The sequence below is a fragment of the Pseudoalteromonas sp. MB41 genome, assembly GCF_020966275.1.
Lineage (GTDB): Bacteria > Pseudomonadota > Gammaproteobacteria > Enterobacterales > Alteromonadaceae > Pseudoalteromonas > Pseudoalteromonas lipolytica.
In genome coordinates this window covers 1-49,548 of sequence record NZ_JAJJZF010000030.1, presented here as the reverse complement: position 1 = coordinate 49,548, position 49,548 = coordinate 1, and the positions used below count along the sequence as shown (strand labels likewise).

Here is a 49,548-nt window from a genome sequence, read left to right as displayed (position 1 = left end):
GAGTGACCAACTGTTTGCTGTCATCGTTTTTAACACTTCTACCTTAAATGCTTGAGAATAAGGTTTGTGAACAGACCTGAAGCTTTCAGCGCCATGAATTCGATAAATAGCGGTCCAATATCGGACCTGCCTATCTGTAACATTAAATCTGTTACTTACTGTCGAAGAGCTTTCAGACAAAGCGAGCTCTGCTATTTTGAGCTTAAAAGCTCGATGATGTTTGGACATAAAAAGACCCCCAGTAATTGGAATGTCCAACTATTGGGGGTCACTTCATATTGAGCCGCTTTTTTATTAAATAAAAACCGCAGGATTTTCCAATTTCTTAAGCTGAGCATCTGTCGGTAAAAAGTCCGTGTTTATAAATTGCTCCGCGCTCTCATGGCGTTCAAAAAACAGAATATCGAGTGAAAACCTATTGAGCCCATACAATCCTCGGTGAATCATATTGGCCGAAAAAATCAATAGATCACCTTTTTGTAGTGAGATAGTTTTACCACGGCTTAAAGAATCATAATTGTTAGCCCCTTGCAGCTCTAGCCTTACTGCTAATTCTTCTTCAGAATCCCAATTTTTATGACTCGCTGGTATTAACTCAATCCCATGTTCATCTTCAAATGCAATACGGCAATGCAGTACTTCAGGACCTGTTAGAGCCGATTGCTGTGCATTGATATCTAAATGATACTGCGAATCTCGGTGCCAATAATTATGTTGTTCTGGGTTGTAAGGATTAAAAAATAATTGGCTATTTAAAAACCGTGGTCTCGCGATGATTGAGGTAACCTGATTGAGCAATTGCGTTGAGTTTATAAAGTGGAATAAGCTCAGTTTTTCATTTTCTGTTAACCATGGAGACGCTGTGAGCCCTGAACTATTAATAGCTTTAGTTTTATAAAAAAGAGAATTTTCGCGAAGCCAATTATTATGAAATTTATCTAAAATGGGGCGAATAGCAGATAAAGCAGAATCATTGTAAAGCCCCTTTACATGCATGTAACCGTGTTGCTTAAAAAAAGTATTTTCCATTGTGTTATCTATTAAGTAATGAACGTATTTGGCTACTCAGTTCAGGAAGCACTTGTTCTTCAAACCATGGATTTTTCTTTAACCAAATATTATTGCGTGGGCTTGGGTGTGGCAAAGGTAAATACTTAGGCCAATAATCACGCCACGATTTTACTAACTCTGTTAACGGCAACTGTTTGGTATGAGGTAAATGATACGCCTGTGCATACTTACCTAAAATGATAGTCAGCTCAACGTTGTTTAATTGGGCGAGGAGCTTTTCTCGCCAAGCAATAGCGCATTCCTTGCGCGGTGGTCGGTCGCCAGACTTACCTTTACCCGGGTAGCAAAAGCCCATTGGTAAAATAGCGAAGTTTTGGGCATCGTAAAACTCGTCATCACTGACACCTAGCCAATTTCGTAATCGTTTTCCGCTGGCATCATTAAAGGGCACCCCTGTTTCGTGAACTTTAACCCCGGGTGCTTGCCCCGCTATTAAAATGCGCGCACTGGCATTAAATTGAATAACGGGACGGGCTCCTAACGGTAACTCAGGTTCGCAGATCACGCATTTACTAACTTGTTCTAAGAGTGTTTGATGTTTCATTACTTAGTAAAAATCTGATCTATGCTTGTTTTGACCACACGGCAAGCTCGTTGCCACTGGGTTCTGTAAAGTGGAAGCGGCAACCTCCTGGGAAATCAAATAATGGTTTAATAATAACCCCGCCGTGGTTCTCAACTTGAGCTTGGGTTTCTTTAATATTGTTAGAGTAAAGTACCAATAACGCCCCGCCATTGCTCGTTAAACTGGTTAAGGGTGCTTGATAAAAGCCGCCATCAAGCCCTGCTGATTCACAGCTGAAGGCTGTATATTCGGGGCCATAGTCAGTAAATTTCCATTTAAATACCTGCTGGAAAAAAGTTTTGGTAGCGGTTAAATCTTTAGCGGCGAATTCTACATAATTTAGACTGTGGTGATTCGACATAATAGTCTCCTAGTTTATGCTGTGCTTAAGCGCCATTGAACAATGCAATGCGGTGCTATCAAATAACGGAATGGCGGTATCAGTGTGTTGAATTAGCAAGGCTATTTCGGTACAACCTAAAATAATTGCTTCTGCACCTTGTTGGTATAGTTGATTGATAATTCTCAAATAAGCGGCTTTAGAGTCTGGGTTTATGATACCTATGCAGAGCTCTGTATAAATAATTTCATGGATCACCGCGCGTTCGTCTGGCTCAGGAATTAGCACTTCAATTCCAAATTTGTCACTGAGGCGCTGTGTATAAAAATCTTGCTCCATGGTAAATGACGTACCTAGTAATGCGACTTTTTTGTGTTTACTCGCTGTAAGCTGCTCTCCAACGGCATCGGCAATGTGTAAAAGAGGAATCGAGATAGCTGCTTGAACTTGCTCTGCAAGCTTATGCATGGTGTTAGTACAGATAAGCAAACAATCAGCACCCGCAGCCTCAACTTGCTGAGCCGCATTTATTAATATTTCTGCCATTTTAGGCCAGTTTTGCTGTTGTTGAAGCGTTGCTATTTCGGCAAAATCAAGGCTAACTAAGGCTATTTTTGCTGAATGTAAACCACCAAGCTTATCTTTAACTCCCTGATTTAAAAGTTGATAGTAGCTCTGTGTCGACTCCCAACTCATACCGCCAATTAATCCGATTGTTTGCATTATAACTCCTTCTGCTGTGTGCATAACACCATAGGCTATTGTGTAAAACAAAGCTAGCAGATCATTATTTTACTAACTATGAAATCGGGTTTTAAATCGTTCCTTTATAAAATACGGTTACGCAAATGATAATCACTATCTTTTTGGTTTTGTCACTATATAATAATGCGTTTTCTTCTCGTTTAACTTTTTTTTAAGGGATTATCATGCACTCTCAGTCCTTACAAGCTGGGCAAGCTAAAGAACCAAGAGGCGCTAAAAAACGTTCACAGAGCCTGTCATATCGTGTTGCTGTGTTTTTTCGTTTTGTTGCTGCCATCTTAGGGGGTTATGTTTTTACCAGTGTATTTATCTCATTACTGGCGGTCTTATTGCCGCTAAATAAACTCGACAGTGTGTTGTTGACCACAACCTTATCGGTCTTTTTTTATTGCTGCGTGTTCATATGGGTGTTTGCAGTTAAGTCACTGAAGGTCGTTTGGATCACCATTTTACTAACGACAAGTCTGCAATTATTCGTACTGGCTTTGATTAAGGGATGGCTATGAAAGAGAATTTCTTCCGTTCAATGACGTGGTTACACACGTGGGTAGGTTTATTAGTTTGCTGGCTTTTATTTTTAATTTTTTTCGCTGGCACGTTGAGCTTCTTTAAAGACGAAATTAGTTTTTGGGCTAAGCCTGAAATCCATCAAGTACGTCATCAAGAGCACCGTGTTGCTTCACAAGCAAAGCAAATTAACGATGTGTTTGCAGATTTACAGCAAAAAGCACCTAACTCTCTTTCGTGGCGTATAAACATGCCCGACTCGCGAAACCCCGTTTTAAGTTATGGCTATGCAGAACCTAAGCAACCAGGTCAACGTCGTGCTCCGTTTAATTACACTCATATAGACCCAAATACACTGGAACCAGTTCCTGAGCCACGTGATACTAAAGGCGGCGGTTTTTTTTATCGTCTGCATTTTGATTTGCATTATATAGATGTGTTTACTGCGCGTATTCTTGTTTGTTTAGCTTCAATGTTTATGTTGGTTGCGCTTGTCACGGGGGTCGTAATTCATAAGCGTATTTTTAAAGATATGTTTTCTTTTCGTCGTAATAAAGGCAGTAGAAGCTGGTTAGATGCGCATAACGTGTCGTCTGTTTTGGCGCTTCCTTTTCATATTATGATTACTTACACAGGTATCATCACACTGATTTTTATGTTGTTCCCTTACCCCGCAGAAACCGTGTATGAAGAGGGGTTAAGTCAGATGTTTAATGAAGCCTTACCGGTCAATAAGCGCGCGGCGCCATCCGATGAACACCGCCCCATGGTGGCAATAAATCAGGTTTTAGATCAGATTTATACTAAGTACCCTAATGCCGATATAAGCCATGTATTCGTTCGTAATGCCAATACGGCGTCATCACAAATCGTTGTCTATCTGGCGACAGCTAAAGAGGTGGTCGATAATGGTCCTCGTTATTTATTTAATGGTGTAACAGGGCAAATAGACGCGCAATCAGGTGAAGACTGGAGTGCATCGGCACAATTTTACGACTCAATGACCGCGCTTCACAGTGGGCGATTAGCTGAGCCATTACTACGATGGCTGTACTTTTTATGTGGGGTTGCTGGCTGTGCCATGATTGCGACTGGTTGCATGATGTGGGCGAAGCGTTTAAGAGAGCGCATGAAGCCTGAACAATCAGCACACCGTGGCTTGAAGCTTGTTGAAACGTTAAATTTAGCTACATTAATGGGCTTGCCCTTTGCAACGTGTGCATTTTTTATCGCGAACCGATTACTACCTATAGAGTTAGCCGCACGTGCCGATAAAGAGGTTCTAGCCTTTTTCTTAGCGTGGTTATTCATTGCTGTTTTGGCTTTGTTTGGACGTACTCAGTCACATTGGCGCTTAGCTGCGTGGTTAAATGCGGTGGCATGTTTTTCAATCCCTTTAATTAATGCATTTACAACAGAGGGAAATTGGATCAGCTATTTACTAACTCAGCAATGGGCGCTGTTTGGCATTGATAGTGCGTTTATCTGCGCTGGTTTGATGTTTATTGTTCAAAGCAGAAAAATACCTAGCCATGACAACGTAAAAGAAAAAGGCAATTTATTTAAAAACAGGCAGTTAAAGGAGCAACAAGGATGATGGAATTACTGCAATTTAGTCTCTGCTTTTTAGCGTTTAATTGTTTTGCACTTGCAAAGTTTAATCATTTTCGCGATGTATTTAAAAAGAAACTTACTGAAAAACAGCGATATAGATTTTTAACGATTGGCTGGATCACTATTTTACTAAGTTTAGGACTGAGTGTGATGAGTGAAGGCGGATACGGCGCATTATTATTTTGTGGTTATATGGCGCTAAGTGTTCTTATGCTTATGATTTTATATAGTTTTACGGTCTCGTGGGTAAAACACATCAGCGCAATAAATGTGTCTGTTTTGGTTTTAAGTGGGCTTTCAGTGATGATTTTCTAGTTAAGTTAGTAAAAAACTGATCTCAAAAAAAAGGGTAGGCAATGCCTACCCGAGCAGGGGATTAAATTGGGGATCACATGTCATGTTCAATTTAATGTCGCACAGTGTGCCTCTTTTCCATGACAATTGTGTTGCACATTCGTGATAGTTTAAAGACGCGTGTAAAGCCCCTTTACATCCCTTCATGCTCAACAAAAATAAGCTCGTCTGTTTTAAAGCCATATTGTCTGGCGGTATTTTTAAAGTCGTCTAGCTGCTCTTTGGTGACTGTCGGGGTTCTTGATAAAAACCATAAATACTCTTTGTTATAGCCAGTAATATACGCGTATTGGTAGTTTTGCTTATCGAGCTCAAAAATGACATAGGAGCTGTAGAATGGGCCAAAAAATGAGACTTCTAAATGACCAATGTCATTTTTACCGGCAAATTTAGCCTTGCCTTCTGCTTGTTCCCACTTTTTATCAGAGGTGTTATAGCCTCTATTAATAACTTTAACAGTGCCATCAGAGTTGACTGAGTACTGTGCGGTTATCCCTTCTAAACCGCGTTCAAATGAATGATCAAGGCGCGCTATTTCGTACCATGTTCCGGTGTACTTATTTAGTTCAAAATCATTAACGGGTTGTATGTTGTCAGGCACTCCTGTACAAGCCGATAACAGGGTCGTAAAGAAAAGTAGAAATATAAATTTTATGCTGTTTTGCACACGCTCACTCCTTTTAAAATTAAAGAATTTAATACGTTAATAGCGGTAAATAAGTTTAATTACGTTAAACTACCTAAGCTTAGAATAGTTAAATAGAGAAAACCATGAAGATTTGGGTTGATGCAGATGCCTGCCCCGTTGTTATTAAAGAAATTTTATTTCGTGCTGCAGAACGAACGCAAACAGTCACTACATTAGTGGCTAATCATGCTATGCGTGTTCCGCCGTCTAAGTACATTTTTCGTCAGCAAGTATCGTCTGGTTTTGATATCGCCGATAACGAAATTGTTAAGCGAGTCGAAGCCGGTGATTTGGTTATCACGGGTGATATCCCGTTGGCAGCCGAAGTGATTGAAAAAAATGCACAGGCGTTAAATCCCCGCGGTGAGCTGTATACAACAGAAAATATACGTTCTCGCCTTAATGTGCGTGATTTTATGGACACAATGCGCTCAAGTGGTATCGAAATGTCGGGTGGGCCGCCACCGTTGAGCCAAGCTGACCGTCAGAATTTTGCTAATAACTTAGATCGAATTCTTGCTCAAAAATCATCATGATTCAGCAACAACACTCTTTACAGGGCTTTGGTGACAGTGCATTTAACGTTGCTGTGTACATAGAAAAACGTCCGCCGATGGTGCCTTGGCACAATATTGATCATTTACATGCTATGCAAATTGGTCAAATAGATGACATTAATCAGGCTTGTGGAAATGGCTGGCGAAAAGTCTTTAATGTGTATGCAAAAGTGCTGTTTGCGCTGCCGAGCGAATATTTTCAGTTTGCTAAATGTTCTGCCAATTGGCAAACCTATCGTGATACGCGTTTACTCCAAGCACACAGTCACACAGCGTTGCTGTTTAGCCCTCCTGTATTTGACAACACGGATAAATTACACATTATCGCTGGGCGCACGTATGCAAAAAGCCTTGTTCAATTAGGTTTATTATCTAGCCAGCTCACTTGGCTTGATGAAGAGTTTGCCTTTAATAAGCAAGATAAGGTGATTGTGTGCCCCTATTTTGATTATAGGCAATTAAGTAATATTAAAATTGCGCGGCTTAGTCAGTTGGTTGCAGATATTTTCGCGTAAAAGTCTGCCTTATCATTGCGTTATTTGGCTTGCAAACTAAGCTTTAAGGTAATGTAAAACGGACTACACTTTATATGAACATTCTTGTCGTTGATGATATGCCCTTAATGCGTCATGTTTTGATAAACATGCTACGTAGCCTTGATTACAACGACATAACAGAAGCAACGGATGGTTCGCAAGCGTTAGAGTTGTTAGAAAAGCAGCATTTTGATTTAGTTATCACTGATTTACATATGCCTAAAATGGATGGAAAGTGTTTACTTAATCACATTCGCGAAACCCCCAAGTTTGACGATTTACCCGTTCTTATGGTGACGTGTGAGGATAGCAAGCAAACAGTCACTGACATGATTGCCGCTAAAGTCAGTGGTTTTATCATTAAGCCATTTTGTCTCAACACGCTGCAAAAACAGTTAAGTAGAATCGTTAAACCTGCGTAATAAACCGAAAAAGCCTGGAGTTAATTGCGATGAAGAACTGGCCAGTCACACTCTGTTTATTTTTCACATGGGCAGCACTGGCTGAATCAAAGCCATTAACCTTGTATACCGAATCATTTCCTCCTTATAATTTTGAGGAACATAATCAACCGACGGGTATTAATACTGAAATAGTTGAGACGCTTTGTAAGCACGCAAAATTAAAATGTGTAATACAGGTGTTGCCTTGGAGGCGAGCGATGTCAAAAACGCTTGAGCAGCCGTATTCTGGTATTTTTTCAACGTCTCGAACAACACAAAGAGAAGCTCAGTTTCAATGGGTTGGTCCACTGGTGTCGGGGCAATCTTGTTTATATAGGTTAAGTGAGCGCACAGACATTGAGCTGACAAGTTCACGCTTGTTAACTAATTACACAATTGGCGTATCACGCGGCGATGTTTATCAAGCCGTACTTACAGACTTACAGTTAGTTGAAGGGCATCATTTTTTAACCTACTCAGGTAAATTTGAAGAGTTAAATATGTTTAAACGTGGTAAGCATGATTTATTAATTGGCTCTTCCATGACGCTTGCAACACAATTACAAAAAGTGGCTTTAAGCCCTGAGCAAGTGATACCTGTGCTTGAACTTAACCACCCTGCTTTAGGGGGAAACTATTTGGCTTTAAATAAATCTGCTCCAGCTGGTGTGGTCAGCGCACTTCAGCGCGCACTCGATACCATGAAAGAAAATGGGCAAATAGCCCCCATTGTTGAAAAGTTTGTCCCTGCTAATAAGTACCCTCATGTGCAAACCTCTCCTACGGTTGATAGATGTTTTTACGGTACGGCTGTTTATTAATAATCGGGTGCTGTTTACGAATTCAATCGCGTTTTTTTTGCCCTCGGTAGCAAAACCATTGTTTACAGTGACTTTGCTTTTTATAGTGAATAAAACAATAAAATGAGAAATAACCATGAATCCAACGCCACTACTAAAAGGGCTTGTGTTAGCGGTATGCTTAGGCGCTGCTGGCACGACACAGGCTTACGACCGTATCACAGGGCATAACTTTGCCAGTCGCTCAGAAGTTATTGCGCAATCAGGTATGGTTGCAACGTCGCAGCCATTAGCCACACAGGTTGGCTTACAAGTGTTAAAAGACGGGGGCAATGCCATTGATGCAGCAATTGCAGCCAACGCCGTACTCGGGCTTGTAGAGCCGACAGGGTGTGGTATAGGTGGCGACTTGTTTGCCATTGTTTGGGACAATAAAAGCAAACAGTTATATGGCTTGAATGCATCTGGCCGCTCACCGAAAAGCCTGACATTTGACACCTTAAAGGCACAAGGCGATATGATCCCCGCCTATGGCCCGTTACCTGTTTCTGTGCCTGGCGCTGTGGATGGCTGGTTTGAATTACATAATAAGTTCGGTAAAACACCGATGAAAACCTTACTTCAGCCAGCAATTGATTATGCTGAAAAAGGCTTTCCCGTTTCTGAATTGATTGCCTATTACATGCAAAAAAGTGTTGATGCGCGTGGAAAATACCCTGGGTTTAAAGACGTATACATGCCAAATGGGGCGATGCCAGAAAAAGGCGATATTTTTAAAAATCCTGCCCTTGCAAATACCTATCGTAAAATAGCGAAGGAAGGACGTGATGCTTTTTACAAAGGGGATATAGCAAAAGAAATTAGCCGTTATATGAAAGAAAATGGCGGTTATTTATCGTACGACGACTTAGCTTCACACCACAGTGAATGGGTTAAACCTGTCAGTGCAGATTACCGCGGTTATACGTTATGGGAATTACCGCCCAACGGCCAAGGCATCGCTGCTCAGCAAATTCTAAATATATTAGAAGGATACGATATTAAAGGTATGGGTTTTGATAGCCCTGAGTATGTTCACACGTTTGTCGAGGCAAAAAAACTGGCCTTTGCAGACCGCGCTAAATATTACGCCGATCCTGCGTTTAATACTATTCCCGTGCAGACCTTGATTTCTCAGCAATACGCCGATGAAAGACGCAAGCTGATTGACCCAAATAAAGCGGCAAAACGTGATCATGCAGGCCCAGTAGAAGGCGATACTATTTACCTGACGACGGCCGATAAAGACGGCAACATGGTGTCATTAATTCAAAGTAATTATCGTGGTATGGGCTCAGGTATGACCCCCGCTAAACTGGGCTTTGTATTGCAAAACCGAGGAGAAATGTTTGCACTTAAAAAAGGCCATATGAACCAATATGAGCCGGGTAAACGTCCGTTCCATACGATAATTCCAGCCTTTGTGACCAAAGATGGCAAGCCATACATGAGTTACGGAGTAATGGGCGGTGCGACACAACCGCAAATGCATGCGCAAATCTTAATTAACATGATTGATTTTGGCATGAATTTACAAGAAGCCGGTGACGCTCCACGTATTCTGCACAGTGGCTCATCACAGCCTACAGGCGAAATTATGGAAGACGGGGGCGTTGTGAGTTTAGAATCAGGTTTTTCGATGGAAACTCGCCGTGAGCTGATGAAAAAAGGCCACACTTTGCAAGACGCTGTTGGACCATATGGCGGTTATCAAGCTATCTTAAAAGACCTTAAAACAGGGGTGTACTATGGCGCATCTGAAACCCGCAAAGACGGCCACGCCGCAGGGTATTAAGGCAATATAAGGTAATAAATCATTGCGTTGCAATTGATTGATGACGCGGCTTAAAGCCGCGTCTAGCTCTCGCTGTGAGACTCGCTTTGCGTGGCTTATAAGTTATCGACATACCTACCTATATACCTATCTATCTACCTACCCCAGTAAGACTGACTTTAGAGGTGAACCGTACTTCGTGTGCGAGCGTGCGTATGTTGCGCGATATATAATACCATTCCGCAAAAATACTTAATCATTTTGAGTGATTAAACCAGTCGCTACCTACGTTAAAAATTTCTGATTTAGAACAACTAAATAACTAAATTTTTGCCTTGTTATCAACGCGGTTTTATTGCCTCAAAATAGACCACTTAATTAAGCGGAATGGTATAATCGCGCTGACAATGGAAGTTCAAAGCTTAAAACTTAAAGAGTCTAACTCCCCACCACATACCCAGTGAAACCCAGCACTTTAAAATACTGTTTAGGGGTGCTAAAACCGCTTTCATTCATTAATTCTGAAAAACGAATACGGTCTAAAGGGTAAAACTCGTGTTCTAGATTGTGTCGGGTGCGCTCTTTGCCAGCATCGGTTAAACCTAGCTGAGTACAAAGCTGTAGTTGTGATTCGCGCTCAAATTGCGTTTCAGGGCGCATTAAATCGGCAATGAATAAGTTGCCCTGCTTTTTAAGCTTGCTTTTAATCGCTTTTAACAGCGCTTTTTTATCGCCATTGTCCTCGACAAAGTGCATGACTAATAAACATAATGCTGCATCGGCGCTTGCATCAATATCGTTAATATCGCCACAATGAACCGTTACACGGTCACTGATGTTATGTTGGCTAAAGTGCTGCTCAGCGATATCCAACATATCTTGTGAAATATCCTGCGCAATAAAACGCCAGCCTGCGTTGAGCTTAGCAAGTTCTATGATCTCTTTTCCGGTGCCTGCACCAATCACTAAAATACACGCGTCGTTGTCGAGCGTGCTGACTAGTTGCGCTGCGGTTGCTTGGTGTAATAACGCGTACCCTGGCACTAAACGCGTTATGCGCTCATCGTAATGACTGGCTTCTTCATGATTAAAAGTTGGCATGCTAATCCTTTAAATAACAGAGATGGTTGAGTAACCACCGGGCTTTTTCGCTACATGTACCTGCGTGGCCACGCGTTCGGTCATTTCAGATACATGCGAAATAACCCCTACTTTACGGCCTTGTGCTTGCAGCGAATCGAGAGCATCCATCGCGATGCTTAACGTTTCACTGTCCAACGTACCAAACCCTTCATCGATAAACAAAGAGTTTATTTGCACTTTATTCGATGACAACGAGGCAAGCCCCAAAGCCAGTGCCAGCGAGACTAAAAACGACTCCCCGCCTGACAAAGTATTAACAGAACGCTGCTCATCGGCCATGTCTTTATCAATGATGGCAATATCCAGCGTTTGCCCGATAGCCGTTAATTTGTAGCGCTTGTTTAAAGTGTGTAAGTGGCTATTGGCATAATGCAGCAGTATTTTGAGAGTTTGAGTTTGCGCTAAGTTACGCATGGTTTTACCACTGGCATCACCCAGCACTTTATTAAGTAAATGCCAGTGCTCGTAGCGCTTTTGCTGTTGAACTAATAATTGCTGTTTATCTGCTAATGCTTGGCTATTTTGTTGGTGCGTGTGCAGCTCACTGCCTACTTGCATCAGCGATTGATTCGTATGTTGCTGGGCATTAACGGCGTTAGCTAGTTCAGTTTCAGTGTCGCTTTCGCTGTGCTTTGGCTGATCTTTTAAATGCGCCGACTGCGATGAATGCAGCTGTTTTAAAGCTGCTTGAGTTTCTTTTAGCGCATTTTCTGCCGCGTGGTGCTCGTTGAGTGTTTGCTTTATTGATTCGCTACTGATGCTTAAAAGCGTTGTAATTGCGTCTTCAGAAAGTGAAGGATGCTGTGCTTTAAACTCGCTAAACCACTGCGTGAATCGTTTTTCAAGCGCAGCTTGTTCATCGCTTAACTCTTTTTCACGCATTGTTAAGTGGCTTATTTGAATAGCGTGCTCGTCACGCGCTTTAACCGCATTGCTTAGGTGTTGCTGAGCCTGTTGCACCGCTTGCTGTAACGAGTCAATGGCCTGTTCAAGTTGTGCAATATACTCATCGACCGACATGTTTGCATCGGCAAACAAGGTAATGCGTTTTTCATGCAAATCAGCCTGCTCGTTCTCGGTATGGGCAAGTTGCGCAGTGCACTTAGCTTTCGCTTCTGCTGCTTCATGTTGCTGAGGCAGTAAATGCGCGATGGTATGCTCAGTGCTTGTTAGGGCTTTCGTTAGCTCATCCGATTGTTGAAGTTTCGTTTGATAGCGTTGCACATCCTCTGCAATAGTCTCTAATAACACCTGCTGCTCATTGAGCTGTTGCCACCAAGGGGCATTTTTAAAGGTGTCGTCGAGTGTGGTATGCAGTTGCTGATGCTCTGCATTTAGCTCGTTTAAACGCGCTTGTTCAGTGTTGAGTTGCTGCTGTGTTTCACTCAGTTTTTGCTCTGCTGCATGCAGTGCTTGCCCTTTTTGATTAAACTCTGCTTGTTTGGCTGTTAATGATGTTTGCAGCTGCTGTTGTTGCTCAAGCACTTTAAAATACTGCTGTTTCTGGCTCGTGAGCTGCTGCTGACGCTCGTTTAATTGCGCCTCGGTTAAATCATTCAGCTCTGTACGATTTGCCGCCATGGTCTGTTTGAGCGTGTTCTGCTGGTCGGTGAGTTCACTCACCTGCCCCTCTAATGACGCTATTTGCTGAGTACAGGCTGTCAGCTCATTACTTTTTGTTTGCTGTAAAACTTGCTGATTATTTAAGTGCTGTTTGGCACTATTAAGTTGCTCAGTAAAATCATTAATAAGCTGACTAAACTGCGCATTAACCACGTCATGTTGAAACGGGTGTTCAGTCGAACCACAAACAGCACATGGCTCACCCGCTTTTAAAGTGGCTCTTAATTGGCTGACCCCCTCACTGGCTCTTAACTGTATTTGCTGTAAGTTTTTCTCACATAGTGTCAGCTGTTGTTGGGCGTTTTCTACATCCTGCCCTATCGCGCTGAGGGCTGTTTGTAACTGTTGTTTATTTTGATTTAAGGTGTCTGATTGGCTTTGCCACACTTTTAATTGCTGCTGATTACTTTGCCACAGTTGACGCTTTTCAATAAGGTGTTTAATCGCCTCTAGTTGTGCATCTATGTCGGCCATAGACTGACTATTTAAGCGATCTTTGAAGCTAGCGTCTTGTTCATTCAGCGTTTTTAGTGCGTGCTCAAGCGCTTGATACTGTTTTTGTAATTGCTGACGACTGTGTTGCTGCTCAGTCACCGTAGGCTGAAGTGACTTTACCGTTTGATTTGTTTTATCAATACGAAGCTGCAGTTGATTAAAGCGGCTTAATTCACTTTTATAATATGACCAGTCTTTCGCTAATGGTTGCCATTGTGCATGTGTCGCTAACCAATTAGTGAGCGCTTGTTGTTGCTGATGTTGCTGTTGTTGCTCAGCCTTTGCCGTATTAAGTTTATTACTCAGCTCGGTGTTATGCTGGTTCGCTTTTTCGAGTTGTGCTTTTTGAGCGTGTGCTTGCTGGTTCAATACCGCCAGTTGTTTATCGTACTCACGTGCTTGGCTAATGATTGGCTGAGCATCTTTTTGCGTTTGTTTCGCTTGCTTTAACTGCTCAGTGTGTTTGTTTAGCGTTTGCTCTGCGTCACTTATCAGGGCGTTATGATCAATTTTTAAAAGTTGCTCACGGTTTTCTACAAGCTGCACTTGCTGGGCTTTAATTGTTGCTGTGCGCTCACGGTTATCTTTTATTTCTAAGCACTGCTGCGCTTGTTTGGCTTGCTTTGCCTTGTCTTCAAGTTGTTGTAATTGCTGCTCAGCTTGGTGCTTTGTGTGTTCCGCTTGCGTTATTTGTTCTGATAGATGCGCCGCCTGTTTATACCAAGTTTGGTATTGCTCCAGCTGCTTTATTTGGTTTTGTAGTTCAGTTTGCTTCGTTAATAGCGATTTATGCTCAGCTTTCTTAGCCGCTAACTCTTCGGGGCTTAACACCTTAAAGTTCGCCAAGCTCAGTTTTAATTGCTCAAGAGCCTGTTGTTGTTCGCGGTGACGTTCAAATATCCGTTGCCCAATACGACTAAATTTGTCGGTGCCAGTTAAGCATTCTAACAGTTGTGCCCGTTCATCCCCTGTGGCTTTCAAAAAGGCTGCAAACTCATGCTGGGCAAGTAACACCGCCCGCGAAAATTGATCAAAGCTTAAACCAATAATGCGCTCTATTTCTTTGCTGGCATTACTTCTATCGGCAATTAAGGTTTCGTCAGGCAATGAATGAAGTGTGTGTTGCGCTTGTTGTAATTTGCCATTCGCTTTGTTCCGTGCGCGGCTAAAGCTCAAGCGAGCACGGTAGTGATGTTTATCTTGGCCTATAAAGTCCACTTCGGCATAGCCCTGCCCTGCCCCACGGCGTAATAAATTTCGCGAGTCATTGAGCTTGATATTATCGCCATTAAAGTCAATTTTATTACCTGTGTCGCCACGAAGTCTCGCGGTTTTGGTATACAGTGCTAAACAAATGGCATCAAGTAACGTACTTTTACCTGCCCCGGTATCACCCGTAATGGCAAATAGCCCGGCTTCTTTTAATGGCGAAGCTGTAAAATCGACTTCGGCATCGACAATGGATGCCAATTGATGAACACGTATCGCTAAAATTTTCATAGCACGTCCTCCGTATTCAACTCATCGATAACGTGGCTTAATAAGTCTTCGAGCTCTTTTGGCACTGCTTGCCCTGCCATATCTTTATGATTGGCAAAGGCTTGCTCTAACAACGAATGTGGATTGAGAGCTTCGATTTGCGACACATCGTCAAACAAGGCTTGCTCATCGTCTTGATGATTGCGCTCTTGTCGCACCCGTTCAATCCCACAAAACTTAAGCTGCTTACCTGCCAGCGCTTGTTCAATTTGCTCTCTGAACGTGGTGTCGGTGTCGTGAGCGCTCAGTTTAACGCGTAAATAGGGCGCTAATTTTTCATCGCTTAAATCAAGTTCACTCAACAGCTCACACAATTCACTCAGTGGCACACAGTCTTTTTCGGGGAGCAGTATGACTTTACAAAAGCTCGGTATGTAAAGGGGGTTTACAGTGCAACTTGAATCAGAAAGTTCAATTAACACAACTTGGTGCTGGTAACGGCGCTCAGAAAAGGACATCGGCATGGGGGTGCCACTGTAGCGAATGGTCTCAGACTTGGCGACGGTTTGTGCTTTATGCAAGTGACCAAGGGCTACGTAATCAGCTTGTTCACTAAAAATGTTAGCAGAGATCGCTTCTTCACCGCCAATCACTAAGTTTCGCTCTGAGTCTGTCGAAATATCGCCGCCTTTTGCATGGAGGTGTCCCATTACAATTAGCGGCGCTTTCGGTAACTCACTGGCAGCATTTAGTGCATCTTTATAAGCCAGTGCCACTGTTTGGTTGTAACTTAAAGGTTGCTCTTCTTGGCGATTATAATGACTTAAATCGCTGCTTCGTAAAAATGGCATGGCAACAACATGTGCTTGGCCATTTTTGGTTGATATAGGCAGTACGACATCTTTTGGGCTTGCGGTATCGAACCGACCCACCACATGCGTATCAAATTGTGCCAGTAAGGGTTTTGCAGCCATGATACGGTTTGCCGAGTCATGATTACCAGCAATAATCACGATGTGTAAATCTGGGCAACGTTGTTTGGTGTTCTTGATAAATTGATAGAGTTGGTTTTCTGCACTCGCAGGCGGAGTCGCCGTGTGATAAATATCGCCAGCAACGAGTAATAAGTCGATGTGCTGTGCTGCGAGAGTCTCCGTTAACCAGTTTAAAAAAGCCTGATGTTCCTCGAAGCGGGAATGTTCGTAGAATTGTTGGCCTAAATGCCAATCAGAAGTATGAAGGACTTTCATTAAACGCTCTTATTATTTATTAAGAGCGTCAATATACCTAAGCTGAGCCTCGATGCCCAGCCTCGTTTTTAACTTAAGCTATACCACGCAAACAACACCATAGGCAAAGCAAGCAGTGCCATTATTAAGGGCACTTTGATAGCCTTTGTTTGTTTGGCCTGTAAAACTTTAAGGGCATTGGTTTCATTACATGCCGCTACTTTGTCGATATAGAAATACCCCGAATCTAGGTATTGTTTACAATTTTGTTCGTCCGCTGGAATTGCAATTAGTTCTTGTTGTTTTTTTAGGATGTAAAAATCCATACGCTCACCGAATTCTATGCTGATTACCGAAACATTTTTTGGGTATGAATAGACACACATAAACACCCAAATCGAAAAAAGTGGGCGATTTTAAATACAAACAGCAGTAAATTTCAATAGAAAATGTCGCAAAAACTACTTTATTGCGAAAATAATTGCAATTAGACTCAAAATAACCAGCGTAGAGCCATAAAACAGCCATTTTTTAGGACGTTTTGCATGGGGAGTGGTACGCGATAGTGCATCGGGTTCATCGCGAGCGGCAATGACCTCTACAAACTCAAATCCGCGTGCTTTGTATTCGTTTAAAACCGATTCTTCTGCTGGAATAGCAGCTAATCGAGAGTCTTTTTTTACAATGTAAAACTTCATTTAAGTCCCCTCTTACCTTTAAACAAAAAATAAGCAACCTCGTTATATTTTAAGTGTAATACGGGGGTATGAATTAGCACTGAACCTGTTAGGTTTGTAAAGGGGCTTTACAGTATTGTTAATAGCAGATGAAAAGGATTGAAAAATACAGGCTAGGAAAGCGCGAATACTACCCTAAAAAACCCGCACTTTATCGTGATTTTATTGAAATTTTGTTAGTGGTTTGAGATGTTACGCTCACGCATATTTTACAGGATTAACAATGAAAAAAGCAGTTATTACTTTGAGTGCTTTGGTATTGCCTTTAGCAGTATCAACCGCAGTCATGGGGTCGTCTGTTGAGCAAACTAAAGGCTCATTTGTTGACAAGTTCCGTCAACTTGATGAAGCACTTGCAACGCCTAACGTATACCGTAGCGCCGCGGGTGAACCCGGCGAAAACTACTGGCAACAGCAAGTAAATTACGACATTGATGTAAACCTTGATGAGAAAAAACGTCGCTTAACAGCGCGTCAAACTATCGAATATAAGAATAATTCACCTCACACATTAAAGTACCTTTGGTTGCAATTAGACCAAAATATTTTTAAATCTGATTCAATTGCTGAGATGACCGCTACTTTCAATGGTAAAACATTGCAAGGTGACCCTCAGCCTAAAGCCACTAAATTGAGCTTAGGCCAGTTACGTCGTCAGCAATTTATGGCCGACAACGAGCTAGGTTTTCAAATCGCCAATGTTAAAGACGAAGACGGAAAAGAGCTTAAAGTAACAGTGGTTGATACCTTAATGCGTATTGACCTAAATGAGCCGCTTAAACCGGGTAAAGACGTTGAGTTCAGCATGGACTTCGCCTTTAACATTGTTGAAGAAGATGCGGTAGGCGCACGTTCAGGTTATGAACACTTTGAAGAAGATGGCAACGATATCTTTTTATTAGCACAGTGGTTCCCGCGTCTTGCTGCGTACACAGACTATGAAGCATGGACTAACAAAGCATTCTTAGGAAGCGGTGAGTTTACACTGGAGTTTGGTAATTATGATGTCGAAATCACCGTTCCTGCGGATCACATTGTATCGGCAACAGGTAAGCTAGATAACCCAGGCAGTGTATTAACACGTACGCAGCGTAATCGTCTTGAAGAAGCTGAAAACGCTAAGCGCCCTGTATTTATCGTGACCGAAGAAGAAGCACTTGAGAACGAGAAAGAAGGCACCGACAAAACCAAAACATGGCACTTTAAAGCCGAGAACGTGCGTGACTTTGCATGGGCATCATCACGTAAGTTTATGTGGGATGCAAAAGGCTACCATCAAGGTGGTAAAGAACAGCCGTTAGTGATGGCAATGTCTTTCTATCCGAAAGAAGGCGGTGACCTGTGGAAGAAATATTCTACCGAAGCTGTTGTGCACACGATGGAAGTGTATTCACGCTTTTCGTTTGACTACCCTTACCCTGTGGCTCAATCAGTCAATGGCCCTGTTGGGGGGATGGAATACCCCATGATCACATTTAATGGTCCGCGTACAGAGCTTCAAGACGATGGCACCCGTACTTACTCTCAAGCTGAAAAACGTTTCTTAATTGGTGTTGTTATCCACGAAGTCGGTCACATTTACTTCCCGATGATTGTTAACTCAGACGAGCGTCAGTGGACGTGGATGGACGAAGGTCTAAACAGCTTCCTAGATGGTGTTGCGGGGCGCGAATGGGACCACACAATCCCTTGGGGTGTTGAGCCGCGTGATATTGTTGAATACATGAAGTCTGAAAATCAAGTACCCGTTATGACACAGTCTGACAGCGTATTACGTTTAGGACCTAATGCGTATACTAAACCTGCTGCTGCACTTAATATTTTACGTGAAGTGATTCTGGGTCGTGAGCTGTTTGACTTTGCATTTAAAGAGTACGCGCAGCGTTGGAAGTACAAACGCCCTACTCCTGCAGATTTCTTCCGAACTATGGAAGAGGCGTCAGGGGTTGATCTAGACTGGTTCTGGCGTGGTTGGTTCTACACCACAGACCATGTTGATATCTCGTTAGACAAGGTTTATCAACTGCGTTTAGACACAAAGAATCCTGATATCGACTTTAATCGTCTTCGCGACATTGAAGCTGATAAACCAATGCCATTATTCGTTAAACGCAATAAAGAAGAAGGCAAAAAGTTATGGGTTGAAGAAAACCCAGATGTCACAGATTTCTATGACGAAAACGACCGCTTTACAGTGACTAACAAAGAACGTAATGCGTATAACAAGTTCCTTAAGGGGTTAGAGCCGTGGGAGCGTAAAACGTTTGAACGTGCAATTAAGGAAGATAAAAACTACTATGTGCTTGAGTTTTCAAACTTAGGTGGCTTAGTGATGCCTATCTTATTAGAGCTGACCTATGAAGATGGCACGAAAGAAGAACAGTACATTCCGGCTGAAATCTGGCGTCGTAACCACAAGCACGTACAAAAGCTAATTATTACTGAAAAAGGTAAAAACTTAGTGTCTGTTACGGTTGACCCTCGCTGGGAAACAGCCGATGTTGATGTGGAAAACAATAACTACCCTCGTCGTATTATTCCATCGCGTATCGAAGTGTATAAGCGTGAGAAGAGTAAAGCGAAAGTGAGCCGTGATATCATGCAAGATATCAAAACTGAGCTGAAAAAAGACGACGAAAAAGATGCTGAGGAGCAAAAATAATGCGCTTTATAGCCATTATTTTCGCTTTATTACTGAGTGCGCCAACGATGGCGCACCAGTTAAAAGCGTCTGTGACTACGGTATTATTTAATAAACGCACTAATAACATAGAGCTAATGCATCGCTTTTATTTGCACGATACGGAGCATGCTGTTGAACATTTGTTTAATGGCAATGCCGATATCTTAAGTAACAAAGAAGATCAAAAGCGTTTTGCTGATTATGTTGAGTCACACATTGCACTGCAAACCTTAGAGGGCAAGCAACTTGAGCTTAAAAAAGTGGGAGCGCAAGTTGATGGTAAGTTCTTTTGGGTTTACCAAGAAGTCACCATCCCTGAAGGCATCAAAGGGATTCGTATGAGCAATGGCGCGTTACGTGATTTATGGCCTGCACAGGTCAATATGGTTAATATTGAAGGCAAAGGAAAGGTGAAAACACTTACCTTTAGCCAAGATGATAACTGGCTTGAAGCTAAATTTGAGTCAATTAAATAATAACCCTATCCGATAAAAAAGGATTTAAAAAGTCTATTTTTTAATCCTTTGATCCTTTAATTAACGGTTATCGTACACTATCTTATTAATGGGTCTTAAAATTTTCCCCCAATTCTCATATACAGGGATTTATATGAATATCCATGATAACAATATACGTGGTGTCATTTTCGATTTAGACGGCACCTTGGTTTCGTCAGAACTCGATTTTTCACTGATTAAAGCGCAAGTTGGCTGCCCGCTTGAAAAAGATTTGTTAGCCTTTATAGCCGCTTTACCTTCACCTTATATGCGCGAAGAAGCGATGAACATCGTGCATCAACATGAGCTTTTAGATGCGCAGCACTCGCATTTATTGCCAGGTGTTGCCAGTGCGGTTACTGCACTCAAAGAAAATAATATTCCAATGGCTATTGTTACGCGCAATTATGACCGTGCTGCAGCAATCAAACTTAAAAATAACCCTTTGCCAATCGAAACAGTGCTGACTCGCTCAGATGCGCCAGCAAAGCCAGATCCAAGTGCGCTCAATGCGATTGCAACGCTTTGGGAGCTTGATAAATCAGAGCTGTTGTATGTTGGCGATTATTTGTTTGATATTCAAGCGGCACATAATGCGAATATGCGTGCTTGTTTGTATGCGCCAGATGACATTCCTGACTATGCTGATCAGGCAGATTACATACTGCATCATTTTTCAGAGTTACCTAATTTAGTTGGCGCATTTCAACAAAATAAAGTGTTATGTTAAATAGCGCTTCCTTTAATTATTTCTGCATCGTTTTACTTAATTTTTTACGTTCAAGGTTGTCGCCTGAGTTGTTGTCTATTTAAGCGAGAACGATAAACAGACCTGGTACTAGCCCAAGCGACAATGAATTGCTAAAATATCGGCAATTATCAAATGTATTCATAGAGGCATAAGATGGGCAGAGCATTTGAAGTCCGCAAAAACGCCATGGCTAAAACGGCCAATGCAAAAACAAAAGTAAATTCTAAGTACGGTAAAGAGATCTACGTTGTTGCAAAGAATGGTGAACCCGACCCAGAAGTAAACCAAGCATTAAAACGCATTATTGAACGTGCAAAACGTGATCAGGTTCCTGCGCATGTAATCGAAAATGCCATCAAAAAAGCAGCCGGTGGAGCAGGGGAAGACTACTCTCCAGCACGTTACGAAGGGTATGGCCCAGGTAACTGTATGGTGATTGTTGACTGTTTAACAGACAACCCTAACCGCACAATTAAAGATGTGCGTTTACCGTTCACTAAAACTGACTCAAAAATTGGGACGCCTGGTTGTGTCGCGCACATGTTCGATCACTTCGCGGTTCTTGGTTTTGCTGGCGAAGATGACGAAGTGGTACTCGAAGCCCTAATGATGGCTGATGTTGACGTGACGGATGTCGAAGTAGAAGACGGCAAAGTGTCAGTATTTGCACCGCATACAGAATACTACAAAGCAAAAACAGCACTTGAAGAAGCGTTTGAAGGTATTACATTTGAAATAGACGAAATCACGTTTGTTCCACAAGTACATACTGAGATCACTGATCCAGATGATATTGCTAATTTTGAAAAGTTCATCACGATGTTAGATGACTGTGATGACGTTCAAAACGTTTATCACAATGCGATTGTCAAAAACTAATTTTAAAAAATTAGCACGTAAAAAGGGGCATTTGATAACAAATGCCCCTTTTTTGATCAATTTTTATTAGCCGATGAATGGCCATTATTCACTGTATTTATTCCGTTAAATAACAATATCAAGCTGAAAAAATACTGAATTATTGTAGGGATAACATGAGTCGCAAGCGTGTAAGACAGCGCTCACTAACGACTGTATAGATATAAAAGATAAAGCAATACAGGCGCAATTGCCGAGCACAACTCAATACAAAATTTTTGTCTTGTTATCAACGATGTATTATTGCCTCAAAATAGACCACTTAATTAAGCGAAATGGTATATAGACATGCGTTTATTGATTTTTAGACGAAAAAAAGCAGCCCGAAGGCTGCAAAGAACGACACATCAAACTCGAAAGGGAGTGAGAAAAGTGATTAATGTTGAGACTTATACTTTATACGAAACGCATGCAGTAATGGTTCAGTATAACCACTTGGCTGTTTAACGCCTTCTAAAACAAGGGCTAATGCTGCTTGGTACGCAACACTTTGTGCTAGGCTTTCGGCTGAGTCAGCCATATTGGTGTAAGCTGGATCCCCTTCGTTTTGCCCATCGACGACTTTAGCCATACGTGCCATCGTTTTACGAATTTGCTCTTCATTGCATACACCATGATACAGCCAGTTCGCCATATGCTGGCTTGAAATACGTAGCGTTGCACGGTCTTCCATTAAGCCTACATGGTTGATATCTGGCACTTTTGAGCAACCAATACCTTGATCAATCCAGCGCACTACGTACCCTAGAATGCCTTGTGCATTGTTATCAAGCTCGGCTTGGATATCTTCTTTTGATAACGTACTTGGGTCTTTCATCAGTGGGGGGGTAAGTAAGCGTGTGAGGCTTGCTTCTTTACGGTCCATCAGTGTCTTTTGACAGGCAAATACATCAATATCATGATAATGCATTGCATGCAGTGTAGCCGCAGTAGGAGAGGGCACCCACGCGGTATTAGCCCCGCTTTTCGGGTGGCCAATTTTTTGTTCCATCATCAACGCCATTTTATCAGGCATTGGCCACATACCTTTACCAATTTGCGCTTTACCACTGAGGCCTGTTGCAAGGCCAATATCGACATTACGGTCTTCGTAAGCGCTGATCCAAGGTTCTAGTTTTATAGCGCCTTTAGGCAGTACGACACCTGCTTGCATTGAGGTATGAATTTCATCACCTGTACGGTCTAAGAAACCCGTGTTAATAAACACAACACGGTTTTTTGCTTCGTAAATACAGGCTTTTAAATTTGCTGAAGTGCGGCGCTCTTCGTCCATAATCCCCATTTTTATGGTGTTTGCAGGTAAACCAAGCATCTGTTCAACACGTGTAAATAGGGTATTGGTGAAGGCCACTTCTTCTGGGCCGTGCATTTTGGGTTTAACAATATTGATGCTGTGAGCTGACGAATTTTTAAGGCCGTGCGTGCCTTTTAAGTCATGCAGGGCTGCGGTACTGGTGATGATGGCATCCATTATGCCTTCAAACACATCATTCCCCTCGCTATCTTGAATTGCTGGGTTTGTCATTAAGTGGCCTACGTTACGCACAAACATCATGCTTCGCCCTTTTAGGGTCACCGTTTCGCCATTAATACCCTGATATTGGCGGTCTTCAGCTAAGCGACGTTCAATAGTCTTCCCATCTTTGTTGAATGCTTCAACAAGGTTGCCTTGCATCAAACCAAGCCAGTTTTTGTAGACATTAACTTTGTCTTCAGCATCGACCGCAGCCACAGAATCTTCGCAGTCCATAATGGTGGTTAGTGCAGCTTCAAGTACAACATCTTTGAGGCCCGCTTTGTCTGCTTGCCCAATTGGGTGATGATGATCGATTTGTAGCTCAACATGTAAGCCATTATTTTTCAACAGAATAGCACTCGGATTTTGTGCTTCACCTTGATAACCAACCAATTGTTCTGGGTGTGCCAGACGCACTTGGCTGCTATCACGCAAGGTGATAAGTAGCTCGTTATTCACAATGGCGTAGCTGGTACTTTCAATGTGTGAGCCATTGGCTAAAGGCAGTGCTTTATCAAGGAATTGGCGTGCAAAAGCCATTACTTTAAAGCCTCGCACAGGATTGTATGCAGCGCCTTTTTCTGCGCCATCGTCTTCACTGAGCACGTCGGTGCCGTACAGCGCATCGTACAAGGAGCCCCAGCGTGCATTAGCTGCATTCAGTGCAAAGCGTGCATTACTAACAGGCACAACTAGCTGAGGGCCTGCTGTATTGGCTATTTCGGGCTCTACGTGTTCGGTTTCAATTTTGAAATTGGCGGGCTCTGGCACCAGGTAGCCAATCTCCTCAAGGAAACGTTGGTAATTGGCTGCATCCCATACCGGCTGCTGTTTATGGTAGTTATCAATCTTGGCTTGCAGTTGTTCGCGTTTTTCTAAAAGCGCCCGATTGATAGGAGTTAACTCATTAACAATATCGGCAAAGCCTTGCCAAAACGCAGCTGGAGAAATGTCTGTACCAGGTAGCAATTGTTGTTCAACGAACTGTGCTAGCTGCTGGTCAACACTTAACCCATTTAGTGAGAGAGTGGTGGTCATAATAATGTCCTTTAAACGGTCGTAATTCGATCAGTCATGGCTCAACCATATCGTAAAAAAGGGTAAATGGCAGGCTAAATGTCATTCACCAAAAATATAGTGGCAATAACAACTATAAATTTACTAAATCCAAAAAATCGGCCTAATGTTGATTTAAGCGCTACGGAGCGAACACTTCTTAGCCACTCTCACTAACAAAAAAGATTAAATGAACCCGTTCGAAGGATTTTTATTATGACTACATATCAACGCGAAACAGATAACTTAGCGACTTTATGCCAAAGCCAGGGCAAAACGTGGCAATCAATTAACCCTGAATATGCAAGCCGCATGCGTTTACAAAACCGTTTTCGTACAGGGTTAGACATCGCACAGTATACAGCAGATATCATGCGCGCCGATATGGCAGCATACGATGCAGACCACAGCCAATACACGCAATCTTTAGGGTGTTGGCACGGTTTTACTGCACAACAAATGATGATGGCGATTAAACGTCATAATAAAACAACGAAACGCAGCTACGTGTATTTAAGTGGTTGGATGGTTGCTGCACTGCGCTCAGAGTTCGGTCCATTACCTGACCAAAGCATGCACGAAAAGACTTCTGTTCCAGCGCTAATTGAAGAAATTTACACGTTCTTAAAGCAAGCAGATGCACGTGAGCTTGATCACCTTTATAAAGACCTCGATGCGGCGAAAGCAAACGGCGGAGACGTACAAGCAGTCCTTGATAAAATTGATAACTTTGAAAGCCACGTAGTGCCAATTATTGCCGATATCGATGCTGGTTTCGGTAATGAAGAAGCAACATACCTACTTGCGAAGAAAATGATTGAAGCAGGTGCGTGTGCGATTCAAATTGAAAACCAAGTATCTGATGCAAAACAATGTGGTCATCAAGCGGGTAAAGTAACCGTTCCACATGAAGATTTCTTAGCAAAAATCAATGCGGTTCGTTATGCATTCCTAGAGCTAGGCATTGATAACGGTATTATTGTTGCGCGTACTGACTCACTAGGTGCAAGCTTGACACAAAAAGTACCTGTATCTAAAGCGCCTGGCGACTTGGCAAGCCAATATACTTCATTCTTAGAAACAACGCCTGTAAACAGTGTTGATGAGTTAAACGAAGGCGACACAGCAATGAAGCTGAATGGCCAACTATGTAAACCAACACGTTTAGACAATGGTTTATACCAATTCCGTGAAGGAACAGAGAAAGACCGCGTTGTACTCGACTGTGTAACAAGCTTGCAATCAGGCGCAGACTTACTGTGGATTGAGACAGAAAAACCAAACGTTAAACAAATTGCAGAGCTTGTTAACCGCGTTAAAGAGCACGTGCCAAATGCGAAGCTTGTATACAATAACTCACCTTCGTTCAACTGGACGCTTAAGTTCCGTGAGCAAGTATACGCTGAATGGCAAGAGCAAGGTAAAGACCTATCTGCATACCCAAGCATTGATGACAACAAAGCATTAATGGCACCAGAAATGGATGATACTGAGCTTGCTGCAGCGGCTGATGTGCTTGTTCAAAACTTCCAACGAGATGGTGCGCGTGAAGCCGGTATTTTCCATCACTTAATTACACTGCCGACTTACCACACCGCGGCGCTAAGCACAGATATCCTATCAGAAGGTTATTTTGGTGACTTAGGCATGCTAGCGTATGTTCGCGATGTTCAACGTCAAGAAATCCGTCGTGAGCAAGCGTCAGTGAAACACCAAGACTTAGCAGGTTCTAATATTGGTGATACGCACAAAGAGTACTTCTCTGGTGAAAACGCACTGAAAGCGGGCGGTGAAGCAAACACCATGAACCAGTTCTAACCAAGTTGTAATATTCCTTTATAGCTATTCAATAATGTTGTTAGGGGCCTTCGGGCCCTTTTTCACTTTTAGTTATCAGTCTTCAGACTCGCATCCCGTAACTCGCATCTCGCATCTCGCACCTCGCACCTCGCATCTCGCATCTCAGATCAGAGTTTAACTAAGTCTTGGATCAGCCATTTACTAGCTTTTAGAAAAGACAGATCACGCTTTTACCAGCCTGCATTTTTTGGATCAGGATTTAACTACCTCCGCTATTTCTTGGTTGATTCAGCCTATTTATTGCTTATAAGTGTGGGTAAAAGGCCAAAATTGGCTTTTATAGCTGATTAGGGGCGGTAATTTGCGAGGAGAACTTCGTTTATAAACCGATTTTTTACCAACTTAAACGACCTACAAACCAAAATTTTACTAACTGATGCTAGGTTTTTAGCGGCACAAACCGATTTTTTACCAACTCAAGTTATTGATATTGGCCATAAACCGATTTTTTACTAACTGATGATGAGACTATGTCCGATATTTGAGAAATGTATGTAAGGAGTTACTTACATATGTACTGTAAAGGGGGTTTACAATAATGGTTAAGAGTAAAGTCAAAAAGTAACAGCGGGTTTACCCCGCGTAATGGTTTTATTCATGACACGGCATAAAGCCACTGCTACTGGTATGTGCGAAACTATTTTACATTTTATGCTTTGCAAGTGACGCGATATAAAATCGCGTCTAATACTTTTTGCGATAAGTTAAACGAAACTGCGTCACGAAATCAGTTCACCTTGCGCAAATGAAACGTTCTTGCTTCGCTCTATGATTGTTAATCATTTCCACTGTTCTTATCAAACCACCATTGAATATACGCTACTTTGCTCATTAAGTTTGATGGACGAGCTGTAATGCCATGTGACGCATTTGGAATGCGTACCATTGCCGTATCAACACCTTGTAGCTTTAACGCTTGATAGAATTGCTCTGTTTCAGAAATCGGCGTGCGATAATCAGACTCACCCGTTAATAGCATAGTAGGAGTTTTTACATTACCTACATAACTAATGGGTGAGCGTTTCATATAATGCTCAATATTGTCCCAAGGTTTGCCCGGAAACCAATAATCAGCAAAGAAAGGATAGTAGTCGGCAGTTAGTACAAAACTGATCCAATTGATAACCGGCTTCGCAACAACGGCAGCTGCAAAGCGGTCAGTATGACCCACAATCCATGCCGTCAATACGCCACCACCTGAGCCTCCAGTAACAAACAGTTTGCTTTCATCAATAAAGCCTTTAGCGATAACCGCATCGACACCTGTCATCAAGTCATCAAAGTCATTGCTTGGGTAGTTATGATGAATTGTTTGCGCAAACTCTTTACCGTATGAGTCACTGCCACGTGGGTTCATGTATAGAACGACATTGCCCTTCGCAGCAAACAACTGAACTTCAGGGCTAAAGTGAGGTCCATAGTTTGCAACGGGCCCACCATGGATTTCGAGTACCAATGGGTACTTTTTGTTTTTATCAAAGCCAGGAGGGTAGGCAATCCACCCTTGAACAGCTAAGCCATCATGGCTTGATTTAACCCAAATTTCTTCCACTTTAGCCAGCTCTTTGTTGCCAAGTGCATCTTCGTTAAGTTGAGTTAAACGATTCACTTTACCGCGTTTAATTAATGCAATATCTGCAGGGCGCTGAGTGTCAGCCAGTGTAATTGCAACATCACCGTCTTCGCTTACATCAAAATCTCCGCCTGAATACGGGCGACCAAATGCCACACTGCCTATCTTCTCGGTAATAACCTTGTGTTTACCGTTTCGAGGTTGGTACGCTAAATGCGTTTTCCCTTCGCTGTCATAGCTAAAGTAAATGCCTCTACTGTCATCATCCCACTTAATTTCTTCAACGCTACGGTCAAGGTCTGTTGTTAAAACTGAGGTCTCACCAGACTTAAAATCAAGAAGGTAAATGTCACTGTTTTCATAGTTTGTTTTTTTATCATCGTAGCCTGTGTAGGCAAGGTATCGGCCATTGGGAGAGACTGCTGGTCGTGAGTCAGGACCTACCCGGTCGGTCACCTGTGAAATTGATAAGTCAGCTACGTTTAATTTGTAAATTTCCGAGTTAGTAGGTTTTAACTCATGATCTTCATGACGATTAGCTGAAAAATAAAAAGCATCACCCGTTTCGTTAAAGCTAATTGAGCCGCCATGATCAAAGTTACCAAAGCTCAGCTGACGCGCGTTACCGCCAGTTGCACTGATCATGAAAAAATGGCGATAACCCGCCTTTGTATAACCGCCCCCATCGGCACGGTAATAGACGTCATCAATATATTTTGCAGGCTCCGCCCACTTAGCGCCTTCAGGCTTGCCCGGTAAAGACACAGGGCCGGCTGATTTTTCAGGAACAAATTGGCTAAACACCAAATTTTTACCATCTGGCGTCCATGTTAAACCACCCGGACTTTGCGTTAGGTTACTAATTTTTGCGACATTCCCTGTTTTTAGCCACTTAACATAAATTTGGCTACTCCCATCACGGGTTGAAATAAATGCCAAGCGAGTTTCGTCAGGCGACAACACAGGTGAGTAATCCATATGTACGCCGGATGTAAGCGGTAGCATTGTTTTACCATCAGGATTAACCGACCAAATATTACTGACTTTGCGATCGGTTTTAATGTCCATTCGATTTCGTACGAAAAAAATGGTCTCGCCATTTTTTGTCATTTCTAATTGGTTCGCGTATTCAAGATCGAAGACATTTTCAAGTTGGAATGTGTTGCTAGTTTGTGCGTGGCTATAAAAGCTGGCTACAGCAAGTAACGCCAAAGACGCTTTGAACTTCATAATGATTCCTTGTTATTGGTCGGTGTATATTCTGTTATAAAGTAGCAAACCATAAAAATATAGTTCATTGCGATGAATGGAAAAATCAATAGACAGATGCCCAATTCCCTTCTATGTTGAACACACTATTTTTTCTTAAGGAGCAGAAAATGATTGGTTACATAATGTTAGGCACGAATAACTTAGCTAAAGCGGTGAAGTTTTATGATGAACTTTTTTCTACTTTAAACGCTGAGCGCTTTTTAGAAACTGACCGCTTTGTGGCATGGAGCACAGGCCAAGATAAACCAGGCTTTGCAGTTACAAAACCTTATAATGATGAAAAAGCTACTGTTGGTAACGGTACGATGATTGCGATTGCCGTTGAAACACCAGCTCAAGTTGATGAATTTTATAAAAAAGCCATTGAACTCGGTGGAACAGATGAAGGTGCTCCGGGTCCTCGCGAAATGCCCGGTTTCTATGCCGGTTACTTTAGAGACCTAGATGGTAATAAACTTAATGTGTTTTGTTTTACACATGGGTGAGGAAAGTTAGCTGTGCGCTAGGCACTAGAAAATAGGGCCTAGCAAATGTAGCAGCGGCTGTTGTTCGGCGCTAAAGCACCTCCTACCTCGCACCTCGCATCTCGCACCTCGCATCTCGCATCTCGCACTTCGCATCTCGCACTTCGCATCTCGCTCCTCGCACTTCGCATCTCGCACCTCGCACCTGCAAGATTGCACAACTGGTGATGGCCTCGCGCGAAATAAATTTCACGCCTACAAGAAAATCGTGGGGTTATCTTAGCAGTGATGAAGCGGCTTTTGTTCGGCGCTAAAGCACCTCCTACCTCGCACCTCGACTATCTAACCACTAACGACTAACCACTAACGACTAACCACTAACGACTAACCACTAACCACTAACGACTAACGACTAACCACTAACCACTAACGACTAACCACTAACCACTAACCACTAACCACTAACCACTAACCACTAACCACTAACGACTAACGACTAACCACTAACCATCGAAAGCTGACAGCTAAAGTCAGAACTCCTACACACTTCTACTTATTTTTATTACACTGCTGCTATACAAAATAATTATAAAAATAAGAGTAGTAGTATGACGTCGAAATTGCTTAAATCGCTTTCTTGTTTATTTGCTTTAAGCCTTGTGGGTTGTGGTGGGGGTGAGGTGTATACCGCGCCAGCAAAGGATGAATTTGCTCATGGTGATGAGTTATTAAGTGCCGCAGCATTGACTGAAGATGCCAGTCACTCTCTACTCGCAACTGAGTCTAAAGTGTGTGTTTGGGATAACCAGTTAAAAGCACGTCTATACGATTGCATAATAGGGCAGGGCGCTGAGCATGTGGAGCTTGCGGGCTTTAGTGCTAACAAATCGCGTTTTTATATTTCTAATCGTTTATCGGTGACCTTATTTGATACCCGCACGGGTCGAAGTATTGGCTCTTGGCTAACAGGGCAGGAGATAGCCAGAGATATCGCTATTTCAGCGTCAGGCGATACATTAGTGATTGCTTATCGTAGCGGCAAGGCTGAGGTAATAAATACCCGTACGGGCGATACTAAGCGCTTTGACATTCATCGTCTTGATATTAATAGCGTGGCGTTGTCGGCTGATGGGCTATGGGCGTTTACCGGCTCGAGCGACAAATACGTTAAGCTTTGGTCAACGAGTGATGGCAGTACACGCTTTGAACAGCGTTTAGCTACCAGAGTGAATCGCGTCACCTTAAATAAAGCAGGCACGTTAGGCTTTGCAATCGACTCGGTCGATGATCGAATTTTCTTTGATTTAGCCAATAAAAAAGAGCTTGCTGAGGTAGCCTCATACTCTAACTTTATTGAGTTCACTGCATCGCAATTTATCAATCAAGACAAATGGCTATTAACGGGATCGCCAAAAATGAAGATGCGATTATACCGTGTTGCTGATGGCGAGCTAATCGCTGAATATGAAGCAAAACAGCAGCGCCAACGTACCTCGGTGCTGAGTGTGGCTTACGATGGTACGCAGTTGTATTCAGAAACCAGTGACGGTCTATTACAGGCTTGGCCGTTTGAGCCAAAAAGCAGCAAATAGCAGATAAAACAAAAACGCCTACTTTAAGTAGGCGTTTTTTAGATTTCTAATTTTAACTAGTAATCAAATTTATGCTTGGTAAACAAGCTTTGTACTTGTTGCCATACTGCACCCGGTTTACCGTCACCCACCAATTTACCGTTCACTTTTACCACAGGGCCCACTTCTTTGGTGGCGCTGGTGATCCACACTTCGTCGGCATCGAGTAGCTCATCTTTGCTTATAATGCGCTCTTGGACCTTAAAATCACTGTGGCTGTGTAAAATATTGAGGATTAACCAGCGAGTGATTCCTGGTAAAATTTGGTTATCAAGTGGTGGAGTGCTGATCGCCCCCTCTTTTACAATAAACACATTACTTGAACTGGCTTCGGTAATTTCTTCTAAGCGGTTAAATAAAATTGTTTCTTTGTTGCCCGCTGCTGCGCCATGTTGGTAATGCATAACATTGCCCAGTAGCGCTGTTGATTTTATATGGCAGCGTTGCCAACGACGGTCTTGCTCAAGTGATACCGTGTACGTTGTTGCACTGTCGACATCGCTTTTGGGCTCTGCAGGAATTTCAAAGGCAAAGGCGAATACGGTTGGCGTGATATTGCTTGGGTAGCCGTGGGCGCGTTTTGTGTCGGCACCACGACTAACATGCAAGTAAATGCCGAGGTTATCACCGTGGTTTTTTTCGCATAAATCGTTACAGATTTTACGCCACGTATCAGCACTGTAATCTAGCTTTATTTCGAGCTCATTTAAGCCGTTATTCATGCGTTCGATATGCGCACCAAAGCCGAGCATTTTACCTTTATAAGATGGGATCACTTCATAGATGCCATCACCAAATAAAAAGCCGCGATCCATTGGTGAAATCTTTGCTTCATCAGCACTTAGGTATTCACCGTTTAGGTATACCGTACCCATTGTTAAACCTCATTCTGTCTAGTAAGTTGGCGAAGCCGAGTTATTAATTGTTGGCCATGCATTGCATGAAGGCCGTCTTCAGTGAGCTCGTTTTTATGGGTAACACCATCTACACTGCCGCGCTCACTTAGGTATTGCAAAATGTTCAAAGGCTCTATATCAGCCAAAAAATCGGTGTTATGCCAGCGGCTTAAAAATGCGATAAGGCCATAGGCTGCCCAGTTAGATACATCGGCAAGTAGTAATTCATCGCAAGGCGTTACACTGGGTGTTATGTTGAGCCCATGCATATGCTTTGCAAGATTACCCATGCCAATTTCGTTGCCACCATCGCCTATTGCTATGGTTGGGCAGGTTGCTTCTGTTATAAAAAAATCAAAACAGCCACAGTGCTCCGAAATATCGATACCACGCATATTGTAATAACGTTGATGCTCATTAAGCCCCGGACGTTCGATTGACAGTACGCAATCTGGCTTTAATTGCTCAAGCGCTTTAATGCTAAAAGTGCGGGCATTTTCAATACTGTTAATCGGCAATTCAAAACAGTTAAAATCGTTTTTTAATGCGCTGTAAAGGGGGTTGCCAGTGACTAAAATGGGCTGTTTTCCTAGCGTGTCTAACACGCTATAAAGTGCAATTGCACCAACCGGGCCATCGGTTTCAAAGGTGTTATTAACCGCAAATCCAGTGCCAATTAATACCGGTCCATTTGCTTTATGTAATGCCTGAGCTGCGCGTAAGTACGTGCCGGTGCTTTGCATTGCGTATAAATGCTGCATACCACGTGGATTTTGTTCAACCATCATGGTTTCAATTTGTTGGCTGAAGGCTTCGTCGCTTAGGCTTGCTGACATAATGTTTTAATCTCTTGAATTAGGGCAATGCCTGCTTCGTTATCACCATGCACGCAGAGGCTATCTGCATTCAGCGTTAACTGTTGACCGCTTCGAGTGGTCACAGTACCGTGTTTAATCAACTGTTTAACTTGTGCGATTAACGCGGGCTTGTCGTGTACACTGCCAGCAAGGTTACGTGACACAAGTGTACCTTCGTCGGTGTATTGGCGGTCGGCAAATGCCTCTAAAATAAGTTCTAAATTGAGTGCGCTTGCGTGTTCTTTGTGTTTATCTGCTTGATTGGTAGCTAAAATCATTAATTTTAATGACTTTGGGTAACTTGCAACGGCACGCATTACACTCTCTAAAATACGCTCATCACGCATCATGTCATTGTAAAGCGCGCCATGAGGTTTCACATAATTAAGTGTTAAACCATGCACTGCTGCCATGCCATCAATCGCCGCTATTTGGTAATGCAGGCAATTTATCAATTCTTGAGCGCTCATAGCCATTGAACGGCGACCAAAACCTTGTTTATCGGGGTAGCTTGGATGAGCGCCAACAGTGACATTATGCTGCTTGGCAAGGGCTAATGTGTTTGCCATTACATCGGCATCACCCGCATGAAAACCACAGGCAATATTGGCCATATCAATATGTGGCATTACTTGCTCATCAAGGCCCATTTTCCACATGCCAAAGCTTTCGCCTAAATCGCAATTAAGTTTCATGGTCATTTTATAACGCCGCCATTCTACTGTTTGGAATATCGGTGATCAGCATATGACCAGGACTATGTGTAATGCAAAAATCGGGTGCTGCATTCGCAATGGCAATTTGTGGGGTGACACCACAGGCCCAAAACACCGGAACTTCGCCATTTTTAATGGTGACAGCATCGCCAAATTCAGGCTTATTTATATTTTTTATACCAATCGCTGCTGGGTCACCAAAATGAACTGGTGCGCCATGAACACTTGGAAAACGGCTACACACTTGAATAGCGCGAATCGCATCAGCAGGCTTCATTGGTCGCATACTTACGACCATATTTGCATGAAACATTCCTGCACTTTGACAGGGCATATTAGTCACATACATCGGCACATTTTTATGCTCGGTGATATTACGAATTTCAAGCCCTGCGGCAATCAATGCTTCTTCAAATGAGAATGAGCAGCCAATTAGAAAGGTCACTAAATCATCACGCCATACATCGCTTATGTCAGTGACTTCTTCAACCATTTGACCATTTTTGAATATGCGATAGCGAGGCAAGTCGCTGCGTATATCAATGTCTTCACCAACGGTTGGCATATCGGTTACACCTGGCGAGTGGCTGGTTGCAATAATAGGGCATGATTTAGGGTTGGCTTGGCTAAATTGCAAAAAGTCGAACGCATATTGTTTCGGTAAAATAACTAGATTTGCCTGCACGAAACCAGGAGCAAAGCCAGAAGTATGACCGCTGTAGTCACCTGCCCGCACCAATTTCCTAATCGCTGCTGGGGTCGTTAATGATGCATCTTTTTGCACGTGCCTCTCCTTCAGTATTTAGCTTGAACCAACCATAACATTCAGTTCAATCTAAGGGTATTAGACATTAATTTATACCGTTAATTGTAACGGGAAGCTGTCCTTTCGCAGGGGCTTTACCCAGCAAAACTTTTGCCAATGCTGTGAATGCAGGGCCTGCGATTTTCTCGTCAGTGTCCACGTCAATATTGTAAGCATAGGTGGCAAGGACTGCATCACCAAATTTGCCAAATTGGGCAATATCGTACGGTGCGCGTAAGCTGACAAATACGGTCTTTTTGTTTGCTAATTTAGCTTGTTTAAGTAACGATTCTAGCGCGGCTGATTGGTCTGCAATCGCAAACTCTGGGTTATCGGCCAAGTCATCCATACCACCTACTTCGACAGCACTTTGCTTTGGTGAAGCATTCGCCGCAATAATCACATCCGCTTCGTTTAACTCTTTTAACGTTGAAAGTGGCTCAAAGCCTTGCAAGCTGGTGCAGCTAAAGCTTAACAACGTGTGTGTGTTATCCAGCAGAGCTTGTTGCAGAGCGAAACATTTTCGTGTGTCAGGCATAATTATATGCACTTTGGTGTTTTCTTTAAGTTTAAGCGGTAAAGTGTGCTTTTCGTTTTTAACTTCGGTAATGGCCGCTAATGCCAGTTCTGCCTCTACTTTTCGGTGGTGTTGATCACCAAGCAATAACTGCGCTTTTTTAATTGCGGCTTCATCGTCAAGCTGCGTTGTTAGATTGAATTTTTCTTTAAGTTTTAAAATGCGTGTTGCTGATGCACTCACTTCATCGGCATTTAAGGTGCCACGTTTTACTTCGTTTTCTAAGCGCTCTAACAGTGTTTCGAGTACGGCTAAGTCTTTAGGGCTTCTGATTTCAATTGGCATTAGCGCGATATCAACGCCTGCGGCAAATGTGTTGATTACAGCTTCGATAGGTTCGAAAAAATGGCTGATGCCAGCCATATCGAGGGCATCAGTGATAACAACCCCTTGATAACCAAGCTCATCGCGTAGCAAATCGGTGATGATTTTGCGCGACATGGTTGCTGGCTTGATCATGGTTTTACCTTCTTTGCTCACAAAGGTGCTGTTATCAAGCGCTGGGTACTGTATGTGCGCGGTCATTATCATACCCGGTTGCTGGTTTTTAATGATCTCTTTAAACGGCGGTAAATCTTGTTGCCAAATAGTCTCTTTGTCGTGCATCACTTTAGGCAGGCCTGTGTGGCTATCGACATTGGTATCGCCGTGCCCCGGAAAATGCTTTAACGATGAAATAACCCCATTATTTTCAAAGCCTGCCACTTGAGCGCCACCCAGTTTAGCTACCAATTGGGGGTCTTCACCGTAAGAGCGTACGTTGATCACAGGATTATCAGGGTTCATGTTTACATCAACCGTCGGCGCATAATTTACGTTAACGCCCAGAGCGAGCAGTTCATCGGCAATAATCCGAGCGGACTCTTTGGCAAAGTGAGTTCCATGCTCTTTATACGTTGCGCCAATCGACATATTGCCCGTGAATGACGTGCCTACATCGCGTGGTATACGAGCAACCCGGCCACCTTCTTGGTCAATCGAGATAAACAAAGGTAAGCCTAACGCTGACTTAGCCGCGGCTTTTTGTAAGTCGTTATTAAGTTTAATTACTTGCGGCACGGTATCAATATTTTCGGCAAATAAAATTACGCCACCAATATTATGTTTAGTGATGATATTGGCTAAATCAGCGGGTAAGTGTGTAACTGGCGTGCGGCATTTTTTATCGCCGATGTCTTGCTCGCCGATTTTTTGTTCGCAGTAATAGCGTAAGTCGAGCATTAGTTTTTGCCCTAACTGCTGTTTTAAAGTTAACGCAGACTCAGCAAATGATGATTGTAATGGCATGAAACACCCTAATCCGATAACCAGTGACGATAGTGCAAACTTATTTAACACAGCAAGCTCCAAAGCAAAACGCTTAATTAATTTTAAGAATAAATTATTCTCGATGTTAATGTGTTTTTAAATAGAAATACAGTATTTTTTGCTACCCTAACGGTTTTTGGTTTGGACTGCAAAAAGCGTAGTTAAAACACTGAATATTACTTATGACCCCAAAAAATATAACGAAAACCCGACCTGCTCAGAGCGAAGTTGATAATTTATCAATTTAATTAGTCGCTTTTTGATTAAAATTAAAGTAATAATATATTCCATATTTATCACACCAGATTAAGGCTAGCTTGGGGGCGAGATGGCATTAACCCGATTGCATGCGTTTAAACAATACATTACACCTTTTTTACCAGAGTCCGCATTAATAGAAGATTACTCGCGCCGCTATGCGTATGGAACAGACGCGAGCTTTTATCGTTTAATTCCAGAGTTAGTGGTTCTTGTCAGTAACCAAAAACAAGCAAAGCAGGTTATTAGCGCGGCAAATCAACATAACGTGCCTATTACCTTTCGGGCTGCGGGCACCAGCTTATCTGGCCAAGCAATTACCGACTCTGTCTTGGTTTTGCTGTGTGACAGTTGGAGCAACTTTGAAATTTTAGATAACGCCGATGCAATTCGTCTTCAGCCCGCCATTATTGGAGCTAGAGTCAATCAGGTGTTGGCCCCTTATGGTAAAAAGATTGGTCCTGATCCTGCGTCGATTAACAGCTGTAAAATTGCCGGTATGGCTGCTAATAACTCCTCTGGTATGTGCTGTGGTGTCGCGCAAAATAGCTACCATACACTAAAAGATATGACGCTTATTTTTGCCGATGGCACAGAACTTAACACGGCTGACGAACACAGCTGCCAACGTTTCTTAAGCACCCATAGCGATTGGGTTAATGAGTTAATGAATTTAGTAGCCAGTGTTAAGCAAAACGCTGCACTCAGTGAGCTAATTACGCATAAGTACCGACTAAAAAACACCACCGGTTACGGTTTAAATGCGTTGTTGGATTTTTCTGATCCAATAGACATTATTAAGCATGTGATCATTGGTTCTGAGGGGACGTTAGCATTTATTGCCGATATCACTTACCACACGGTTATTGAACACAGCCATAAGCACACCGGCTTCTTTATTTTTGATGACATAAACAAAGTGTGTGAGTTAGTGCAAAGACTTAGCGAGCTTGATGTCGCCGCCGTTGAGCTACTTGATAAACGTGCCTTGATGTCAGTGGCAGAGCACGCCATTATGCCCAAGAATGTTGCTGATTACCCAGAGCACGCCGCGGCGCTTTTAATTGAGCTAAGAGCAGAAGATGCACACACGCTCAATGAGCTTACGCACGCCACGCAGCTGTTAATTAATGAGTTTAGCGAATCTGCGCTTGCTACCATCGCCTTTTCGGCTGATAGCGTACGCAATGCCGCACTGTGGAATATTCGCAAAGGAACATTTCCAGCGGTGGGAGCTGTGCGCGAAACAGGCACCACAGTAATTATAGAAGATGTTGCTTTTGCCCTTGATAAGCTGGCTTTGGGTGTTAATGCGCTTCATCAGCTCTTTATAAAATATGGCTACGATGAAGCGATCATTTTTGGTCATGCGCTGGCAGGAAATCTACATTTTGTGTTTACACAAGCATTCGATACTAAGCAGCAAGTAACGCGCTATGAGCAATTTATGGCAGATGTTGCCAACTTAGTCGCCGTTGAGCTTAAAGGATCACTAAAAGCAGAGCATGGCACGGGCCGTAACATGGCGCCTTTTGTGGCGACAGAGTGGGGCGATGATGGTTTTGCCGTGATGGTGAAGCTTAAGCAATTGTTTGATCCGAAAAATATACTCAACCCCGGGGTGATCATCAATGCTGATAAAAATGCGCATACGCAACATTTAAAAACCATGCCCAAAAGTGACGATATTATTGATACCTGCATTGAATGTGGTTTTTGTGAAGTTGTGTGCCCTTCAAAAGGACTCACTCTAACCCCAAGACAGCGTATAACTTTGTGGCGTCATCGCACTGAATTACACTCCGCGTTGCAGGGAACAGACGATTTAAAAACCAAGCAACAGTTAAATCAAAAGCTCACCGTTATTGAAAATGACTTTAAATATCTGGGGATTGATTCGTGTGCAGCAACAGGGCTGTGTGGCTTAAAATGCCCTGTGGGTATTAACACGGGCGAATTTATTAAATCATTAAGAGCCGAAAAAGCGGCTACAAACAAACTCACACGCTCGCTTGCAGCCTTTGCGAGTAAGCATTTTGCGGTCATAGCAGGTGGGGCACGATTGGGTTTAAATGTGATGCAGGTGCTTGAAAAAGCTATCGGCACAAACAACCTTGTGAGCTTAACTAAACCTGCTCATAGACTACTGGGTACGCCTTTGTATTTTTCGGCGTGGCCTCGTGCTGAGCAACCAATTAATTGTCACGTAAAGCAAAAGCCGCAACATAAAAAAATGGTGTATGTGCCAAGCTGCGCAGGACGGGTTTTTGCTGCCGATAAAGGCAGTGATGATACGCGTTCTCTTGTCGAAGTAATGCATTCGTTAGCTGCAAAGGCAGGGTTTGAAGTTATCATCCCTAAGCAGCCAGATTCATTATGCTGTGGTATGCCCTTTGCGAGTAAAGGCCTTAATAAAGAGTTTAAAAGCAAAAGTGAGCAATTACTAACAGAGCTAATTGACTGTTCAAATAATGGAGAATACCCCATCGTTTTTGACGCCAGTCCCTGCGCTTTAACCACATTGAATGCAGCAAAAAATACGCAACTGACTATTTTCGAAAGTGCAGACTTTGCAACCGAGCAGCTTTTAGCGCATTTGCAGGTAACTCAAACAAGCGAGCCTATTATGTTGCATGTAACTTGTAGCTCAAAGCGGTTAGGAAAAGAGCAAAGTTTAGTCACACTTGCCAAGGCATGCAGCTCAGACGTTATTATTCCGGCTGATATAGAATGCTGCGGCTTTGCTGGCGATAAAGGGTTTAATCTGCCGAAGCTTAACGCCAATGCGCTCAAAACACTCAAACAACAGGTACCAAAAAACTGCAATCGAGGGGTGTCTAATAGCCGCAGTTGTGAAATAGGCTTAACTGAACACAGTGGCATTAGTTATCAATCTATTTTGTATTTACTTGATAAGCAAAGCAGCACTGTTAATTAGGAGCCTGTCTTATTAACAGTCAGTTCTATTAACGAGCCAGAACGAGCCAGTTGTGTTGCCACAACTGGCTTAATTCATTATTTACACTTTCCAAAAAATGCCTTTTTTATAGCAGCCATACATCACACCGTATGAGACAGCTAAAAACAGCAACGAAAACACAAAAGAAGCTAAGTGGTTATCTGTGATCAACGTGTTTATTGAGCCGTAAATAAGGCCCTTTAAGCTTGTATCCCCCACGGGGATCATAATTAATAACCGCGCCAGTATGGCTGCAAACATAAAGAATAAAATGGCGTTAGCACCAAACACAATGAAGGGAGCACCCCATGCACGTACTTTGTAAATGTCTAAAATTGCACTGCAAAACGCATAGGTAATTATTGCAAGTCCAGAGCTGAGTAACACATAACTTGGTGTCCAAAGTGCTTTATTGATAGGTGTAAGTGGCGAGATTAAGTAGCCTGCAATAACCGCTAACACACCTGTGAGGATAAAGACGCGCGCTTGTTTTTTTAGGTCTGTTTGTTTGGTTAAGTACACCGCCGCCAGTATGCCACTCAGCGCGCTGGCAATGGCAGGCAAAGTAGAGAAAATTCCCTCAGGGTCAAAAGGTAAGGGCTGTGCTTTAGCATAATAAACATGGTGACTGCCCAGTACTGCATTATCAATCCACGCGCTTAAATTATTACCGTGTAACCATAAACCATTAACGACATCTCCGTTGGGCAGTGGGTAGGGAAGGTAGAGCATCGCTACAGCATAGACTGCAAGTAAGCTAATACAGGTTAATGCAATTTTTTGAGGCGTTAAATAGAGGTAACAACACAGTGCTACGATATACACTAAGCCAATACGCTGCAGCACGCCAAGTACTCTCAGTTGCAAAAGTGTGTCATCAATCCAGCTAAAGGTTGGATCACGAAAATTATAAAAAAACAGTGCTAAAAACCAACCAAGAGCGAGTAGTTTAACGGCTCTAATTGCCCCCATTTTTAGTATATAAGCATGGTTAAACCCTTTAGCTCGCATGCTATCGACAGAAAGAGTAATCGACATACCAACAATAAAAATAAAAAAGGGAAAGATTAAATCGGTTGGTGTCCAGCCGTGCCACTCAGCGTGTTTTAGCGGCCAATACATTGCGCTCCAACTGCCTGGATTATTTACTAGAATCATTGCGGTGATGGTTAAGCCGCGCATAACGTCTAACGCCATTAAGCGATGCGGCGGTAATGTGTTTAGAATGGATGAACAGTGTTGTTTCATTTTGAATTTTTTATCTTTTATTAATGATTTTAATCTAGATAATTTATTCCTTTAAAGCAAGCCGTATCTAATTTTTTATAAACGAGGGCACCACACGCATGAATTTAAATGAAAGTGTATGAATCTATGAATCTATGAACCTATGAATCTATGAATCTATGGCAGTGGTTAATCAATAAAGTGATTTATTAGAGTAAATGCACTTATTGTTGCGCTAAATCAATATTTGAGAAAAGTTCTATAGAGGTACAAATTTATAATTGCTAGTATAAAGGTATTAGATGTGCTCGATACGGAGATTGGGCTTTATAAAATGAGATGTATCGTGCTTAATTGTCTTAGAGCGGGCTTGAACCTGCATCGCTTAATTTTACTGCTGGCGTTTTCTGCAACGCTCATTACCTTGCTAAATAGTTACTACTCAAGCTATCAAGTTCAAAAACAGCAGCTGATAGATAACACATTAAATAATCATGAAGCGTATGCGGCGAAGCTTGTGTCTGCTACCGATAACTTTTTATTGGCGGCGCAGCAGCAATTAGCATACGTTGCCAAAATACTTGAAGCAGATTTTACAAATCAAACGCTCATTAATGCTGAAGCAGAACGATTAAGGCTGCAAACAAACAGTTTTAACTCAACAATTATAGTCAATAAGTTTGGTGACATATTAGGGGTGTCGCCCCTTTCACTTAACTTACAAAATCGTAAAGTGGATAGTTATGGTACCAAAGCCGCGTTGTCGTATCGCGTGCCTATGATCAGTGAGCCCTATATCTCAATGGCCGGTAACTTACTGATTTTTATGTCGCAGCCGTTATTTAACTCAAATAATGAATTTATTGGCTATGTAGGCGGCACGTTATATTTAAAGCGTGCCAGTATTCTCAACGAACTATTGCAGGTGCATTATCACCAAGACGGCTCGTATTTGTATGTCGTTGATGAAAACAACCGTTTGCTTTATCACCCCGATAAAGAGCGCATAGGTGAGCAAGTATTTGATAACCAAGTGATCAATGCTGTGCTTAAAGGCAAAGTTGGTAAGCAACAAGTGATTAATAGTCAAGGTGTTGCAATGTTAGCGGGGTATGCCCCCATGACAATGGCACCGTGGGGTGTGGTAACACAACGTCCGCTTGAAAGTACCCTTGCACCGCTTGATAGCTTAATGTGGCAAGTATTTATTAAAACGGCGCCAATAGGAATATTAACATTCGTGTTAATTTGGGTGCTTGCAAAATTGATAGCTCAGCCTTTAAGAAAGCTGGCTGAAACAGCAAATACTTTGGATGAGCCCACAACATCAGTTGCACTTAAACACATTCGCTCTTGGTATTATGAGAGCGATGAACTGAGAAAAGCAATGCTCAAAGGCATTGGGCTGTTAGAAAGTAAAATAGGCCTTTTGCGTCACGAAGCACACACTGATCCGTTAACGGGTTTGCACAATCGAAGAAGCTTAAATATGCAGTTAAGCCAATTAATGGCACAGCAGCGCTCATTTGCGGTATTAGCGATTGATATTGATCACTTTAAACGCGTAAATGATGAGTTTGGTCACGATATTGGCGATGTTGTTTTGCAATCTTTAGCAAAAATACTCCTCGATGTGACGCGTGATAGCGATATTGTGGCACGCACTGGCGGTGAGGAATTCATTGTTATTTTACCTAATGTGCACCCTAAGCGTGCGTATCAATTGGCTGAACGTTTACGTATACGCATTTCTAAAAGCATTATTGAACCGGTGGGTAATATTAATGTATCGATTGGTATTGCGGGCTGGCCGCTTGAGCAATTAAGCCTAGACGACGTTATGAAATTAGCCGACCAAGCGCTTTATCTAGCAAAAAGAACAGGTCGCAATCGCTGTGTTGTCGATACGATTTATGATCAACAGGATACGTCGCTTTTTGAGGCGACAGAGTTGGAATAAGTTATTTATTGTGTAATAGTGAAATTAATTAAGTTATTAACGGATAAATTTAATGGCATTCACTCACTTATATAGCGTGTCTAAATCAATGGCCTTTGTCAGTGTGGCATTACTGGGCGCGGCATCGGTCAATGCAACCCCACAAGAAGATAAGCGCAGCGAGTTTGTAGATGTCGGTGCATTATTGCCAAATGCGATGCTCGATATTCGTTATTTTGGCCATCATAACTTTGTCGGCAAACCGATAGAGGGCTATAACGCCCCTAAGTGTTTATTGCACACCAGCGCTGCCAATGCGCTTAAAAAAGTGCAAAATGCGGCGCAAATTGAGGGACTTGGTCTAAAAATATTTGATTGTTACCGCCCACAACGCGCTGTTAATCATTTTGTGCGTTGGGTAAACGACCTAGAGGATACCCGCACAAAAGCTGAGTTTTATCCAAATTTAGGGAAAGACCAGTTGCTTGGCGACTATATTGCTGCTAAATCAGGCCACAGCCGTGGTTCAACTATCGACTTAACGTTGGTTGACTCTAAGGGGAAAGAGCTTGATATGGGGTCACCGTTTGATATGTTTGATACCCTTTCTAACACCGACGACTCACGAATTAGCCCCAGTCAAAAAGCAAATAGATATAAACTTAAACAGTTGATGACCGATGCAGGCTTTGCCCCGTATTCAATGGAATGGTGGCACTTTACTTATCAGCCTCAGGCATACCCAGCCACCTACTTTGATTTTGTGGTGGAATAGAAAAGCTCTAAATTATTAAAAACGCGGCATAAAACGTTGTGACAGGTCGGTGTGAAACTACGGGGTTAATCCCACATAGCCATTGCCTAGCGAAATGCCCCCACTTCGTGCCTTTATAAGCACAAAGTGGGGAGTCGCAACTGCTCTACTGAACAGTCGCTTTTAAACCACGGCGTTTTAATAGCGCTGAGGTATCAGGTTCTTGACCACGGAATGCTTTGAACGATTCCATAAGGTCACGTGAGTTACCAACTTCTAAAATCTCTTTACGGTATTTATCACCCATTTCGCGTGTTAAACCACCTTGCTCTTGTACATAAGCAAAGGCATCTGCCGCTAAGATTTCACTCCACATATATGCGTAGTAACCAGCTGAGTAGCCACCGCCCATAGAGTGTGAGAAGAAGGCTGATTTATAACGAGGTGGAACAAATGGTACGTTCACGCCGTGTTTAGTCAGTGCTTCTTGTTCAAACTTCTCGATATCTTGCAGGGGAGCATCTGCACTTAGTGAGTGCCATTCCATATCTAACAGCGCTGCTGCAACATACTCAAGCGTATCGTAGCCTTGGTTAAAGCTGCGAGATTGAATTACTTTTTTCAGTAATTCATCAGGAATTGGCTCACCTGTTTTGTGGTGTTTTGCATAATTAGCGATAACTTCAGGGTACATTGCCCAGTCTTCTTCAAAGGTAGAAGGGAACTCTACGAAGTCACGCGATACCGACGTACCAGACAATGTTGGGTACTTCACGTTTGAGAACATGCCGTGTAGGCCATGACCTAATTCGTGGAAGATTGTCGTGGCTTCATCATAGCTGATAAGTGTTGGTTCGCCATTGGCACCTTTTTGAATGTTCATAACATTCACAACCACGGGTTTTTGCTCTTTTAAGCCAGACTGTTTCACGAACGAGCTCATCCATGCACCACCACGTTTACCTTCACGGGCAAAGTAATCAGCAAAGAAAATAGCTAAGCTCTTACCGTCTGCATCAAATAATTCGTACGCTTTCACATCTGGGTGATAAACGGGCAGATCGTTGCGTGGTTTGAAAGTAATACCGTATAAACGGTTCATTGTGTAAAACACGCCGTCTTCTAATACGCGGTTAAATTCAAAATATTCTTTAACAGCGTTTTCATCTAGGTTGTATTTATCTTTACGCACTTGCTCTGCGTAGAATAACCAGTCCCACGGTTGCAGCTTAAATTGCTCACCTGACTCATCAATTTTCGCTTGGATTGCTGCCGCTTCTGCGTTGACGTTTTGCATCAATGCCGGGATCATGCTGGCAAACATATCAAATACGGCTTCTGGTTTTTTCGCCATTTGCGACTCTAAACCAAACGCAGCCCAGCTGTCATAACCTAGTAATTTGGCTTTTTGAGCACGTAACTTAGCAAGTTCAGCAACAATTTCACGGTTGCTGTTTTCGCCTGAAAGAGCACGCTCTGCAGATGCACGCCAAACTTTTTCACGCAGGTCACGATTTTTCAGTGTGGCTAAAATTGGTTGACGTGTGGTGTTAGTGATTTTGATTAGGTACTTACCCGGGTGACCCGCTTCTGTGGCAGCATTAGCAAGCTGTTCAACTTGACCCGCAGGTAAGCCTTCAAGCTGTGCTTTGTCATCAACTAACACAACGTTGGTTTTAGTCAGTGCTAGTAGGTTTTGCGAGAACTGCGTGGTTAAGCTTGAATGCTTTGTATTGATATCACGGATTTGTTGTTTTTCTTCTGCGTTTAGTTTTGCACCTGCACGTACAAAGCGCTTGTAGTAAACATCAAGTAAGCGCTTTTCTTCGGCTGTTAGCGCTAAAGAATCCATTTGTTCATGTACGCTAGCAACTTTGTCGAACAGTGCTTTATTTAAGAAAATATTGTCGTTATGTGCAGCAAGCTTTGGAGCGAGTTCTTTTTGTATTTCACGACGAGCAGGGTTTGAATCACTGCCTGCTAGGTTATAAAAAATGCTGCGTGTGCGCGTTAATAATTCACCGCTTTTTTCAAGTGCAACAACGGTGTTAGCAAAGTCAGGCTTTGCTGTGTTGTTGATGATCGCTTGAACTTCTGCCATTTGCTCTGTCATGCCCTTATTGAAAGCAGGCATGAAGTGCTCATCTTTAATGGCGTTGAAATCAGGCGTTTCGTATTGTAGTTCGCTTTTCACAAACAGTGGGTTTGTTTGTTCAACAGCGCTTGCCGGTGCTGTTTGCTCTGTAGTGGTATTGTTTGCTGTTGTTTGTGGTTCAGAACAGGCCGTTAACAATAACGCTGAACTGATCGCTGTTGCGAGTAAGTGTTTCATTGTTTATCTCTTTTTTATTTCTAAAATTAAATTGCGCCGGTAATGCGAAAGCTTCGTTAATAGTTAGTCGCGGCGCAGTTATGCTCACTAGGAGCACAATGACTGTGTAACCAATAGACTGAGGATACTGTGGATGACGACGAATGACCCCATCCGTTGCGATAAGGTGATTATTGGCTGCGATAAGTGGTGAATCTACCCTAAACCCCGACTGTCTTTATTATATAAACAGACCAAAATCATATCGCCTTTTTGTCAATTTTAAAAGCAACCGTATTTTTTAGCCCCATTCTTAGTGATTAAATGGTATGTTATATTGTACCATTAATTATTCAATAAACAGTATTGGCATTTTATTTTTTAAGTCAGTCATTAGGAAAAGGCCATCAGGCTTTAAATTTTAGTCATTTATAAGAATCCACTATGTATTTACCCGATATAACCTCACACAGTAATAGCCATTTTCAATTTCCGTTAAAGTGGGTCGGTATGGAAAAAATAGCCTTACCTATCAAGCTTGAGTTGGCGGGATTAAATGTGGCGCTTAATGCGTTTGCCGATGTGTTTGTTAGCCTAGACAGCAATGCTAAAGGCATTCATATGTCGCGTTTGTATTTAATGCTTAATCAGATGTTGGCACAGCAAACATTAACTCAGCATCGATTGGCTGAGTGTATGAACCACATGCTTGCTTCTCAACAGGGCTTAAGCCAAGGAGCAAAGCTGGTGCTGCATTTTGATTTACCGTTGTTAAAACCGGCATTGCTCAGTGATAACGCGGGGTATAACGCTTACCCCGTGGTGTTAACCATTACTCAGCAAGCGCACCTAACGGTTAAATTAAACGTCACGATTGCTTACAGTAGTACATGCCCGTGCTCAGCGGCGTTGTCGCGACAGCTTTTAAGTGAAGCGGTCGACACACATTTTAAAGAGGACAGCATCCATAAGCACGCTTTGTTAGGCTGGCTTGCCAGTGAAGAAGGCTCGATTGCAACGCCGCATAGCCAGCGCTCTTATGCTTACATAGACGCCACCTTTGAGAGTGAACAATTGCCTGATCTTTCGCATTTTATACAAACATGTGAACACGCAATTGGTACTCCCGTGCAAACCGCGGTTAAGCGTGAAGATGAGCAAGCATTTGCAGCCCTTAATGCAGAAAACTTATTATTTTGTGAGGATGCAGCAAGGCGATTAAAAGCATGTTTAGAGGCAATGAATGGGCTTGCTGACTATCAGTTTAAAATTGAACATCAAGAAAGTTTGCATGCGCATAATGCCGTGGTTTACGAGGCTAAGTAGGCTTAAATGTTTACAAACTTTGACAATCGTAGTCGCAAATTATTGCTATTGTACAAAACAAGGTGAATGATACGACCGCTAAAAATGATTAACAAAATAATATAAAGGTATTCTATGCGTTTTAAATTTATTGCAGCTGCAGTGGGTCTCGCTGTGGCAAATGTTGCTGTTGCAGACGAAGGTATGTGGCAACCTCACCAATTACCAGAACTTGAATCAATTTTGAAAGCGAAAGGCTTGAACATCGACGTACAGTCAATCTCAAAATTGACAGAGTTTCCAATGAATGCAGTTATCAGCCTTGGGGGGTGTACCGCTTCGTTTGTTTCACCTAAAGGGTTAGTGGTAACAAATCATCACTGTGCGTATGGCTCAATCCAGTACAACTCAACAACCGAGAACAACATTCTTGAAAACGGCTTTCTTGCTAAAAATCATGCCGAAGAAGTGCCTGCCGCACCAGGTTCACGCGTGTACGTGACTGAAGATGTCGTTGAAGTCACAGATAAAGTAAACCAAGGCACCGATACCCTAACAGGTAAAGCGCGTTTTGATGCCATTGAAGCAAACCGAAAAGCATTGGTAAGCGAGTGTGAGCAAGATGATAGCTACCGCTGTAATGTGTATACTTTTCATGGTGGCTTAGAGTATTACTTAATTAAGTCACTTGAAATTAAAGATGTGCGTTTAGCGTATGCCCCAGCCATGGGCGTGGGTAAATATGGCGGCGATATTGATAACTGGATGTGGCCGCGTCACACGGGTGACTTTTCATTCTACCGTGCTTATGTGGGCAAGGATGGCAAGCCCGCTGAGTTCTCTAAAGACAATGTTCCTTACCAAAGCGATGCGTTTTTAAAAGTCAGTGCCAAGGGCGTACAAGAGGGTGACTTTGTAATGGTAACGGGCTACCCAGGTAGCACTAACCGCTACCGTATTTCACCTGAGGTTGATTACGTGTTTAACACGGCTTATCCACTGGCACGCAAATACAATTCAAAATATGTTTCATTGATTGAAGAAAATGCCCCAGAGGGTTCCGCGGCGCGTATTGCTTACGAAAGCACAATCGCTGGCTATAACAATTACATTAAAAATTATGGCTCAATGATAGAGAGCTTTAATAAAGGTTCAATGTATACCCGCAAACAACAATTCGAAAAAGATCTAGCAGCGTGGATTAATAAAGACAGTCAACGTAAAGCTAAATACGGCAGCGTGTTGGCAGATTTAACTGCGTTAGTCGATGAGTCGCAGCAGCATAATCAACGCGACCGCATGTTAGGGTATGTGCATCGTTCGCAAATGATGTCATCAGCGCGCATGCTGTATCGTTTAGCCTATGAAAAGCAAAAGCCAGACGCAGAACGTGAAAGCGGCTACCAAGAGCGTGATATTCCACGTATTAAATCTCGCCTAGAAAGCATGAGCCGCCGTTACGACGAAACGGTTGATAAAGCTATTTTACTGTACTTTATTGAGCAGTATGCAGCGCTACCAAGCGACGAGCGTGTTGCAGAAGTTGATAAAGCACTTGGTTTAAGCGCTGGTTTTGACAAGCAAAAGCAACAGGCTTTGCTTGATGATATGTATGCTAACTCAGTGCTAAGCGATGAAACAAAGCGTCTATGGATGACTGATTTAGACCTTGCACAATTAAAGCAAAGCAGCGATCCATTTATTCAATACGCACACGCTATTTTTAACGTGATGAAAGACATTGAAGATGCGAAAAAAGAGCTTGAAGGTAAGCAACAAGCTGCGCGCCCAGCTCTAATGGAAGCCATTATTGCTTACAACAAAGCGATGAACAAACCTGTTTATGCTGATGCTAACAGCACATTACGTGTGACGTATGGCACGGTAGGCGGCTATTCACCGCAGGATGGCTTAGTGGCAACCCCCTTTACATCTTTAGAAGGATTGCTTGCAAAGAACACCGGCGTTGAACCATTCAACTCTCCTGAAAAGCAAAATGAGTTGATTAAACAAAAGCTTTACGGCGACTACACGGGCGGCATGAATACGGTGCCCGTTAACTTTTTATCGAATGTTGATACCACAGGTGGTAACTCAGGTTCACCTACTTTAAACGGCAATGCCGAGCTGGTTGGTTTACTGTTTGACGGTGTGTACGAGAGTATTATTGGTGATTGGGATTACGATGCTAATCTAAATCGCTCTATCCATGTTGATTCACGCTACATGCTGTGGGTGATGGATAAGGTCGACAATGCCCAAAACTTATTAAAAGAAATGAGCATCGTTAAATAACACGGTTAAATAGCTTTATTATCTGAGCGATAAAATGCCAGTCCTTGCGACTGGCATTTTTGTTTTCGGCCCTAAACCACCTACTTCAGTAGGTGGTTATCATCATTTAGGCTTTGCCTGAAAAAATACTCATGTTAATTCCTTACTTGATTTTTAGCGAAGTCATATAAGGAAAAAACATGAGTAGATACGAGAAAGCATCGCATGTGTATTGGCGATGTCAATATCATATAGTCTGGACACCAAAGTATAGGTTCAGAATATTGAAGAACAAAGTAGGCAGAGATGTTTACAGGTGCATACAAGTTTATTGTGAGCAGTTAGGGTGCAAAGTAGTCGAGTTAAATGTGCAGGTTGACCA

At 42.6% G+C, this 49,548-nt stretch carries 41 protein-coding genes; 21 read left to right on the top strand and 20 right to left on the bottom strand.

Annotation, left to right across the window (positions count from 1 at the left end; translation table 11 throughout):
* From LPA49_RS19670 to LPA49_RS19650, 5 genes are all read right to left on the bottom strand, one after another.
* Window positions 1–228: helix-turn-helix domain-containing protein (locus tag LPA49_RS19670; RefSeq protein WP_230237542.1), on the bottom strand; the 228-nt coding region annotated here is incomplete at its 3' end.
* A 66-nt stretch (window positions 229–294) separates the two neighbouring features.
* Entirely contained in the window at window positions 295–1,029 is a 735-nt protein-coding gene (locus tag LPA49_RS19665; protein ID WP_230237539.1) for a phytanoyl-CoA dioxygenase family protein, read from the bottom strand.
* A gap of 4 nt (window positions 1,030–1,033) precedes the next feature.
* Window positions 1,034–1,615 carry a uracil-DNA glycosylase family protein gene (locus tag LPA49_RS19660; protein WP_180311825.1) on the bottom strand — a complete coding sequence of 194 codons (582 nt, stop codon included), beginning with the start codon at window positions 1,613–1,615 and terminating at the stop codon, window positions 1,034–1,036.
* A gap of 19 nt (window positions 1,616–1,634) precedes the next feature.
* The gene (locus LPA49_RS19655) at window positions 1,635–1,997 is read right to left on the bottom strand and encodes a VOC family protein (protein WP_036972597.1); all 363 of its coding nucleotides are present in this window, start codon (window positions 1,995–1,997) and stop codon (window positions 1,635–1,637) included.
* 9 nt (window positions 1,998–2,006) lie between these two features.
* Window positions 2,007–2,699: an aspartate/glutamate racemase family protein gene (locus LPA49_RS19650; RefSeq protein ID WP_065979210.1), complete on the bottom strand. Its 693-nt coding sequence runs from the start codon at window positions 2,697–2,699 to the stop codon at window positions 2,007–2,009.
* A 206-nt stretch (window positions 2,700–2,905) separates the two neighbouring features.
* Between LPA49_RS19650 and LPA49_RS19645 the strand changes: the two genes are divergently transcribed.
* The 3 genes from LPA49_RS19645 to LPA49_RS19635 are packed head-to-tail and all read left to right on the top strand — an operon-like array spanning window position 2,906 to window position 5,177.
* Window positions 2,906–3,247, top strand: a complete 342-nt coding sequence (locus LPA49_RS19645) for a hypothetical protein (protein WP_036972593.1) — start codon at window positions 2,906–2,908, stop codon at window positions 3,245–3,247.
* Window positions 3,244–4,845, top strand: a complete 1,602-nt coding sequence (locus LPA49_RS19640; protein WP_230237537.1) for a PepSY domain-containing protein — start codon at window positions 3,244–3,246, stop codon at window positions 4,843–4,845. The genes LPA49_RS19645 and LPA49_RS19640 overlap by 4 nt, the downstream gene beginning before the upstream one ends.
* Window positions 4,842–5,177, top strand: coding sequence for a DUF3325 domain-containing protein (locus LPA49_RS19635; protein WP_036972590.1), 336 nt, complete (start codon window positions 4,842–4,844; stop codon window positions 5,175–5,177). Before LPA49_RS19640 ends, LPA49_RS19635 begins: the two co-directional genes overlap by 4 nt.
* Window positions 5,178–5,349: 172 nt before the next feature.
* Here LPA49_RS19635 and LPA49_RS19630 read toward each other — a convergent pair whose 3' ends face one another.
* Window positions 5,350–5,883 (bottom strand): lipocalin family protein, encoded by a 534-nt coding sequence (locus LPA49_RS19630; protein WP_227006870.1) that lies wholly within the window; start codon window positions 5,881–5,883, stop codon window positions 5,350–5,352.
* 104 nt (window positions 5,884–5,987) lie between these two features.
* Here LPA49_RS19630 and LPA49_RS19625 point away from each other — a divergent pair, with 104 nt between their 5' ends.
* From LPA49_RS19625 to ggt, 5 genes are all read left to right on the top strand, one after another.
* Window positions 5,988–6,440 (top strand): YaiI/YqxD family protein, encoded by a 453-nt coding sequence (locus LPA49_RS19625; protein WP_036972589.1) that lies wholly within the window; start codon window positions 5,988–5,990, stop codon window positions 6,438–6,440.
* The gene (locus LPA49_RS19620; protein WP_036972587.1) at window positions 6,437–6,976 is read left to right on the top strand and encodes a hypothetical protein; all 540 of its coding nucleotides are present in this window, start codon (window positions 6,437–6,439) and stop codon (window positions 6,974–6,976) included. The genes LPA49_RS19625 and LPA49_RS19620 overlap by 4 nt, the downstream gene beginning before the upstream one ends.
* 74 nt (window positions 6,977–7,050) lie before the next feature.
* Entirely contained in the window at window positions 7,051–7,419 is a 369-nt protein-coding gene (locus tag LPA49_RS19615; RefSeq protein WP_230237536.1) for a response regulator, read from the top strand.
* A 29-nt stretch (window positions 7,420–7,448) separates the two neighbouring features.
* Window positions 7,449–8,261 carry an ABC transporter substrate-binding protein gene (locus LPA49_RS19610; protein ID WP_230237534.1) on the top strand — a complete coding sequence of 271 codons (813 nt, stop codon included), beginning with the start codon at window positions 7,449–7,451 and terminating at the stop codon, window positions 8,259–8,261.
* Between the two features lie 115 nt (window positions 8,262–8,376).
* Window positions 8,377–10,074 (top strand): gamma-glutamyltransferase, encoded by a 1,698-nt coding sequence (ggt, locus tag LPA49_RS19605; protein WP_065979213.1) that lies wholly within the window; start codon window positions 8,377–8,379, stop codon window positions 10,072–10,074.
* A gap of 417 nt (window positions 10,075–10,491) precedes the next feature.
* Here ggt and LPA49_RS19600 read toward each other — a convergent pair whose 3' ends face one another.
* The 5 genes from LPA49_RS19600 to LPA49_RS19580 form a co-directional block, all read right to left on the bottom strand.
* A complete protein-coding gene (locus tag LPA49_RS19600) occupies window positions 10,492–11,154 on the bottom strand; it encodes a class I SAM-dependent methyltransferase (protein WP_036972584.1) in 663 nt (220 codons plus the stop codon).
* 9 nt (window positions 11,155–11,163) lie between these two features.
* On the bottom strand, window positions 11,164–14,814 hold the full coding sequence (locus LPA49_RS19595; RefSeq protein ID WP_230237532.1) for an AAA family ATPase: 3,651 nt from the start codon (window positions 14,812–14,814) through the stop codon (window positions 11,164–11,166).
* Window positions 14,811–16,043: an exonuclease SbcCD subunit D C-terminal domain-containing protein gene (locus LPA49_RS19590; RefSeq protein ID WP_230237529.1), complete on the bottom strand. Its 1,233-nt coding sequence runs from the start codon at window positions 16,041–16,043 to the stop codon at window positions 14,811–14,813. The genes LPA49_RS19595 and LPA49_RS19590 overlap by 4 nt, the downstream gene beginning before the upstream one ends.
* 68 nt (window positions 16,044–16,111) lie before the next feature.
* On the bottom strand, window positions 16,112–16,348 hold the full coding sequence (locus tag LPA49_RS19585) for a hypothetical protein (RefSeq protein WP_036972579.1): 237 nt from the start codon (window positions 16,346–16,348) through the stop codon (window positions 16,112–16,114).
* Window positions 16,349–16,483: 135 nt separating this feature from the next.
* A complete protein-coding gene (locus LPA49_RS19580; RefSeq protein ID WP_036972578.1) occupies window positions 16,484–16,720 on the bottom strand; it encodes a hypothetical protein in 237 nt (78 codons plus the stop codon).
* Between the two features lie 262 nt (window positions 16,721–16,982).
* Between LPA49_RS19580 and LPA49_RS19575 the strand changes: the two genes are divergently transcribed.
* From LPA49_RS19575 to LPA49_RS19560, 4 genes are all read left to right on the top strand, one after another.
* Entirely contained in the window at window positions 16,983–19,421 is a 2,439-nt protein-coding gene (locus tag LPA49_RS19575; protein ID WP_118844983.1) for a M1 family metallopeptidase, read from the top strand.
* The gene (locus LPA49_RS19570; protein WP_036972575.1) at window positions 19,421–19,918 is read left to right on the top strand and encodes a DUF6702 family protein; all 498 of its coding nucleotides are present in this window, start codon (window positions 19,421–19,423) and stop codon (window positions 19,916–19,918) included. Before LPA49_RS19575 ends, LPA49_RS19570 begins: the two co-directional genes overlap by 1 nt.
* Before the next feature lie 133 nt (window positions 19,919–20,051).
* A complete protein-coding gene (locus LPA49_RS19565) occupies window positions 20,052–20,669 on the top strand; it encodes an HAD family hydrolase (RefSeq protein WP_036972573.1) in 618 nt (205 codons plus the stop codon).
* A gap of 174 nt (window positions 20,670–20,843) precedes the next feature.
* Window positions 20,844–21,569 carry a YebC/PmpR family DNA-binding transcriptional regulator gene (locus LPA49_RS19560; protein WP_036972571.1) on the top strand — a complete coding sequence of 242 codons (726 nt, stop codon included), beginning with the start codon at window positions 20,844–20,846 and terminating at the stop codon, window positions 21,567–21,569.
* 415 nt (window positions 21,570–21,984) lie between these two features.
* On the opposite strand, the gene LPA49_RS19555 is transcribed toward LPA49_RS19560, so the two are convergent.
* The gene (locus LPA49_RS19555) at window positions 21,985–24,162 is read right to left on the bottom strand and encodes a malate synthase G (protein ID WP_230237527.1); all 2,178 of its coding nucleotides are present in this window, start codon (window positions 24,160–24,162) and stop codon (window positions 21,985–21,987) included.
* 234 nt (window positions 24,163–24,396) lie between these two features.
* Here LPA49_RS19555 and LPA49_RS19550 point away from each other — a divergent pair, with 234 nt between their 5' ends.
* Complete coding sequence (locus tag LPA49_RS19550; RefSeq protein WP_036972569.1) at window positions 24,397–25,998, top strand: isocitrate lyase; 1,602 nt, start codon at window positions 24,397–24,399, stop codon at window positions 25,996–25,998.
* Window positions 25,999–26,815: 817 nt separating this feature from the next.
* On the opposite strand, the gene LPA49_RS19545 is transcribed toward LPA49_RS19550, so the two are convergent.
* Complete coding sequence (locus tag LPA49_RS19545; protein WP_065979218.1) at window positions 26,816–28,843, bottom strand: S9 family peptidase; 2,028 nt, start codon at window positions 28,841–28,843, stop codon at window positions 26,816–26,818.
* A 149-nt stretch (window positions 28,844–28,992) separates the two neighbouring features.
* On the opposite strand from LPA49_RS19545, the gene LPA49_RS19540 reads away from it, so the two are divergent.
* Both LPA49_RS19540 and LPA49_RS19535 read left to right on the top strand, forming a co-directional pair.
* The gene (locus tag LPA49_RS19540; protein WP_065979219.1) at window positions 28,993–29,370 is read left to right on the top strand and encodes a VOC family protein; all 378 of its coding nucleotides are present in this window, start codon (window positions 28,993–28,995) and stop codon (window positions 29,368–29,370) included.
* 587 nt (window positions 29,371–29,957) lie between these two features.
* A complete protein-coding gene (locus tag LPA49_RS19535; RefSeq protein ID WP_230237525.1) occupies window positions 29,958–30,941 on the top strand; it encodes a WD40 repeat domain-containing protein in 984 nt (327 codons plus the stop codon).
* A gap of 56 nt (window positions 30,942–30,997) precedes the next feature.
* Here the strand turns inward: LPA49_RS19535 and LPA49_RS19530 are convergent, their stop codons facing one another.
* The 5 genes from LPA49_RS19530 to LPA49_RS19510 form a co-directional block, all read right to left on the bottom strand.
* Window positions 30,998–31,855 (bottom strand): aminotransferase class IV, encoded by an 858-nt coding sequence (locus LPA49_RS19530; protein WP_230237523.1) that lies wholly within the window; start codon window positions 31,853–31,855, stop codon window positions 30,998–31,000.
* Between the two features lie 2 nt (window positions 31,856–31,857).
* Complete coding sequence (locus LPA49_RS19525) at window positions 31,858–32,712, bottom strand: glutamate cyclase domain-containing protein (protein WP_230237521.1); 855 nt, start codon at window positions 32,710–32,712, stop codon at window positions 31,858–31,860.
* Complete coding sequence (locus tag LPA49_RS19520; protein WP_118845284.1) at window positions 32,697–33,428, bottom strand: 5-oxoprolinase subunit PxpA; 732 nt, start codon at window positions 33,426–33,428, stop codon at window positions 32,697–32,699. The genes LPA49_RS19525 and LPA49_RS19520 overlap by 16 nt, the downstream gene beginning before the upstream one ends.
* A gap of 7 nt (window positions 33,429–33,435) precedes the next feature.
* Window positions 33,436–34,233 (bottom strand): putative hydro-lyase, encoded by a 798-nt coding sequence (locus LPA49_RS19515; protein ID WP_036972558.1) that lies wholly within the window; start codon window positions 34,231–34,233, stop codon window positions 33,436–33,438.
* Window positions 34,234–34,300: 67 nt separating this feature from the next.
* A complete protein-coding gene (locus tag LPA49_RS19510; RefSeq protein WP_036972975.1) occupies window positions 34,301–36,118 on the bottom strand; it encodes a glycoside hydrolase family 3 protein in 1,818 nt (605 codons plus the stop codon).
* Window positions 36,119–36,467: 349 nt separating this feature from the next.
* Here LPA49_RS19510 and LPA49_RS19505 point away from each other — a divergent pair, with 349 nt between their 5' ends.
* Window positions 36,468–39,335 carry an FAD-binding and (Fe-S)-binding domain-containing protein gene (locus tag LPA49_RS19505; protein WP_230237519.1) on the top strand — a complete coding sequence of 956 codons (2,868 nt, stop codon included), beginning with the start codon at window positions 36,468–36,470 and terminating at the stop codon, window positions 39,333–39,335.
* A gap of 81 nt (window positions 39,336–39,416) precedes the next feature.
* On the opposite strand, the gene LPA49_RS19500 is transcribed toward LPA49_RS19505, so the two are convergent.
* The gene (locus LPA49_RS19500; RefSeq protein WP_182396665.1) at window positions 39,417–40,604 is read right to left on the bottom strand and encodes an acyltransferase family protein; all 1,188 of its coding nucleotides are present in this window, start codon (window positions 40,602–40,604) and stop codon (window positions 39,417–39,419) included.
* Window positions 40,605–40,887: 283 nt separating this feature from the next.
* Between LPA49_RS19500 and LPA49_RS19495 the strand changes: the two genes are divergently transcribed.
* Together LPA49_RS19495 and LPA49_RS19490 are read left to right on the top strand one after the other, a co-directional pair.
* Entirely contained in the window at window positions 40,888–42,543 is a 1,656-nt protein-coding gene (locus LPA49_RS19495) for a sensor domain-containing diguanylate cyclase (protein WP_312000497.1), read from the top strand.
* Between the two features lie 52 nt (window positions 42,544–42,595).
* Window positions 42,596–43,297, top strand: a complete 702-nt coding sequence (locus tag LPA49_RS19490) for a M15 family metallopeptidase (RefSeq protein WP_206770764.1) — start codon at window positions 42,596–42,598, stop codon at window positions 43,295–43,297.
* A gap of 145 nt (window positions 43,298–43,442) precedes the next feature.
* Here LPA49_RS19490 and LPA49_RS19485 read toward each other — a convergent pair whose 3' ends face one another.
* Complete coding sequence (locus tag LPA49_RS19485; RefSeq protein ID WP_036972554.1) at window positions 43,443–45,608, bottom strand: M3 family metallopeptidase; 2,166 nt, start codon at window positions 45,606–45,608, stop codon at window positions 43,443–43,445.
* Window positions 45,609–46,031: 423 nt separating this feature from the next.
* Between LPA49_RS19485 and folE2 the strand changes: the two genes are divergently transcribed.
* From folE2 to tnpA, 3 genes are all read left to right on the top strand, one after another.
* On the top strand, window positions 46,032–46,913 hold the full coding sequence (folE2, locus tag LPA49_RS19480) for a GTP cyclohydrolase FolE2 (RefSeq protein ID WP_074988444.1): 882 nt from the start codon (window positions 46,032–46,034) through the stop codon (window positions 46,911–46,913).
* Between the two features lie 114 nt (window positions 46,914–47,027).
* The gene (locus LPA49_RS19475) at window positions 47,028–49,187 is read left to right on the top strand and encodes a S46 family peptidase (protein ID WP_036972550.1); all 2,160 of its coding nucleotides are present in this window, start codon (window positions 47,028–47,030) and stop codon (window positions 49,185–49,187) included.
* Between the two features lie 179 nt (window positions 49,188–49,366).
* Window positions 49,367–49,548 (top strand): IS200/IS605 family transposase (tnpA, locus tag LPA49_RS19470; RefSeq protein ID WP_230236583.1); only part of this gene is annotated, 182 nt, incomplete at its 3' end.

Bases quoted from the DNA above. Each gene is read 5' to 3' on its own strand.
- LPA49_RS19645 (WP_036972593.1), top strand. From the start codon at position 2,906: ATGCACTCTCAGTCCTTACAAGCTGGGCAAGCTAAAGAACCAAGAGGC.
- LPA49_RS19585 (WP_036972579.1), bottom strand. From the start codon at position 16,348: ATGGATTTTTACATCCTAAAAAAACAACAAGAACTAATTGCAATTCCA.
- LPA49_RS19505 (WP_230237519.1), top strand. From the start codon at position 36,468: ATGGCATTAACCCGATTGCATGCGTTTAAACAATACATTACACCTTTT.
- LPA49_RS19510 (WP_036972975.1), bottom strand. From the start codon at position 36,118: ATGCCATTACAATCATCATTTGCTGAGTCTGCGTTAACTTTAAAACAG.
- LPA49_RS19530 (WP_230237523.1), bottom strand. From the start codon at position 31,855: ATGGGTACGGTATACCTAAACGGTGAATACCTAAGTGCTGATGAAGCA.
- LPA49_RS19545 (WP_065979218.1), bottom strand. From the start codon at position 28,843: ATGAAGTTCAAAGCGTCTTTGGCGTTACTTGCTGTAGCCAGCTTTTAT.
- LPA49_RS19640 (WP_230237537.1), top strand. From the start codon at position 3,244: ATGAAAGAGAATTTCTTCCGTTCAATGACGTGGTTACACACGTGGGTA.
- LPA49_RS19615 (WP_230237536.1), top strand. From the start codon at position 7,051: ATGAACATTCTTGTCGTTGATGATATGCCCTTAATGCGTCATGTTTTG.
- LPA49_RS19490 (WP_206770764.1), top strand. From the start codon at position 42,596: ATGGCATTCACTCACTTATATAGCGTGTCTAAATCAATGGCCTTTGTC.
- LPA49_RS19625 (WP_036972589.1), top strand. From the start codon at position 5,988: ATGAAGATTTGGGTTGATGCAGATGCCTGCCCCGTTGTTATTAAAGAA.
- LPA49_RS19475 (WP_036972550.1), top strand. From the start codon at position 47,028: ATGCGTTTTAAATTTATTGCAGCTGCAGTGGGTCTCGCTGTGGCAAAT.
- LPA49_RS19635 (WP_036972590.1), top strand. From the start codon at position 4,842: ATGATGGAATTACTGCAATTTAGTCTCTGCTTTTTAGCGTTTAATTGT.
- LPA49_RS19540 (WP_065979219.1), top strand. From the start codon at position 28,993: ATGATTGGTTACATAATGTTAGGCACGAATAACTTAGCTAAAGCGGTG.
- ggt (WP_065979213.1), top strand. From the start codon at position 8,377: ATGAATCCAACGCCACTACTAAAAGGGCTTGTGTTAGCGGTATGCTTA.
- folE2 (WP_074988444.1), top strand. From the start codon at position 46,032: ATGTATTTACCCGATATAACCTCACACAGTAATAGCCATTTTCAATTT.
- LPA49_RS19535 (WP_230237525.1), top strand. From the start codon at position 29,958: ATGACGTCGAAATTGCTTAAATCGCTTTCTTGTTTATTTGCTTTAAGC.
- LPA49_RS19565 (WP_036972573.1), top strand. From the start codon at position 20,052: ATGAATATCCATGATAACAATATACGTGGTGTCATTTTCGATTTAGAC.
- LPA49_RS19595 (WP_230237532.1), bottom strand. From the start codon at position 14,814: ATGAAAATTTTAGCGATACGTGTTCATCAATTGGCATCCATTGTCGAT.
- LPA49_RS19560 (WP_036972571.1), top strand. From the start codon at position 20,844: ATGGGCAGAGCATTTGAAGTCCGCAAAAACGCCATGGCTAAAACGGCC.
- LPA49_RS19550 (WP_036972569.1), top strand. From the start codon at position 24,397: ATGACTACATATCAACGCGAAACAGATAACTTAGCGACTTTATGCCAA.
- LPA49_RS19525 (WP_230237521.1), bottom strand. From the start codon at position 32,712: ATGTCAGCAAGCCTAAGCGACGAAGCCTTCAGCCAACAAATTGAAACC.
- LPA49_RS19555 (WP_230237527.1), bottom strand. From the start codon at position 24,162: ATGACCACCACTCTCTCACTAAATGGGTTAAGTGTTGACCAGCAGCTA.
- LPA49_RS19655 (WP_036972597.1), bottom strand. From the start codon at position 1,997: ATGTCGAATCACCACAGTCTAAATTATGTAGAATTCGCCGCTAAAGAT.
- LPA49_RS19620 (WP_036972587.1), top strand. From the start codon at position 6,437: ATGATTCAGCAACAACACTCTTTACAGGGCTTTGGTGACAGTGCATTT.
- LPA49_RS19665 (WP_230237539.1), bottom strand. From the start codon at position 1,029: ATGGAAAATACTTTTTTTAAGCAACACGGTTACATGCATGTAAAGGGG.
- LPA49_RS19600 (WP_036972584.1), bottom strand. From the start codon at position 11,154: ATGCCAACTTTTAATCATGAAGAAGCCAGTCATTACGATGAGCGCATA.
- LPA49_RS19575 (WP_118844983.1), top strand. From the start codon at position 16,983: ATGAAAAAAGCAGTTATTACTTTGAGTGCTTTGGTATTGCCTTTAGCA.
- LPA49_RS19590 (WP_230237529.1), bottom strand. From the start codon at position 16,043: ATGAAAGTCCTTCATACTTCTGATTGGCATTTAGGCCAACAATTCTAC.
- LPA49_RS19650 (WP_065979210.1), bottom strand. From the start codon at position 2,699: ATGCAAACAATCGGATTAATTGGCGGTATGAGTTGGGAGTCGACACAG.
- LPA49_RS19485 (WP_036972554.1), bottom strand. From the start codon at position 45,608: ATGAAACACTTACTCGCAACAGCGATCAGTTCAGCGTTATTGTTAACG.
- LPA49_RS19580 (WP_036972578.1), bottom strand. From the start codon at position 16,720: ATGAAGTTTTACATTGTAAAAAAAGACTCTCGATTAGCTGCTATTCCA.
- LPA49_RS19610 (WP_230237534.1), top strand. From the start codon at position 7,449: ATGAAGAACTGGCCAGTCACACTCTGTTTATTTTTCACATGGGCAGCA.
- LPA49_RS19570 (WP_036972575.1), top strand. From the start codon at position 19,421: ATGCGCTTTATAGCCATTATTTTCGCTTTATTACTGAGTGCGCCAACG.
- LPA49_RS19660 (WP_180311825.1), bottom strand. From the start codon at position 1,615: ATGAAACATCAAACACTCTTAGAACAAGTTAGTAAATGCGTGATCTGC.
- LPA49_RS19500 (WP_182396665.1), bottom strand. From the start codon at position 40,604: ATGAAACAACACTGTTCATCCATTCTAAACACATTACCGCCGCATCGC.
- LPA49_RS19520 (WP_118845284.1), bottom strand. From the start codon at position 33,428: ATGAAACTTAATTGCGATTTAGGCGAAAGCTTTGGCATGTGGAAAATG.